Here is a 54945-nt window from a genome sequence, read left to right on the forward strand (position 1 = left end):
CGCCCCGGCTGTTTCGCCGGGGTCGAATCAATTGACCATCCGGTCGGTGCCGCCCCAGTAGGGGGCCCGCAGCGCCTTCTTGTCCATCTTGCCTGCAGCAGTTCGCGGAATCGAGTCTATAAATGCAACTGTTTTCGGCGCCTTGACCCCGCCCAGGCGATTTTTCGTGTGGGTTATGACAGCTTCTGCGCTGATCCCCTCGCCCACGACCACGGCGTGAACCTGTTCGCCCCACTTTTCGTGCGGCACGCCGAATACGCAGCATTCGCGCACCTGCGGCAATTCGGTGATCGCGGCCTCGACCTCGGCGGTGAAGACGTTGAAGCCGCCGGTCACCACCATGTCCTTCTTGCGGTCGACAATGTAGAGGTAGCCTTCGGCGTCGAACTTGCCGACATCGCCGGTGTGGTGCCAGCCGAACTTGCGCACTTCGGCGGTTTCCTCGGGCTTTTCGAAGTAGCTATGCGACACCAGCACGCCGCGCGCGCAGATTTCACCCGCTTCGCCCAGCGGCACCTGCCGGCCATCGTCATCGAGCAGCGCGACCTTGATCGAGCGGGTGACCTTGCCGCAGCTGGCCAGCTTTTCCGGCGCCTCGCGGGCGAACCGGGCGACGTCCTCGGGCGGGAACCAGGCGACGATCATCGGGCATTCGACCTGGCCATAGGATTGGCACATGCACGGCCCGAACACGTCGACCGCCTGGCGCAGCTTTTCCGGGCTGCACGGGCTGCCGACCAGGATGAAGATCTTCAGGCTGGAATAGTCGTGATTGCCGATCTCGGGTGAGGCGAGCAGCTGGTAGAGCGCGGTCGGCGGCAGGTACATGTGGGTGACCTTGTACTGCTCGATCGTGCTCAGCACTTCCTCGGCATCGAAGCCGGGCAGGATCACCTGGGTCGCTCCCAGGCTCAGCGTCGACAGCGCGATCGGCCCAGCGGCGTGAGTGATCGGCGCGGAGACCAGCGCGACCGGGCTGTCGGTGCGCCCGCCCATCGCATCGGCCGCGGTCTCGATCATCGTCCCCCAACCCAGGTTGGTGACATTCGCGCCCTTGCTCGGCCCCGTGGTGCCGCCGGTGGGGAATATCCCGACCATGTCCATCATGTTGCCGAAGGCGTCGATTTCCGGTTCGACGAAGTCAGCGGCGGTCACTCCGGCCATGAACTGCGCAAGGCTGGGATCGCCGCCGCACGGCTGATCCAGGCAGACGAAGTGCTGGAGCGGCGGGCACAGCGCGCGCAGCTGCGCCACTTCATCAGCCTTGCTCGAATGGTAGAACATCCATTGGCAGCGCACGTAGTTGATGTAACCGGCGTTGGCGTCGATCGCGTTGCGGGTGTTGACCGGGATCCACTTGCCGTTCGCGCGCCACATCGCCAGCAGCACGACCAGCAGCATGCCATCGTTCGGGCCGTAGAGCCCCAGCAGGTCCTGGTTCTGAAAACCCCCGCGCTGCAGGGCGGCGGCGATCCGCTCGCTCAGTTCCTTGACCTCGGCAAAGGTCAGTTTGAGGCCGCTGGCGGTGTCGATGATCGCGAGGCGGCTGGGGTCACGGTCGTGACCGCGGTCGAAATAGTCGATGGAACGCATGGCTTATCCCCAGCGGTTGATTTCCGGGCCGGGCGCCCAGGAGGTTTCAGGAGTGGTGGTCGCGGTGCGGCTCAGTGCGGACTGGACGGACGGATGCGCGCGCACCCGGCCCAGCCAGGCAGCGGCGCGGCCTTTCCCGGCGAAGGCGTCGGGAACCAGTTCGGTCATGCCGGCCAGCCAGCCGTATGTTTCGAAGTCGGCCAGGGTGAGCGGCCCCATCAGCCAGTCGCGGCCATCGGCCAGTTGCTGTTCCACCATGTCGACCGCCTCGGTGACATGGCGCAGCGAATCCGTCACCTGCTCTTCGGGGAAGTCGCCCCGGCGCACCATGTCCCAGCGCGCTGCCAGGTCCTCGCTGGCAATGACGGGCGTGCCCAGCTTGCCCGCGCTGTGGGCGCGGCAACCCAGGAACGCGGCGGCCGGCGCGCAGCGTTCGGTCACGCGGCGGCACCACATCAGCATCTGCCAGTGGGCATAGGGATCCTTGGGCTGGAGCGTCTGCCGCCCGCTTTCGTCAAGGAACTGGGCGATGAACACGCTTTCGGTCATCGCCTCGCCGTCCACCACCAGCACCGGGCCTTCGCCTTCAACGCCCATGTCGCGCGCGGTGGCATCGCTCAGGCCCGGCAAGGTGTGACGCTCGCCCGCCAGCAGGTCGATGCGGCGGCAGTCCGCCTGGGCCCCGCTTTCGGCCAGCGCGGCCAGCACCGCCAGCGAAGGACCGTTCGGCTCACCGTGGTAAAGGATCATGCCCATCTCAGCGCACTCCGCTCGCAATGCCTTCGCTTTCGTCGCGCGGCGGGATGTAGTCCTGTTCGAGAATCTCGACTCGGCTGGCCATCGGCGTGCGGCCCAGCTTCCAGCATTCGCGCGTTGCCGGGCGGCGATAGATCGCGCGCAGCCAGCGCATGATGTTGGGCGTCACTTCGTCATTGGCGAGGTGCGGCTGGCTGAGCGGCATGGCATAGGCGAGGTTGAAGCCGTTGACGTCGGCCAGAGAATACTGGTCCGAGGCAAGCCACTCGCGCTTGCCGAGTTCCGCCTCCAGCATCTGGATGCCCAGGCCGATGCGGCGGCCGCTTTCAGCCATCTCTGCCTCGCTGAACAGGCCGAACACCGCCTTGCGCCAGGCGGTCTGCCGTTCGGGCAGCGGAATGCGCGCGATCTGCGCCTCGATCTTGTCCTGCCCGTGGGCTTTCAGCGCATTGGGGCCGACGAAGAACTTCCATCCGAACATCGAAAAGCTCGGGGCCAGCCACTGGTCCATGAACTTCATCCACCAGCGAATCCGCCAGCGGTCGCGCGCATCGCCGGGCATCAGGTCCGGCCCGTCGAACTGTTCGTTGACGTATTCCATGATCGCGGTCGATTCGACCAGCACGCGCGTTCCCCACGGGCCACTGTGCGTCATCGCCGGGATGGTCCCCTGCGGGTTGATTGCCAGGTATTCGGGGCGGTGCTGATCGAAATTCAGCATGTCGATGTAATGACTGTCGAACGCCACGCCCTTTTCCATCAGGGCCAGCATCGGCTTGCCCGAATTGGCGTTCGGTTCCCAGTGATAGAGGGTGACGTCAGCCATCCCGATGCTCTCCCATTTTGTATGTCTTGCATACTAAAACGGACTATGATCAGGTCAAGCACCATATTAGCATGTCGGCAGAGAGGAGCTGGACCATGAGCGATATCGAGATGGAAGACTGGGCCGGCGAAGTTGGCGACCGCTGGCTGAACCACATCGACCAGTTCGAATCGATGATCGGCCCGATCGGCGCGGCCCTGCTGGCCAAGGCCGCCTTCCGGCCGGGCGAGCGCGTGGTCGATGTGGGCTGCGGCGGCGGGCTGACCACGCTGGAAATCGCCCGCGCCCTCGGGCCGGACGGCGCGGTGACCGGGATCGACATTGCCCCCCAGCTGATCGCGCTGGCCAATGCCCGGCGCGATGCGGCGGGGCTGGCCAACTGCACCTTCCAGTGCGCCGATGGCCAGACCGCCATGGCCGAGGGCGCGCCGTTCGACCGGCTGACCTCGCGCTTCGGGGTGATGTTCTTTGCCGACAGCGAGGCGGCTTTTACCAACATGCGCGGCTGGCTGAAGCCGGGCGGCCAGGCGGTGTTCGCCTGCTGGGCGCCGCCGCAGGACAATCCGTGGCTGGGCGTGGTCGGCGCGACCATCGGCCAGTTTGTCGACGTGCCGCAGCGCGACCCGGCGGGACCGGGCCCGTTCCGCTTCGGCGATGCCGAGGCCACCGGCGCGATGCTCCGCGCGGCAGGCTGGGCCGAGGTCGACTTCCAGCCGCACCGTGCTGACCAGGCGCTGGGCGGCAGCGGCGCGGGGCTCGACGGGGCGATCGACTTCGTGCTGGATGCGATGGGAATGCGCGGTGCGCTGGCCGCAGCCGGCCCGGACGTGCCGGACCGCGCGCGCGCCGCGCTGGCCGAAGTGCTGGCGCCCTACCTGCGCGATGAATCGGTGATGATGCCGGGGGCGTGCTGGTTCGTTACCGCCCGCAATCCCGGCTGATCAGCGCGCCGCCATCGACCAGCGGATCAGGCCGGCGCTGCGCCGTTCGGCGGTGACGCGAAAGCCCTGGCGGTAAAGCTCGCGGCGCAGCGCGACATAGTCGCTCCAGCGGGTCAGCCCTTCGATCCCGCGCCCTTGCGGCAGCCCGCCGCGCAGGGTGGCAAAGCGCTGGCCGTGTTCCTGCGCCAGGTCGAGCGCCTGCCCGCCCGCCGTGCGGGCAAAGGCGAGCGATTCGGGCAGGCGGCCGTCATAGACCACCAGCCCGGCGCCCCGCAGCGCCGCCGCGCCAACCGGCACGGCCACGGCGAGGCCCGATACGGCCCCGGCCTTCAGCACGCCGCGCCGGGTTACGCCGCCGCTCACTTGGCCTTTCCCAGATAGCTGGCGACCGCGTCCAGCTCGGCATCGGTCAGGTCAACCCTGGTCTGCGGCGGCATGGCGTTCTTGCCCATGCGCACCACCTGCTTGACGTAGTCCGCCGTCAGGTCGGTGCGGTTGGCGAGCAGGCCCTTTTCCGGCGGTTCCCCGGCCATCATGCGCTGCTTGGTCAAGAGGTTGGTGCCCATGCCTCCGGTCAGGTGGCAATAGCCGCAGTGCACTTCGAACAGGGTCTTGCCATCGCCCCCGGCGAGGCGGTTGCCGCCCGGCGCCTCGGGCCGCATCTGGTAGGGCGGCGGCGGGGGCGGTCCCTTGCCGGCCTGGGCCGGGGCGGCCGGGGCCTGGTCCTGCTGCGAACAGGCGGCGAGCAGCGCCAGGGCGGCGATTGTCAACGCGCGCTTCATGCCCGGCCCTCCTTCGCCTGGTCGCGGTAGGCGCTGGGCCAGATCCCCTGCTTGCCCGGCGCGATGATCCCGTTGGGATCGAGCGCATCCTTCACCTTTTCAGTGAAGCGGCGCAGCGCGTTGTTGTTGAAATCGAAAGTGTCGGCCACCCGGTCCATCCAGCCCAGATGCGTGCGGTATTCACCGTAGCCGGCCTTGGCCGTTTCCTCGATCAGCGCGTTGAACAGCTTCTTCATCGTTTCGATCTGCTGCGGCTGATCGCGGTCGAACATCAGCATGTTGACGTTGTTGGCGAAGCGCCCGGCAATGGTGAAGCTGGCGTAGAAATCGACATCGAAGCTGTCGATGATCTTGCGGCTCAGCTCCATCTGCCCCTGCACGTGCTTGCCGGTGGCCGGAACCACGGGCGAAAAGCCCATGTGCGCGCCGCGCCCGCCGATCCAGTCGGACATCTGCAGCGGCACGGCGCTGGGGATGCCCATGGTGGTTTCATAGGCGTGGATCGGATCGCCGGTGTGCCACCAGGTTTCCACCGGCGGCGCTTTCAGGTTCCGGGCCATCGCTGCCTTGATGATCTCGGCCTTGGCCTTGACCACGGGTTCTTCACCATAGAGCCGCAGCGCGACCTGCCAGTAGCCCAGCTTGTGCTCTTTCAGCAGCTCCTGCACGCGCCATTCGGGGATCGCACTCGGCTTGTCCCAGAAGTCCTTGCGCTGGCCCTTCAGCACCATCTTGCCCAGCCAGCTGGGGATGAACACGTTCTGGTCGATCAGCCCCGAAATCTTGAGCGGGGCGATGGTATCGACCACCCAGCCCACATCGCCGGCTTCGGGAATGTCGAACACCAGTTCCAGGCTGCTTTCGGGCGCGGGCTGCAACCACACCCCGGCCTTGGTCACCACGCCCAGGTTCGACTGGGTGAAGGCCAGGTCGAAGGTCGGGCCATAGCTCATCGGGAAGAGGTGCCAGGCCGGGTTGTCCTTCATCGCGCCCATCCCGGTGCGGACCACGTCGCCATCGGGCAGCACCGCCTCGATCCCGCACAGGTTGCGGGCGTGGAGGCCGTAAGGAGTATAACCGATGCCGTGTTCGAGCGCGTTGCCGATCACGCTGCCCCAGGCATTGCCCGGCACGCTCATCCACAGGGGCAGCTTCTTGCGCTGGATTTCCTCGTAAAGGTCGAAGAACCCGACGCCGGGTTCGACCACGCAGTAGGCGAGCTTCTCATCCAGCTCGAGGATCTTGTTCATCCGCCCGAGGTCGAGCACCACGCTGCCCGCCATGCGCGGTGCGGCGGTGCCGTAGCCCAGGTTCTTGCCGCGCGCGACCGGCCACAGCGGGACCTTGTGCTCGTTCGCCAGGCGGACGATCGCCTGGACTTCCTCGACCGAGGCAGGGGCGACCGCGGCCCCGGCGGGCCACTGCTCCTGCGGCCCCGGCGCATAGGCATCGGCATAGGCATCGCGGTCGGCGTCGCTCGCCATGACCCAGTCCTTGCCGACAACCCCGGCCATGGCCTGCATCGCCATATCGAACTGCTGCGGGCTGACGCGCGGCGGTGTGACGAGTTTCACGCTCTCCCCCTCCTTCACTTTTTATAACAATTGTTATGATGGAAGCACGGATGGCGCGCCTCGTCAACGGCTCACGTCAGGTAATAGTAGCGCACATAGTTCCCATCGGGCTTGCGCTCGCCCACGCCGATCCAGACGTGGCGGGTCAGCCATTCGTACTTGCCGCGCGGCGCTTCGAAAGTCGGCTGGGCACGCAGGTAGTATTCGGCGTGGGGCACGACCTCGCCGCCCTCGAACGCCCACTTGCGCAACTTGCCCATGGTGTCCGGCTCGCGCCCCCACAGGTAGCCCTTGTTCTGCATGTAGATCGTCACGCCGTCGTCGGTTTCGAGCATGTAGCGGGCGTCGAACACGGCGGTGTCGTCGGGCCGGAAATGGGCATAGTCGCCGCCCGATCCGGGCACGGCAATGCCCTTCATCTTCGGCCCGTCGATCTCGCCCCGGTCGACATAGACCCCGCTGCGCCAGCCGCCACTGGGGATGTCGGGAACAATGCTGGTGCGGGTAAACCACAGGCGGATCGCGAAGCCGAATTCGAGGTTCGGCATGTCCATGGTGGAAATCATCGGCGGCATCCTCAGTAGTTCGACAGGATCGCAAGGCTCGGCGCGTCGAGCGGCAGGCCGGCTTTCACCTTGACCAACTCGTCGCGCCGGGTCTTGCCCTGCAGGTCAATCAGGTAGGCGTGGATCGCATCGACCTCCGCCGGTTTCAGCGCATCGTCCCAGCGCGGCATGCCGTTCGGCACGAGCGCGCCTTCCAGCAGGATCGCGCGGAAGGCATCGTGGGTGCCAGGCTGCATCCGGCGCAGGTCGGGCGTGATCGAGCGGTGCTGGTTCGAATGGCAGATCGCGCAGTTGCCAAAGAACAGCGCCTGGCCCTGGGCAATGGTCGCCGGGGTAACACCGGGCAGTTGCGCGGGCGCTTCGGGCGCGACTTCCAGCTTGGGCAGCAGCGGCGGAAGCGGCACTGCCCCGCCGTCCAGCTTGAACACCAGCAGCCGCCCGGCATTGCCGCGCTGGTAAGCGGCGGCATAGGGCGGGACATAGGGAAACCCACCCCCGCCCCAGGCCGCCATCACCGCGACATATTGCACCCCGTTGACCGAATAGGTCATCGGCGCGGCGAGGATCGAGCTGCCGGTTTCGATGCTTTTCAGCACCTTGCCGGTCTTCGCTTCGCGCACCACCAGTTGCCCGGCCAGCGTGCCGTGGATCAGCAGCCCGGTTCGCGTGGTCAGCACCCCGCCCCGGTCCTGCCAGCCCTGCATCGGCACCGACCACACCGTCTTGCCGGTCAGCGGATCGATCGCCCGCATCTCGGTCCCGCCGGGGTTCTTGAGCACCTCTTGCCAGGCTGGCAGCGCCTTGACCTGGGCTTGCACTGGCGGCGGCAGGGTAGCCATGGCGGCTTGCAACTGGGGCGTGAAGATCAGCGCGGCAGCGGTGTTCAGCCCCTTGGGCTTGTAGGGCTTTTCCCCCGGCGGCACGAACATCAGGTTGCCCATGTCCTGGACCGAGCCAAAGTAGAGCCCGGTGACCGGATCGTAACTAGCCGGGAACCAGTTGCGCGCGCCCGGGGTGGCGGGGAAGATGATCTTCGGCCCCCGGCTGAAATCGGCCGCTTCGCGGTCGATCTCCGGCTCGCCGGTGGCCAGGTTGACGCCCTTGGCCCAGTTGACCCGAACCAGCTTGCTGGCGCGCAGCAGCTTCCCGTCGCGCCGGTCGATCACATAGAGGAACCCGTTCTTGGGCGCGTGGAGCACCACCGGGCGCTCCTCGCCGTCGACTTTCAGCCGGGTCAGGATCATCGGCGCGGTCGCATCGTAATCCCACTGGTCCTGCGGGCTCTCCTGGTAATGCCACTTCAGCTGCCCGGTCTGCGCATCGATCGCGACGATCGAGCTGACGAACAGGTTGTTGCCGCCATTGGGCGAGCGGATTTCGAGGCTGTAAGGCTCGCCATTGCCGGTGCCGACCAGCACCAGGCCGGTTTCGGGATCATAGTTGATCGCATCCCACGGCCCGCCGCCCGCGCCCATGTCCCAGCGGCTGCGCGGGTCCCAGGTCTTGACCGCCATTTCCAGCTCGGGATTGTCCTGCGGCCCCAGCGCCGGATCGCGCGGCACCACGTGGAACCGCCACTTGAGCTTGCCGGTGGCGAGGTCCCAGGCGGACACATCGCCGCGCGCGTCATAGTCCGCGCCGCCGTTGCCGATCACCACCACGCCGCCCGCCACTTCGGGCGCGCCGGTGCTGTTGCCGCCGCGCGTGCGGTCCTCGATCGTGTCGGCCTTCCACACCACCGCGCCGCTTTTCGCATCGAGCGCGTAGAGCCAGCCATCGAGCGCGGCGACGTAGACTTTCCCTTGCGCCACCGCGACGCCGCGATTGGCCATGTCGCAGCACACCGTGCGGTTGACCTGCATGTCGACCTGCGGTTCGAACGCCCACAGCTGCTTGCCGCTGGCCGCATCGAAAGCCCAGACCTTGCCCGCCGGGCCACTGGTATACATCACCCCGCCGGTCACCACCGGGGTCGCTTCCAGCACGCGGTTGGTGCCGAGCTTTGCTTCCCACGCCAGCCCCAGCCGCGCGACGTTATCGGGCGTGATCTGGGTCAGGGCGGAATGGCGGGTCTTGCCGGCATCGCCGCCGGGGTTGGTCCACTCCTCGGCCGCGACTTCCTGCTGCGGCGGGGCAACTTCGCGCGGGCCGCAGGCGGCCAGCAGCAGCGCGGCGATGAGGGACAGGCGGCGGATCATTGCCCGTCCCAGCAGCTTTTCATGTGATAGGGCACAGTGATGAAATTGGCCTCGATCTGGCGGATCATACCGTCGTCGATCCGGAACAGTTCGGCCAGGTAGAAGCTGTGCGGATAACGCACCGGGCTTTGCACCGTGCGCCCGTCGGTCAGCTGGTATTCCTTGATCCGCCCGCAATGGTCGATGAAGCCGAAGGCCATGACGATCCCGCGTTCCTCGTCGACCAGCGGGAAACGGCGGCCGCGCAGCCGGTCGTCATAGCGGTAGTTGCCCATGCGGAACTGCTCCTCGCAGCCCAGCGCGGCGACCGGCACGACATAGGCGAATTCGGGGTTGCGGGTGGTCTGCACACCGTTTTCCACCCGGTCGCATTCCGGGTGGAACTTCGTGCGGATCGTCCCGTCATTCTGTTGCAGCGTGCTGAAATAGCCGTCGGCCAGCGCGATCATCTCGTCCCTGGGCGTCGACACTTCGGCCAGCGAGTTCATTACGGCCTTGTCCCAGTAGCGCGGGTTGAGGAACTTGATTCCGCTGTCGGACTGGCGCACGAGGATGCTTTCCGCTTCGGCAATCGCGCCGTCCGCTGCCACTTTCAGCCGCAGGGCAAAGGCCGATTCCTCGTTGTGCTCGTGCGTCACGCCAAAGAAGCCGACCTGGCCCGTGCGGGTATCGGCAAAGCGCAGGTCATAGTCCCCCAGCCGGTCGATCGTGCCCCACAGGCCGTCGCCCACTTCGAGTTCGACGTTGTTTTCGCTGGTTTTCGCGCCGTCCGCCCAGCTTATACGGCGGGGATCGCGCGCTTGCAGCGCGGCGAGGTAATCGTCGAGGACGCCGTAAAGTTGTGCCCGGTCCATCTGCTCTCCCCAGCGGGCTTTACGCCCTTTGCGGCTTCAGGCATATCTTACCAATTGTTATAAAGACAAGAGGGAGAATGGGATGACCCGCACGGCGCAGGAGCAGGCCAACCTCGACCTGGTGCTGGCGATGTACCGCGACGTGCTGATGCCGATGGATAGCGCGCGGGTGGATGACTACATCGCGCCCGACTATCTCCAGCATTCCTCGCTCGCCGCGCCCGGGGTGCAGGCGCTCAAGGACTTCCTCGACTTCGTGAAGGTCCAGTCGCCCGATGCCACCCACAACCTGAAACGCGCCTTTGTCGATGGCGATCATGTCGTGGTCCATCACCACGTGATCCGCCACGCGGGTGATCCCGGCATGGCCGTGGTCGACATCTTCCGCGTCGCGGGCGGCCGGATCGTCGAACACTGGGACGTGCTGCAGGATGTGCCCGCCGATCCCGTCAACCCGCTGCCGATGTTCTGAAAGGGAGGAAACCCGATGCGCCTGCCCCTGATTGCTGCCCTCGCTGCCGCCGCGCTGCTGCCCCAGCCCGCCATGGCCGCAGCCTGCAAGCTGACGCCCAAGCAGGTCGTGACCAGGTTCATGACCCAGTTCTACGTCCAGAAAGACGTACGCGGCGCGTTCGAAACCTGGGTCGATCAGAGCTATATCCAGCACAACCCGATGGCCGCGACCGGACGGGACGCGGCGATCGGTTTCCTTGAGCCGTTCTTCAAGGCCAACCCGGCGATCCGCTATGAAATCAAGCGGGTGATCGCCGATGGCAATCTCGTCGCGGTCCATTCATGGGGGCGGTTCAGCGAAAGCGACCGGGGCGTCGCCGTGGTCGATATCCTGCGCGTGAAAGGCTGCCGGGTGATGGAGCATTGGGACGTGGTCCAGCCGGTGCCGGAAAAGGCCGCCAATTCGAACGGGATGTTCTGATGCGCTTCGACGGCAAATGCGTGGCGATCCTGGGCGGCAATGCCGGGATCGGCCTGGCGGCGGCGCGGATGTTCCGGGCCGAAGGGGCCAAGCTGGCGCTGACCGGGCGCAACCGCGAGACCCTGGCCGCCGCCGCGCAGGAACTGGACGCGCTCGGCATTGCCAGCGACATGGGCGTGCCTGGACAAAGCCGCGCCGCCATGGCCGAGATCGAGCGCGAGCTGGGCGGGATCGACGTATTGTTCGTCAACGCCGGGGTCGGCGGCTTTGCGCCCGTAGAGGACGTGACCGAGGCGTTCTGGGACGAAATCCACAGCGTCAACCTGCGCGGCGCGTTCTTTGCCGTGCAGGCCGCCTTGCCCTTGCTGCGCGATGGCGGGGCGATTGTCGTCACCGGCTCGATCGGCTCGGTCGCGGCGGTGCCGGGCAATGTCGCCTATGCCGCGGCCAAGGCGGGGCTGCGCGCCATGGCCCGGATCCTCGCCAAGGAACTGCTGCCGCGCCGGATCCGCGTCAACCTGATCAGCCCCGGCCCGACCGACACCGAAATCTTCAAACGCGGCGCCAGCGCCGACGAGATCGCCGGCGTGCGGGCCATGCTGTCCGGCGTGGTCCCGATCGGCCGCATGGGGACGAGCGAGGAGATCGCCCAGGCGGTGCTGTTCCTCGCCAGCCAGGAAGCGAGCTTCATCAACGGCGTCGACCTCTACGTCGACGGCGGCTGCGTGGAGCTGGGTTGAGCTTTGCGCGTTCTGCGCGTGGTGACAGGACTGGCCTGGGCAGAGCCGCCCAACTTTCCACCGCCCGTCACCCCGGGCTTGATCCGGGGTGACGTGCGGTGGATGCGAAACGCCTACAAGATGAAGTGGTCCCCGGCCCCGCGCACGGTGATGTCGCCGATCGAGACGCCCCACGGCTGATCGATCACGTGCATGATCGCATCCGCGATGTGTTCGGGCGCCAGGCTGGCATAGTCGATGTTCGCGGGGTCGAGCCGTTCGGCGGGGAAGGTGCCGTCCTGCATCCCGGCGATCATCGCGCCGAATTCGGGCATGTTCTGGCCGACGATGCCGATCCCGGCCGCCGGGTTGATCACCGTGCCCGACAGGCCGGTGGCGGGAACCCCGGTCGGCTTGACGATAGTGACCTTGATCTTGCCGCGCGTTTCCACCCGGAAACTTTCCGACAGGAAGTTCACCGCGCTCTTGCTCGCGCCGTAAACTGCCGCGCCGGTCACCGGGAAATTGCCGTAGATCGAGCTGACGTTGACCACCTGGCCGCGCCCCGCCGCGATCATCGGATCGTGCGCGGCGATCATGCCGTTGAGCACGCCCTTGATGTTGATGTCGATGCAGCGTTCCCACGCGCCATAGGCGGCTTCGTGATCCGAAAAGAACGCCAGCGGCATGATCCCGGCGTTGTTGACCATCACGTCGACCCCGCCGAACGCATCGAGCGCGGCACGGACCAAGGCCTTGACCTGATCGAGCCGGGTGACGTCCACCTGCACCGCCTGGGCCTGCCCGCCGCTCGCGCGGATTTCGGCGGCGACCGCTTCGGCGGCATCAAGGTTGATGTCGCCCAGCGTCACCTTTGCCCCGCGCGCCGCGGCCTTGCGGGCGACCAGGCTGCCAAAGCCCCCGCCCGCCCCGGTGATGACGATCGACTTGCCGGCCACGTGGTCAGTCATGCACTTGTCCTTCCCAATCAGAGCGCTGCCGGCATCCCGTCGAGCAGCATGGTCTTGGTTTCAACATAGCCCCACAGGCCTTCAGGTCCACCCTCGCGGCCCACACCGCTCTGCTTGAACCCTCCGAACGGCAAGCCGAAGTCCATGCGCAGGCCGTTCTGCCCGAACCCGCCGGTGCGGATGCGGCGGCCAATGGCATAGGCGGCCTGCGGATCCTGGGTCAGCACCGAACCGTTGAGACCGTAATTGCTTTCATTGGCGATGCGGATCGCGTCTTCCTCATCCTCGCAGGGGATCAGGCACAGCACCGGGCCGAAAATCTCCTCCTGCGCGATGCGGCTGGTGTTATCGACATTGGCGAACAATGTCGGCTCGATGAAGTAGCCCTGGTTGAGATGGCTGGGCCGCCCGCCGCCGCAGACCAGATCGGCGGTCTGCTTGCCTTCCGCGATGTACATTTCCACCCGTTCCAGCTGGCGCTTCATCGCCAGCGGGCCAAGCTGGGTGGCCGGATCGTCGGAATGGCCGATCACCACCTTGGCCATTTCCGCCTTGATCGCGGCGGCCAGTTCATCATGGCGGCGGCGCGGGACGATTGCGCGGCTGAGCATGGCGCAGACCTGCCCGGACAGGGTGTTGAGCGTGCCGGTCAGCAGCTTTGCCGCTGCTTCGGTCGGGAAATCGTCGCGCACGATCGCCGCGCTCTTGCCGCCGAGTTCCAGGGTGTAGCGCGCGATCCGCTCCCCGCAGACCTGGGCGATGCGCTTGCCCGCCAGGGTCGATCCGGTGAAGCTGACCTTGTCGACCCCGTGATTGCAGACGAGGTGATCGGCCGCCTCGCGGTGGCCGGGCACCAGGTTGACCACGCCCGGCGGCAGGCCCGCCGCTTCGGCGGCTTCGGCAATGAAATAGGCTTCGAGCGGGGTTTCCGGGCTGGGCTTCATGATTACCGTGCAGCCGGTCAGCAGCGCATAGGCGACTTTGTTGGCCATGATCGCGAAGGGCCCGTTCCACGGCGCGATTGCGGCGACCACGCCGACCGGTTCGTGCACCACCAGCCCCACTGCGGCGCCGACGGTGGCGCGCTGTTCGACGAACTGGAAGGCTTCGGCATAGTTCGCGATCTGCCCCAGCGTCATCACCGCGCCGCCGTGCATCGGCCCGGCAAAAGTGGTCAGGCCGCCCATCTGTGCGGTCCAGGCGCGGGCGATTTCGGGCACGCGGGTTTCCAGGTGGGCAACCATGCGGCGGAACGCGGCAATCCGCTCGACCGGAGGGGTGCTGGGCCAGGGGCCATGATCGAACGCGGCGCGCGCGGCGGCCACGGCGGCGTCCATGTCGGCCGCGTCGGCTTCGGCGCAGCGGGCCACCACCTGTTCGGTGTTGGGCGACACCATTTCCAGCATGCGGCCGCTGCGGGCGGGCACCCACTGGCCGCCGATGTACAGCTTGTCGGGATGGGCGAGGTTCACGCCTTCGGGCAGCATCCGGTCATTCTCCCACTGGAACACATTGTAACAATTGTTAGCGAAGCTATCGCCGTGCCGCCTATCATGCAAAGGAAAACGGCACAGGAAAAGGGCGGCCGTTGCCGACCGCCCTTACGCCCCGTTCTAACGGGGGCGCCCCCACCTGGTTGGCGGATTTACCGCCTGTCAGATTGTCGATCAGAATTCCTTCTTGACCGTGACCGCCCATTCGCGCGGACGACCGACCTGCGAGTAGATCGTGCCCGAGAAGGACTGCACCGCCGCGAAGCGGAACGGGGTGTAGTACTTGTCGAACAGGTTCTGGACTTCCAGGCTGATCGACAGGTCTTCGCCCTGGTTGCGCCAGGTCAGACGCGCGTTGCCGAGCGTGTAGGCCTGGAAGTAGTCGATCGGGCCACCGGCGACGACGCGGCCGGCGCTGGTCTTGCCGGTGTAGGCCAGGTCGAAGCGCGGCGTGATCGAGCCGGCCGAACCCATGTCCGCCTTGTACTGGATGCCGAAGCTGTACTTCCAGTTGGGCGAAACGATCGGATCGGTGATCAGGATCGCGTTGCCGACGCGGGCGTCGATGGTCGACCAGTTGCCGGTCAGATGGCTGAGCGAGGCGTCGATATCGAGACCTTCGACCGGCGTGGCCGACATTTCGAGTTCGAAGCCCTTGATCTTGCCGTCACCCGCGTTCTGGCGGGCGCCGCACGGGGCGTTCGAACCCAGCGAGGCGCAGCTGATCAGCGGCAGCTGGATCGCCTTGTAGTCGTTGATGAAGGCCGACAGGTTCAGCCGCAGGCGGCGGTCGAACAGGTCGGTCTTGAGACCGGCTTCGTAGGCAGTGACGGTTTCCGGACCGAACGAGCCGTTCAGCGCCTGGGCGGCGTCGAACGGACGCGCGGTCACGCCGCCGCCCTTGAAGCCGGTGCCGGCAGTGACATAGGCCAGCACCTGCGGCGAGAAGCGATAGTCGGCCGACAGGCGCCAGTCCCACTTGCTGCCGTCATAGGTGGCGACCACCCCGTCCAGCGCGCCGAGGAAGATCGACTTCGAACCGTCGAAGTTCTTGCGCTTGAAGGTGTAGTCCTTGTGCTCGTCGGTATAGCGCAGGCCGCCGGTCAGGGTCAGGCCTTCCATCGGCCGGACGAAGACCGAGCCGAACACCGCCTTGCTGTCCGCCTTGACCGGATCGTCACCCATGAACTGGAAGTTCAGGCCCGGCGCGATGTAGCGGATGTCCTGGCGGGTGAAGTAGGTCGACTTCTGCTTGGAATAGAAGCCGCCCAGGGTCCAGTCGACCAGATCGCCGACCTTGCCGTTGATGCGCAGTTCCTGGCTGAAGAACCAGAAGTCGAGATCGTTGTAACCGCCGGCGCCCAGGCTCGAGAACGGGGTATAGTCATCGTCGGTGCCCCAGATCTGGCGATAGCGGCGATAGGCCGTGATCGACTGGACGTTGAGGCTGTCCGACAGGGTGAAGGTGCCGTTGCCCGACACGCCCCAGCCATCGAACTTGGTGGTGTTGGGCATGAAATAGCCCTGGGTCACCTGGCCGCCGCCCGGCAGGTAGAAGCTGGCATAGTTGCAGAACTTGCCGCAGATCGCGTTGACCGTGCCGGCCTTGGTCGAGCTGGTCACCACTTCGGCCGCGTTGGTGCGGTTTTCATAGGTGTAGTCGGCCGCGACGGTATAATCGATCGCATCGTTCGGGTTGAAGCGCAGCGAACCGCGCACGCCCGAATAGTTCACTTCGCCGAACTTCGAGATCACGCAGTCCGAACCCGAGCTGGGCAGCGCGCTGACGCCTTCGGGATTGCCCGGCTTGGCGCAGCCATAGTCGACCTGGTCGACATAGCCGTTCTGGTGCTTGTAGACGCCCGAAACGCGGCCATAGAGGCCGTTGGCCAGCACGAAGTTGCCGCTGGCGCGCAGTTCGGAGCGCTGGCGCGAGCCATAGGTGGCCTGGACCGTACCCGAGTTTTCGTCGGTCGGCTTCTTCGAGAACAGCTTGATCGCACCGCCGATGGCGTTGCGGCCGGTGTTGGTGCCCTGCGGACCGCGCAGCACTTCGACGCGTTCAAGGTCAAGCAGGTCGAAGATCCCGCCGGTCAGCGTGGCATAGTAGACATCGTCGATGTACATGCCGACGCCCGGTTCATAGGCGGGGTTGAAGTCGAACTGGCCGACACCGCGGATCGAGGCGCCGAGCGAGGAACCATAGGCGCCGCCCATGCCGTTGAGCGTCACGTTCGGGGCCTGGCGGGCGATCTGCGACAGATCGGTCTGGTTGCGGCTTTCCAGCAGGCCGGAATCGACCGCGGTGATCGACAGCGGCGTATCCTGGAGCTTCTGTTCGCGGAACTGCGCGGTCACGACGATTTCGCGCCCGGCGCCTTCCTCGTCGCTCGCCTTGTCCTGCGCCATGACCGGGGCGGCGATTCCCATCGCCAGCGCCGATGCGCCGAGCGCAAGGCCCGTGCGCCAGAAAACCGTCATGCCGGATTGCTTGGCCATTCTTCCCTCTCCTTGTGCTGACCTCTGCAGGGTCACCTCGATTTAGTGAGTAAGACATACAAAATTCGCGAAGGCAAGCCTTCCGTTACGGCGCTGCATATTTCGGACGGGTGATGCAAAAAGGTCACGATTGTTATGAAGCATGGCGAAAGCGCCGCGTTTCGCCCCTTGCGTCGCCGCGCGGTCCGGCGGATAGGCTGGGCACATGGATGCCCCCACCGCCCCTTCCGCCGACAGCCAGGACGACACGTTCGAATTGCTGATTCGCCTGCTCAAGCTGGGCAGCTTCATCAACGCGCCGATGAAGGAAGGGGTCTGCGACCCATCGGGGATCAGCCAGATCGAACTGAAAGTGCTGATGGCGCTGGCCGGCGAAGGCGCGCTGGCCGGGCATGACCTGGTCGAGATCATGGGCGTCCCGGCGATGAACGTCAGCCGCGCGCTGATGACCCTGCGCGAACGCGGCTGGATCGAGGACGCGCTCGATCCCGACAACCGCCGGCGCAAGCCCGTGCGGCTGAGCGCGGCGGGCGAAGCGGCCTATGCCGCCACCCTGCCCGCCGCCCAGCAGGTCGCCGCCGACCTGCTCAGCGGGCTGACCGCGCGCCAGCGCCGCGATTTCGCCGCGCTGGCCGACCGGGTGATCGGCAACATGACCCAGTGGATCCGCGATCACCACGACGGGGTGAAGCTGGGCTAACTCCGCGCGCGCAGCAGGCCAGCCGGCCCTACGGCCACGTACGCTGCATCTTCTGGAAATGCTCGACTGCGAAAGCCGCGCCCAGCACCGGGTGGGCAAAGCTCATGCTGACTTCCTGGCGATCGGGCCAGGTCGGGCGCCATTCGCTTTCCGCCAGGATCACGTCCGGGCCGATCGGGTTTTCGGGATAGCACTGCACCGCCGGTTGCAGGTGCGCCACGGTATGCGACCAGCCGGTTTCGTAATCGGCCTGCCACTGCATCATGTAGTTGAGCCGGCGGATCTTCCACACCCCGTCTTCGCGCACAAAGTCGTTCTCATAGATGCCCGCTTCCCAGAACTGCTGCGGCATCCCTTCGGGCAGGGCATCCTTGATCGCATCGTGCCAGCCGCCCGCCAGCACGCCGCGGAAGCGGCCCTTGGCGGTCTGGCGATCGGGCGCGATGGTGATGACGTCCTGCAACTGGAAATGGTCGAGCAGCAGGCCCTTGACCGGGCCGCGCCGGCCGCCGGTGAACAGGTTCTGGAACCAGGTGCCGTAAAGCCGCATGATCCCTTCGTGGCCCCGGTATTCGCCGGACAGGAACACCACCGCGCCGTCCTGGCTGAACAGGCCGGCCACTTCCTCGGGCCGGTTGTAGTCGATGTAATAGCCATAGGCGTTCTGCAGGCGGCGGATTGCGTTGAGATCCTCCAGCTCATCGATCCGCGCTTCCAGCGCGGCAAGACGGGCTTCGACATCGGCCATTTTCGACTCTCCCATTAATTTGTATGCAATGCTAACAAAATGGCAGCGTTTGGCGAGAGGGAAAAAGCAGATGAGCGAATGGTCGGGCCGGGTGGCCTTCATCAGTGGCGGGGTTTCCGGACTGGGGCTTGGGATCGCCCAGGCGTTCAGCAACGCGGGGATGCGCCTGGCGCTGTCCTACCGCAACGAGGACTACCGCGCCCAGGCCGCCCGCTGGTTTGCCGAGCAGGGCCGCGAGGAGCCGCTGTGGATCAGGCTCGACGTGCTGGACCGCGATGGCTGGGCCGCTGCGGCGGAACAAGTCACGGCGCGGTTCGGCGAGGTGCACGTGCTGTGCAACAACGCCGGGGTCAGCGTGTTCGGCGATACGGCCGAGGCCAGCCATGCCGACTATGACTGGATCATGGGGGTCAATTTCGGCGGTGTGGCGAACGGCCTGGTCGCTTTCCTGCCCAGGCTGAAAGCGGCCAGCGGGCGGCGTCACGTGGTCAACATCGCCAGCATGGCTGCCTACCTGTCCGGCCCGCAGGCGGGGATCTATACCGCCAGCAAGTTCGCGGTGCGCGGCCTGACCGAATCGCTGCGCTACAATCTGGTGCCCCACGGCATCGGCTGTTCGCTGGTCTGCCCGGCGCTGATCCGCACCAATGCCTGGGACAGCGCCTTTCGCCGCCCGGCCGAATTTGCCCAAAGCGGCTTTGGCGAGGTCAACCGGGCGGAACTGGAACAGTTCGGCACCGCGTTCGAGGCGGGGATGGACCCGCTGGAGGCGGGCACCAAGATCGTCGCGGGCATGACGCGCGGCGCTGGCCTGATCTTCACCCACCCCGAATTCGCCGAGGACTTCGAGGCGATCTACGCGGACAGCCTTGCCGCCCTGCCCGACGAGGCTGCCCCGCCCGAGCGGCTGGAAGTGGAACGCCTGCGCCGCGCGGCGAACCGCGCCGCGCTGGCCGGCAAGGCGATCAGCATCAACGATCTGACCTAGACGCGAGGGCGCGCCCCGCTATCTTCCCGACTGGGGGAGAACACGGAGACACCGCATGTGTGACGATTTTACCGCCGAGCAGGAAGAAGCCGCCCTCGCCCGCAGCGGCCTCAACCGCCGTGAATTCGCCGCGCTGGGTTCGGCCGCGCTGCTCGCCGCGTCCGGCCCCGCGCTGGCCAAGGGCGGCCCGGCGCTGAAAGAAGCCACGGTCACTTTCAAGACCGAGGACGGCACAGCCGACGGCTTCTTCGTCCACCCGGCCAGGGGCAAGCATCCCGGCGTGATCCTGTGGCCCGACATTGCCGGGCTGCGCGATGCCTACAAGCAGATGGCGCGGCGGCTGGCGGGCGAAGGCTATGCCGTCTTGGTGCTCAACCACTATTACCGCTCCAGCCCGGCCCCGATCCTGAATTCGATCGCCGAATGGCGCACCCCCGAAGGCCAGGCCAAGCTGAAGCCGATGATCGCCGCGATCAACCCCGAAGGGACGATGCGCGATGCCAAGGCCTGCGTCGCCTTCCTGGACGCGCAGAAGGCGGTGGACCGCAAGCGCGGGATCGGCACCCAGGGCTATTGCATGGGCGGCCCCTACACCGTGCGCGCGGCCTATGCCGTGCCGGGCCGGATCAGGGCGGCGGCCTCGTTCCACGGCGGCGGACTGGTGACCGACCAGCCCGGCAGCCCGCACAAGCTGCTGGCCGAAACCAAGGCCAGCTACCTCATCGCCATCGCCCGCAACGACGATACCCGCGCGCCAGCCGAAAAGGACGTGCTGCGCGAAGCCGCCAAGGCTGCCGGCCGCCCGGCCGAGATCGAGGTCTACGCCGCCGACCACGGCTGGTGCACGCTCGACGCCCCGATCTATGACAAGGCCGAGGCCGAGCGCGCCTGGGCGCGGCTGCTGGCGCTGTACAAGGGGCTTTAGCTCAGGCCCACCAATAGGCCGTCGCGCGCATTTCGATGCTGATGCGCGGCGGCGCGTCGGCGGGGGCGCGCGGATCGTCGAAGGCGACGTGCGGCACGCAGTGGGCGCGGGCCGGATCGCTGTCGTTGGTCTTGAACAGCACCGCCTCGTCGGCAGTGAGATCGGGGTAGAAATACCAGCGGTGCGCGGGATTGTGCGCCGCCACCCAGCTTTCGAACGACCATTCGGGCGAGCCATCGACGGGATCGAAGATCGCCTGCGCGACGATCAGGTCGGCCTCGGTAAAGCTGCGCGCATCGCAGAAGGCCAGCGGCACGTCCTGCGGCGGCGGGCTGAGTGCGCGCCACAGGTTGTAGGCGGCGCAGCGGGTGAAGGCCCGCTCCCCGGCCCCGCGCTGCGCAAACTGGGCGGCGGTCACATCGTTGATGTCGACATGGGCAAAGCGCGCCGGGTGCGAATTGTCGGTGCTGCCGGCCTTGCCGCTCTTTTCGCTGAAGCGCAGGATGCCGGGGCTGGTGACCTGCACCTCGTCCGCGCCGGTCAGGGTCTTGATCAGCGCCGCCACTTCATCGCGGTGCACCGCTTCCAGCGCCGCGCGGTCGGTCCAGTCGGTGATCGCGCTGCGGTGGCGGACCAGCTGGAACCCCTCGCGGTCCACGTGGGCGTCGATCGCGCGGGCATCGTGCACCGGCATCGCGTGCAGCGCCACCGGCACGCGGTCCTTCTCGTGCGCGTTGGCATAGTAATAGGGGCGGGAGCCATCCCGCTCGACATAGGCGATCAGCGCCTCGCGCATTGCTGCCTCCCGGATCTGCGGCACCCCTATTCCCTTGTCATCGTCATTGCGAGCGCAGCGAAGCAAACCAGGGCGACAGGGCTCGACGATCTGGATTGCTTCGTCGCTGCGCTCCTCGCAATGACGAAAGTTGGCTCAGCGCTTGATCTTGCTGGTATCGAAAGTTCCCAGGCCCGGCTTGAAGCTCTTTTCGTCCAGGAACTGGCGGGTGGCTTCGTGACGGGCTTCGACGCCGCCGAAGTTGTGCAGGGCTTCCTGCGCGCGGATCAGGTAATCCTCGGCGTTGTCATAGGTCATTTCGGTCATCCGGCGCACGGCCCACTTGGTGGCGCGCAGCGCGTGGCTGTCCTTGGCCTTCAGCGCATTGGCGACTGCCAGCACGCGGGCGTGAAGCTGGTCCGCCGGTACCGCCTCGGTCACCAGGCCCTGGGCTTCGGCCTGCTTGCCGGTCAGGTTTTCGCCCATCATCGCGTGGTACAGCGCCTTGCGCAGCGGCATCAGGTCGGCCACGACCTTGCTCGCGCCGCCGCCCGGCAGGATGCCCCAGTTGATTTCCGACAGGCCGAACTGCGCGTCTTCCGCCGCGATTGCGATGTCGCAGGCGAACAGCGGGCCATAGCCGCCGCCAAAGCACCAGCCGTTGACCATGGCGATGGTCGGCTTTTCATACCAGCGCAGGCGTTCCCACCACGCATAGGCTTCGCGCTGGCTCTTGCGGATTGCCCACAGGCCCTGCTCCTCGGTCTCGCGGAAGTATTCCTTGAGGTCCATGCCCGCCGACCAGGCCTCGCCCTCGCCGGTCAGGACCAGCACCTTGACGTCCTCGCGGAATTCCAGCTCGGCGATCACCCGGCCCATCTGGCGGTTGAGCTTGGGGCTCATGCAGTTGCGCTTTTCCGGGCGGTTGAATTTGACCCAGGCGATGCCGTCCTCGACGGTGAAGGCAACGGTATCTTCTTCGGCGCGTTCGGTGCTCATGGTCGATCCTCTGCTGATGTCGCAATGTTGTTATGAGTTATAACAAAACGAATTGCTATGCACAATAGCCATTGCTAGGCTGGGGCGATGAACGATCCGCTGCTCGATCTGCCCGGATATGCCCTGCGCCGCGCGGCCGGGGCGATGATGGCGGAATTCTCGCGTCGGCTGGAACCGCTGGGCCTGCGCTATGCCGATGTTTCGGCGCTGCTGCTGATCGGGGCCAACCCAACGCTGACCGCCAGCCAGCTGGGCCGGATGCTCGACATCCAGCGCGCCAACATGGTGCCCTTGCTGGGCCGGCTGACCGATGCCGGGCTGATCACCCGCCGCCCGCTCGACGGCAAGTCGCACAGCCTGCACCTGACCGATGCGGGTGAGGTCAAGCTGGCCGAGGCGCGCCGCGTGATCGAACAGTTCGAAAGCTGGCTGGTTGCCCGAATACCGCCCGCGCACCGCGATCACCTCAAGCCCGCGCTTGATGCGTTGTGGCGGGACTAGGCCGCCGCACCGCGCAGCATTTCGACGTTTTCCGCGATCATGGCCCGTACTGAACGCGGCGGGCGGCCAAGCAGGCGCTGCACGTCGCCTGAGCGGATTTCCAGGAACCCTTCACGGATCGCCCGGCCAAAGCTGACCATGTCGTCGCTGTTCCACGGAATGCCCGACACATACTGATCATCGACCGGGCGGCGCGGAATGCCCATCGCATCGAACATCGCATATTGCTGTTCGTCGCTGACCGGCACGTAGTCCAGCGGCACGCCGGTCACCTCGGCCAGCAGCGCGGTCACTTCGGCAAAGCTCTGCAGGTCCGGCCCGGTAATGTCATAGGTCTGGCCGCCATGGCCCTCGCCCGCCAGCACGGCGACGGCGCACAGCGCGCAGTCCTCGCGCCAGACCATCGCTTCGCGCCCCGCGCCGGCATTGCTGATCCACTGGCGGCTGGCCATCACGCCGGGACCGGCCATGACGATCATCGCATCGGCATAGTGGGCATCGCGCAGGAAGGTGAAGTTCAGGCCCGAGGCGCGGATCAGGCGTTCAGTCTCGATATGATCGTGGCGCACTTCGGCCGGGTTGGCGGGATCGTCGATGCCGATGAAGCTGGTGTAGACCACGTGCCCCACCCCGGCCGCCTTGGCCGCATCCACCGCCGCCTGGTGCTGCGCCACCCGCGCGCCTACGCGGGTGCCGGAAATCAGCAGCAGCCGCTCCGCCCCTGCCAAGGCTTCGACCATGCTGGCGGGCTGGTCATAGTCGCCATAGCGCACCTCGCAGCCCCGCGCGGCCATGTCGGCCAGCTTGTCCGGCGTGCGGCTCATCAGGATCAGGTCACGGGCGCGGCCCTGGTCGATCAGCGCCTGGGTGACGATCCGGCCATACTGGCCGGACGCCCCGGTAATCGCGATCCGCGTCACGGCGTGGTGGCGGCGTCAAGCTGGGCCTGGGGTACCCACCAGCCGTGGACCTGCGGGCGCAGCCGCGTGGGGATGACGATCCGCGCCACCGGCCCCGCTGCAATCGCATCGCCATCCAGGATCCAGGCTTCGTGGTGGAACTGGTTGTCGCCCACCTGCTGATCCACGATCATGATCAGCCAGCCGGCATGGCCCGGCGTGGCCGATGGCACGTGGACCGGCTCGTTGTAACCCGCCAGCGGCGGCAGCGGCAGCGCCTGGCTCACCTGCGGCGCGGCCGATTGCATCCCGTCCAGCCGCACCAGCAGGTTGAAATCGACCCCCACCGGCCCGGCAGCCAGCGGCGGCCCCTTAAGATCGGGGTTCATCGTCAGCATCCAGCCGAAGTCATAGGGACGGCCCTGCTTCGCCGCCGGGATCACCGGAAAGTCGCCCGGCGGGCCGATCTCGCTTTCCTTGACCTCGCCCGCAGGGCCGCGGGGGTCGACCGTCCAGCGGGTCAGCGCGCCCTTGATTTCCCGCGGCTGAAGGAAAATCCCCGACGGTTCGCGGATGAAGGCAAAGGCATTGGTGCTATTGAGGCAGGCGTCGAAGTGCAGCAGGCCTTCGCTGTCCTCCCAGGCGTTCATCATGTGGTACGAATGGACGCCCTTGGGCCCCTTGAACCACTTGATCTCGGACACGTCGCCATAGCGCGGCATTACCCCCAGCCAGCTTTCCAGTTCCGGCTGGTGGTGCCAGTGCTCGCCCCCGGCCTTCAGCCGGTCAATGTCCGCCGTGGTCGGATAGATCGGGAACAGCGCATAGTTCTGGCTGATCGTGAAATCGTGCATCATCGCGCAGTAAGGCGCGTCGAACCACTGTTCGCTTTTCAGCGCGCCGTCCGCCCCGACCACGCAATAAGCAATCTTGGTGCTGGCCTGACCATCGGCTTCATAGCCATAGAAGAACAGTTCGCCGGTTTCGGCGTCGATCCGCACGTGGGCGGTCATCGTCTCGCTTTTGAGCAGGCCGCCGAAATCATAGCTGCCGATCGTCTCCAGCGTCAGCGGATCGACGCGGTAGGGGCGGCCATCCTCCTTGGCCATCAGCAGGCGTCCGGCGTGCCACACCGGGGTCGTGTTGGCCACCGTGCGGTCCACGCCCGCCACGTCCGGATCGTCGGTCCAGGGGTTGCGGTACTTGCCGAAGCGCGCCCGGCCCAGTTCCTTTTCCGCCTTGTGCCGCGCGGTTTCGACGAACTTCATCGCGAAATCGACGCTGCCATCGGCACCAAACGACAGGCGGCTGACCATGCCATCGCCCGACAGGGTGTGATCGTCGGCGAACTTGGGGGGATAGGCCGGATCGGGCACCGCGCGATAGAAGCTGCCGCGCACCTCGGGCGGGATCGTGCCATGCACTTCCAGCCCGGTCAGCGCCACTTCGCGCCCGACGGGTTCGTTCAGCCCGGTGAAATAGGGGGTTTGCGGAAAAGCGCCCATAGTCCTCATCCTAACTATTGTTACCTTTTTCTAGCCGTTCCGGCGCGCGGCGCAAGCCAGAAAAAAGGGCCGCCGTCTGGATGACGGCGGCCCCAGGTTCAGGGTTATCCGGTGGTTCAGAAATCCTTTTTCAGCGTCACCGCCCAGGTCCGCGGCATACCCGGCGCGCCCGAGACGGTGCGCGGGCTGGCGTACTGTTCGTAGAGCGAGGTCATGTAGTACTTGTTGAACAGGTTCTGCACTTCGACGCTGACCGACAGCGGGCTTTCGCTTTGCTGCTTCCAGGTCAGGCGGGCATTGCCCAGGAAGTAGCTGTTGATCCGGTTGCTGGCATAATAGGTGGCCAGCGGGCCAGAGATCGCCGGAACCGCGACGCTGTCGTAGTTGATCGCTTCGGTATAGACGTGGCTCTGGTACGAACCGTCGAAGCGGGCCGAAACGGTGCCGCCCATCACGTCCGGAATGTCGTACTGCGCCCCGAAGCTGTACTTCCACTTCGGCGTGTAGGGCGTGACCATGTTGAGAGTCAGCGCACCCAGCGAACCGTTGCCCGGGTTGAACGACTTGTACTGGAAGTCGATGTAGCTGAGCGCGCCGTCGAGAGTGAAGTTCTCGACCGGCTTAATCAGGGTTTCGACTTCGAAGCCCTTCACCTTGGCCTTGCCGATGTTGTTCGGCTGGAGGCAGGGCGAAATCGGGCAGGCCGACAGCGTCAGGATGATGTCCTTGTAGTCGTTCAGGAAGGCCGAAATGTTCAGCCGCATGCGGCGGTCGAACAGGTCGGTCTTGATCCCGGCTTCATAGGAAATCAGCGTTTCCGGCGCGAAGGTCTTGATCTGGTTGTTGGGGCTGGACGGGCCGAAGAACGGCCGCGGGTTGACCCCGCCCGCGCGGTAGCCGGTGGCGACCTGGGCATAGGCCATCACTTCGGGGCTGAAGCGATAGTCCGCCGCCACGCGCCAGTCGAAGCGCTTCGAATCGAAGCTGGCCGACACGTTGTTCAGGCCCACCAGCAGGCAGTTCGGAGCATTGCCGATCCCGGTCGGGCCGGCGGTCGGCGCGCCGAGGAAGAAGGCGCAGACGCCCGGCACGGTCATGTCCGGATTGCGGCGGAAGAAGGTGTAGTCCTTGCTGTCCCACGAATGGCGCAGGCCCGCGGTGATGTTGAAGTTCTCAACCGGGTGCAGCATGAAGTTGGCGAACAGCGCCTTGTTCGATGCCGGCGTCGGATCGGGCCCGTGGATGAAGTCGATCCCGGCATAGTTCAGGTCGACCCGCGCGGTCAGCGTCCCGTCACGCTTGAAGTAGAACCCGCCCAGGGTGAAGTCGAGCAGATCGCCGACCTTGCCGTTCAGGCGCAGTTCCTGGCTCCACTGGTCGTTGACCAGGGTCTGGCGCAGCTGCTGGTTGGTGATCGGCGAGTTGTCGACGTCCTGCGCCCAGTCCGACTTGTAGTGGCGCCAGGCGGTGATCGACTTGAGCTGCAGGCTGTCCGACAGGTCGATGTCGATCGTGCCCGAAACGCCATAGTTATCGAGCCACTGGTGCGGATCGAACGCGACCGGCTTGAACGGCGACTGGGTGGTCGCCGGGGTCTGGTCAAGGAAGGTGGCGTAGCTGACGAACTTGCGGTCGTAGCCAGTCAGCGTGTCGCACGAGTTCACCCCGTACGGCACGAAGGCGCAGTTGCCGCGGATCGCGCTGCCATCGATCGAGCTGGGCAGCCAGGGCTGGCCGTTCGAATTGACCGAGGGGTTGTTGTAGTAGAGCAGCACCGAGGCGCCCGCTTCCGAACGGTCGCGGGTATAGTCGCCCGATACGTTCACTTCGACGGTTTCGGTCGGCACCCAGCGCATCGACAGCTTGCCGGCGGAATAGGACTGGCCGCCCAGCGTGCCGAGCAGCGGGTTGCTGCCCGCGCCCATCGGCTTCACGCCCGAACCCGGATGGGTCAGGCCATAGTCCAGCCGCTTGACGTGGCCATCGCGGCTCTTCGACACGCCGGCCACGCGCATGAACAGGTTGTCGGCCAGCGCCATGTCAGCATAGCCGCGCACTTCGACGCGGTTGTACGAACCGTAGGCGACCTGGAGCGAACCCTTGCCATTGCCCTTGGGCTTGGTCGAAAACAGCTTGATCGCGCCGCCGATGGCGTTGCGGCCCGACAGCGTGCCCTGCGGCCCGCGCAGCACTTCGACCCGGTCAAGGTCCATCAGGTCGAGCAGCGAGCCGGTGAGCGTCGGGATGTAGACATCGTCGACATAGATGCCGACGCCCGGTTCCAGCGCGAAGTTGAAGTCGGTCTGCCCGACGCCGCGGATGAAGGCGATCAGGCCCGAACCGTTCTGCTGGCCCTGCGGGGTCAGGGTGACGTTGGGGGCCTGCGCGGCGACCTGCTCGACGCTGGTCTGGCTGCGCGCTTCGAGCATTTCGGAATTGACCGCCGAAATCGCCAGCGGGGTATCCTGCAGCTTCTGTTCGCGGAACTGGGCGGTGACCACGATTTCCGGGTTGCCGACCTTGTCCGATTCGTTCGATTCCTGCGCGGCGGCGGGGGCCGCGATCATGGCGAAAGCCAGCGCTGACGCGCTGAACATCGCCGCATGACGAAGCTTGGTCATTGCCTTCATCCTCCCTCTGGTAAGGCCGGCTTGATTGTAAGCCTTACCTACTGAATATCACAGATGTGAAAAATTCAAAGGGGTGAATTGCGCCGCGTGTAGATTTTGGCGCCCCGCGCTCAGGCAAAATCCTCGGTATCGATGGTCGAGCGGATTGCCTCGCCATAGCGGTGGCCGGCAACCGTCTGCTGGTTGATCAACCCGTCCAGTTCGGCCGCAACCGGGGCGGGAATGTCCCAGTCCCAGCGCGCGATGTTTTCAGCGAGGTGCGCTTCGTTCGCGGTGCCGGGAATGGTCACCACGTGTTCGCCCCGGCTCAGCACCCAGGCCAGGCTGAGCTGCGCCGGGGTCACCCCTTCGCGCGCTGCGATGGCATTGAACGCATCGACCAGCGCCAGGTTCTTCGGCCAGTTGTCCGCGTTGAAGCGCGGCATGGTGTTGCGCAGGTCCTTGTCGGGCAGCGCGGCGACATCGCGCACCCCGTTCGCCAGCACCCCGCGCGCGACGGGCGAGAAGGCGACGAAAGTGATGCCGAGGTCCCGGCAGGTGTCCAGCACGGCGATTTCGGGATTGCGGGTCCACAGCGAATATTCGGTCTGCAGCGCGGCAACCGGATGGACCGCGTGGGCGCGGCGGATCGTGTCCGCCCCCATTTCCGACAGCCCGACCGAGCCGATCTTGCCCGCCTCGACCAGATCCTTCATCGCCCCCATCGATTCCTCGATCGGCACGCTGAAATCGCGGCGGTGCATGTAATAAAGGTCGATGTGATCGGTCTGCAGCCGGGCGAGCGATTCATCGATGCAGCGCTTGATCGCTTCCGGGCTGCAATCGACCGAGCGGCGCGCCCCATCGACCTTGATGCCCATCTTGGTCGCCAGGAAGAACTCCTTGCGGCGGCCCTTCAGCGCATTGCCAAGGCGCGTTTCGTTGTGCCCCAGGCCATAGATGTTGGCGGTATCGAGGTTGTTGTAGCCCAGGTCGAGCGCCCGGCCGAGCAGGCGTTCGCCCTCTTCGTCGGAAGGCGGCGTGCGATAGGCCCAGGACAGCGACATGCACCCCAGCCCAACCGGATTCACTTCGCGTCCGTTGATCCGCCGCATTCCGACCATTTGCGAATTCCTCAATTTGAACCCAGTCCTTCGTCATTGCGAGCAGAGCGAAGCAATCCAGGGCGTCTTGTTCGACTCTGGATTGCCACGCGGCTGCGCCGCTCGCAATGACGATGCTGAATCCTTTACCGCGCCGCTTCCAGCTGCTGTTCCAGTTCGCCAAGCACCCTATAGCAATCGAGCACCGAGGCGACAGAGGAATTGGGCTCGCGGCCCTCGCGAATGGCAGCAATGAATTCGCGGTCCTGCAGTTCGATCCCGTTCATGCTGACGTCCACCTTGGACACGTCGACCGGTTCTTCCTTGCCGTTCACCAGATCGTCGTAACGCGCGATGTAGGTGGCATTGTCGCCGATGTAGCGGAAGAAGGTGCCCAGCGGCCCGTCGTTGTTGAACGACAGTGACAGGGTGCAGATCGCGCCGTTTTCGCTCTTGAGCTGGATCGACATGTCCATCGCGATGCCCAGTTCCGGGTGGATCGGGCCTTCGATGGCGTTGGCCTGGACGATCTTCCCTGCCTGGTAGGCGAACAGGTCCACAGTGTGCGCGGCGTGGTGCCACAGCAGGTGGTCGGTCCAGCTGCGCGGCTCGCCCTTGGCGTTGATGTTCTTGCGGCGGAAGAAATAGGTCTGGACGTCCATCTGCTGAATGTTCAGCTCGCCTGCCGTGATCCGGTTGTGCACGTACTGGTGTGACGGATTGAAGCGGCGGGTGTGGCCGACCATGCAGACCAGCCCGGTTTCCTTCTGCTTGGCCAGTACGGCCTCGCTATCGGCCCAGCTGTCGGCCAGCGGGATTTCCACCTGCACGTGCTTGCCCGCGTTCATGCAGGCGATCGCCTGCGCGGCGTGCATCTGCGTGGGAGTGCACAGGATCACCGCGTCGACGTCGTCACGCGCCAGGGCATCCTCAAGTTCGGTTGAGCTATGCTGCGCGCCGTACTTGGCGGCGACCGCCGCGGCCTGTTCGGCGGTGCGGCTGATGATCGAGACGATCTCGACGCCCGGGATGTTCTTCAGGCCGTCGAGGTGCTTTTCGCCAAAGGCACCGGCACCGGCCAGGGCAATGCGGATCGGCTGGGTCATGCTGCGGGCTCCAATACGATGTGGCCGATGGCCGTGTTGCTGCACGGGATGTGGTAATGGCGGTGCAGACGCTTGACCTTCTTGCCGAGCGCGCCGCGCATGATCAGCCACATCACCATTTCGATGCCTTCGCTGCCGGTTTCGCGCAGGTATTCGATGTGCGGGATGAAGCGAACCGCGTCATCGTCCGATTCCAGCATGTCGAGGAACTTGTTGTCCCATTCGCGGTTGAGCAGCCCCGCGCGCGGGCCCTGCAACTGGTGGCTCATGCCCCCGGTGCCCCAGATCTGCACGTTGAGGTCTTCGGGGAAGCTTTCCACCGCGCTGGCAATCGCCTCGCCCAGCGCCCAGCAGCGATTGCCCGACGGCACCGGATAGGTCACCACGTTGACCGCCAGCGGCACGACCTTGCACGGCCACTTTTCAGGCGTGCCGAACATCATCGAGAGCGGCACGGTGAGGCCATGATCGACGTCCATCTCGTTGATGATGGTCATGTCGAAATCGTCGAGGATCAGGCTCTGCGCGATGTGCCAGGCAAGGTCGGCATGGCCTTCGACGTCGGGCACCGGGCGCGGACCCCAGCCTTCGTCGGCGCTCTTGTAGCTTTCGCCGCAGCCGATCGCGAACGTCGGGATGATGTTGGCGTCAAACGCGCTGGCGTGGTCGTTGTAGACCAGGATCACCACGTCGGGCTCTTGCTGCCGTTCCCATTCCTTGGTCCATTCGTACCCGGCGAAGATCGGGCCGAAATAGTCATCCTGGGTCTTGCCCTGGTCAACCGCGACGCCCAGCAAGGGCACGTGGCTGGAGGCGACGCCGGCGGTAATGCGGGCCATCTCAGTACCCTCCCTTGATCGAGCGGTTGCCGATGGGGCTGCGGCCGCCCTTGTTCATCATCTCGCGGTATTCGGGGAACGTGTATTCGGTCATCGAAGACACCGCCTCGGCAAAGCTCAGCCCATCGGTGCTGAACAGCTTGGCGAGGTAATAGACGTTGCCGCCCAGATCGAGCAGGCGGTTGTAATCGCGCGCCAGCAGCGCGTCCTTGGCCTCGTCCGACAGCTTCCACTCGTCGAGGTAGGCTTTTTCGTCCGCCTTGAAGCGCTCGCGGTTCTCGGCCTTCATCAGGCTCATCGCGAACTGGTTGATCCAGTACCCCTTGCGGGCGCGGGCCGCCGTGTAGACGCGGGTGCCCGGAATATCGTCGAACTCCGCGAGGTATTCGTGGATGTTCTGCTTTTCGGTCGGCGCTGTCACAGCCCCTTCTCCTTCAACTGGGCATCGAGCCGCGGGAAGACCCGGCGGGCGTTGCCTGCGAAAATCGCGGCGCGTTCGGCGTCGCTGATATCCAGCGCGTCGACATAGCGCTTGGTATCGTCGAAATAGTGCCCGGTTGTGGGGTCGATCCCGCGCACAGCGCCCACCATCTCGCTGCCGAACAGGATGTTCTTGTTCTCGATCACATCGGCCAGCAGGTTGATCCCCGGCTGGTGGTAGACGCAGGTATCGAAGAACACGTTGTTCATCAGATGGCCCGACAGATCCGGCTTCTTGAGCATGTCGGCCAGCCCCCGGTAGCGCCCCCAGTGATAGGGCACCGCGCCGCCGCCGTGCGGGATGATGAAGCGCAGGTTCGGGAACTTGCTGAACAGGTCGCCTTCCAGCAGCTGCATGAAAGCGATGGTATCGGCAGCGATGTAATAGGCGCCGGTGGCATGCATCGCCGGGTTGCAGCTGCCCGAAACGTGGATCATCGCCGGCACATCCAGCTCGCACATCGCTTCGTAGAAGGGGAACCAGTATTCATCCGTCAGCGGCGGATGCTTGAAATGCCCACCGCCCGGATCGGGATTGAGGTTGCAGCCGATGAAGCCCATGTCCACGCAGCGCTTCAGTTCTGCGATCGAGCTGGTCATGTCCGCCTCGGGCGACTGCGGCAACATGCACACGCCCGCGAACACGTCCGGATAAAGGCCGACCACCCGCGCGATCAGGTCGTTGCAGACCTGCGCCCATTTCACCGCGACCGACTGGTCGCCAACGTGCGGGGCCATGGCGCTGGCCCGCGGGCTGAAGATCGTCATGTCCGCGCCGCGTTCCTTGATCAGGCGCAGCTGGTTGCTCTCGATCGTCTCGCGGATCTCGTCGTCCGAAATCTCGGGATAGGGCGGGCACTCGGTCCCCGCCTTGAACGCGGCTTTCTGAGCCTCGCGCCATTCGTCGTGGGCCTTGGGCAGCACGGTATAGTGGCCGTGGCAGTCGATGATCATGCTTTTCCCTTTCCCGCCGCTGCTCGCTGGCGCAGCACAGTGCCGCGCGTCATCACCGGGGGCACCCCCAGCGACAGCAGCGTCTTGGCGCTTTCTTCCATTTCCGCCGCACGGCGTGCCCCGTGCGTGTACATCCGTTCCAGGTTGTAAGCGGCGCGCGCCGCCCACGGCTGGCTCTTTTCACTGGCGTCAAGCGAGGACAGCACCTCGTCCGCCACGCCCGCCGCTTCAGCCGCCGCCATCATCTCGTCAGTCAGGGCCTCGATCCCCTTGACCATGACCGAACGGATCATCTTGATCGCGCTGGCCCGGCCTACTTCGCTGCCAACCACGCGGATGTTGGTGAAGCCAGCGGCGCGCAGCTTGCCCTCGGCCTCCTCTGCACCGTCGCCCGCCAGCAGCAGGGGCACCGCCAGCCGCGCCGGATTGACCGGGGCCAGCACCGCTACATCGACATAGCGCCCGCCCGCCGCCGCGACCGCCCGGGCCGCCGCGCGCTTGGTATCGGGGGCCACCGAATTGCAATCGCACCACAGCGCGCCCTGGGCCAGGAACGGGGCATAGTGCTGGGCCGCCGGCAGCGCCTGATCCGCCGTGACCAGCGACAGCACCATCGGCGCTCCGGCCAGCGCAGCCTCGGCGCTGTCCGCCGCGATTACCCCCGCTGCGGCCATGGCGGCGCGGCGGGCGGGCAGCAAGTCCCAGCCGCGCGCCCGGTGTCCCCACCCGGCGGCAGCGGCAAAGGTCGATCCGGCTTCACCGAATCCGATCAGGGCAAGTTCGCATTGCATCATTCCGGGCCATGCGCGCCGGGCCGGGCCATGCGCCAATCGAATGACCAATGCGGCTATCGCAATTTGCGAATCAATCAGTCAGCGAGCGCCCCACTTCGCGCAGCAGACCGAGGAAGCCCGCCTGGGTCGGGGTGGGTCGCCAGCCGGCGCGGGTGGTGATGCCGATGGTGCGGGCGACCGGGACCGGGGTGGGCAGCGCGGCCAGCACCCCGGCCTTGAGTTCGAGCGAGACCTGATCGGGCGACAGCAGGGTCAGCCCATCACCTGCGAGCAGCAGCTGCCGGATCATCATGGTCGAGCCGCATTCGATCCCGACGTGCGGCACCGCGCGGCCCAGAGCCTGGACCATGTGCTCCCAATAGCGCCGCAGCGGGGTTTCGCGGCCGGGGAGGAACCACGGATAGGCGAACATGGCGTCGGCCAGGTCCGGGCTGTCCAGCAAGGGATGCCCGGCGCGCATCACCAGCACCGGGCAGTCCTCGAACACGGCTTCCTGCGCCAGGTCATCGACCAGCGTCACTTCACGCAAGGCGCCCAGCATCAGGTCGATTTCGCCGTGGCGCAGCGGGCCGGCGAGTTCCGCATGGCTGCCTTCGTGGACCACCACGTCCACCCCGGGCCAGTCCGCCACGAACCGCGCGATCACTTCGGGCAGCCAGCGCGCGCGCGACAGCGGCATGGCACCCACCGCGATCCGCCCGCCGGATTTGCCTTGCAAGGCAGCCACTTCGGCCAGGCCGCTGCGCAGTTCCGCCATGGCCAGGCCAAACCCGCGCGCACGGCGTTCGCCCGCCGGGGTCAGGGCCAGGCTGCGCCCGCGCCGGTCAATCAGCCGCTGCCCCAGCGCGACCGACAGGTCGGCCACCGCGCGGTGGAGCGAGGCCGGGGAAATCCCGGTCGCTTCCGCCGCCGCGGCATAGGACCCGGCGCGGACCACCGCCAGGAAGGCGCGCAGCTGCGTGCCGGTGACGCGCGGGCTGCCGATGTAGCGGATCGCTTCTTCCGCGCGGGGGGCCAGCAGCAGCGCCGGCTCGGTCGGGGTCATGCCCTGCGGGCCGCGCTGGAACAGGGTAACGCCCAGGCTTGCCTCGAGCCCGGTGATCGCCTGGGTGAGCGCGGGTTGAGACAGGTTGACCGCGCGCGCCGCGCGGCTGAGACTGCCGTGACGCACGGTTGCAGCCAGCGCGGCATAGTGGCGGATGTTGGGCGGCCGATCAGTCATGGCTATAGTCGATTAGCAAATAATTATATCCGCCGCCAACTTCGCATTATGCGTTGGACGCCGCCCGCGCGCATGGCCCAGTGTGCTGACCTTGCGCGGAGAGAAAGATGAGCGGGATCGTCGTCCAGAATATCGAGCGTGCCCCCCTTGAGGTGATCGACGGCCTGGCGGCCTGCGGTGTCGCCACGGTGCACGAAGCGCAGGGCCGCACCGGCCTGCTCGCCAGCTACATGCGCCCGATCTATGCCGGCGCGCGGATCGCGGGCAGCGCGGTGACGATCAGCGCCCCTCCGGGCGACAACTGGATGGTCCATGTCGCGATCGAACAGCTGAAAGAAGGCGACGTGCTGGTGATCGCGCCGACCAGTCCGTGCGAAGACGGCTATTTCGGCGACCTGCTGGCCACCAGCGCCCAGGCGCGCGGCTGCCGGGGGCTGATCATCAACGCCGGCATCCGCGACGTGCGCGACCTGACCGAAATGCAGTTCCCGGTGTGGTCCAAGGCGGTGTTCGCGCAAGGCACGATCAAGGCCTCGCTCGGCAGCGTCAACGTGCCGGTGGTCTGCGCGGGCGCGCCGATCGAGGCGGGCGACGTGATCGTGGCCGACGATGACGGCGTCTGCGTGGTCAAGCGCGCCAAGGCCGCCGAAGTGCTGGCCGCAGCACAGGCCCGCGAAGCCAACGAGGGCGACAAGCGCCGCCGCCTGGCTGCGGGCGAACTGGGCCTCGACATGTACAAGATGCGCGAAAAGCTGGCGGAAATGGGTCTCAAATATGTCTGAAGGATACAGCGCGCCGTGCATGTGGATGCGCGGCGGCACGTCGAAAGGCGGCTATTTCCTGAAGGCCGACCTGCCCGCCGATGTGACTGCGCGCGATGCGTTCCTGCTGCGGGTGATGGGCAGCCCCGACCCGGTCCAGATCGACGGAATGGGCGGCGCCGACCCGCTGACCAGCAAGGTCGCCGTGGTGAGCAAGAGTGCCCGCGCCGGGATCGATGTCGACTACCTGTTCCTGCAGGTGTTCGTCGACCAGGCGATCGTCACCGATGCCCAGAACTGCGGCAATATCCTGGCCGGTGTCGGCCCCTTCGCGATCGAGCGCGGGCTGGTGGAAGCGCGCGGCGACGAAACGCAGGTCGCGATCTACATGGAAAATACGGGCCAGGTCGCGGTGGCGACGGTCCAGACGCCGGGCGGCAAGGTCACCTACCGGGGCGACGCCGCGATTGACGGTGTGCCCGGCACCCATGCCCCGGTCCCCACCCTGTTTCGCGACACGGCGGGATCGAGCTGCGGCGCGCTGCTGCCCAGCGGCAATGCGGTGGATGTGGTGGACGGCGTGCCGGTCACGCTGATCGACAACGGCATGCCCTGCGTGGTGATGAAGGCCGCGGATGTCGGCATCACCGGCTATGAAGACCGCGACTGGCTGGACGCCAACACCGAGCTGAAAGCCCGGATCGAGGCGATCCGCCTGAAAGTGGGCGAGACGATGAACCTGGGCGACGTGCGCGAAAAAAGCGTGCCGAAGATGATGTTGGTCGCCCCGCCCCGCAATGGCGGCGCGGTCTGCGTGCGCAGCTTCATCCCGCACCGCGCCCACGCCACCATCGGCGTGCTGGGCGCGGTCAGCGTCGCCACCGCCTGCCTGATCCCCGGATCGCCGGCCGCCGGTGTGGCGGTGGTCCCGGAAGGGCCGCGCAAGACCCTGTCGGTCGAACACCCGACCGGCGAAATGAGCTGCGTGCTGGAAGTGAATGACGCGGGCGAAGTCGTTTCCGCCGCCCTGCTGCGCACCGCCCGCAAGCTGATGGATGGCGTGGTGTTCGGATAGACCGCTTCTCGTCATTGCGAGGCGGCGCAGCCGCCACGGCAATCCAGAGCGGTTGCGCGCAATGGCCCTGGATTGCTTCGCTCCGCTCGCAATGACGAACAACTGGAAAACCGCAAGATGACTGACCGTATCGTTTCCTGGCACCCCAGCCCGTCAAAGCCGCTTTACGTCCCGCCCGTCGGCGCGATTGACGCGCATTGCCATGTGTTCGGGCCGATGGCTGAGTTCCCGTTCAGCGCCAAGGCCAAGTACCTGCCAGAAGATGCCGGGCCGGACATGCTGTTTGCGCTGCGCGACCACCTGGGCTTCGATCGCAACGTGATCGTGCAGGCCAGTTGCCACGGCACCGACAATGCCGCCACGCTGGACGCCATCGCCCGTTCCAACGGCAAGGCGCGCGGGGTCGCCGTGGTCGATCCGGCGATCCACGATGCCGAATTGCAGGCGCTGCACGAAGGCGGCATTCGCGGCATCCGCTTCAACTTCCTCAAGCGGCTGGTCGATGACGCGCCCAAGGACAAGTTCCTGGAAGTGGCGCGCCGCCTGCCGCAGGGCTGGCACGTGGTGATCTATTTCGAAGCCGACATCCTTGAGGAACTGCGCCCGTTCATGGATGCGATCCCGGTGCCGCTGGTGATCGACCACATGGGCCGCCCCGACGTGACCCAGGGCCCGGACGGCGCCGACATGAAGGCGTTCCGCAATTTCCTCAACAGCCGCGACGACATCTGGTTCAAGGCGACCTGCCCCGACCGGCTCGACGGCAATGGCGACCCGTGGGACATGTTCGCCGAAAGCGTTGCCCCGCTGGTCGCCGACTATCCCACCCGCTGCCTGTGGGGGACCGACTGGCCCCACCCCAACATGCAGGACGCGGTGCCCGATGACGGCCACCTGGTCGACATGATCCCGCGCATTGCCCCGACCGAGGAATTGCAGCGCCTGCTGCTGATCGACAATCCCGAGGCGCTGTACTGGGCGGATTGAAGGGGGTTCTTGCCGGGTGCGCTGATCGCCTCCGCGATCAGCTTTGCATCACCAGCCCGCTCCCGTGACACGAAGTCGCGAAACTGTCCGGGGGACAGTTTCGTCGTGGCGCCCCGACCACCCACAGGGTACCTTAAACGGGTGGTCGGGCCGGTGATGCAAGGACAGGCCGGATGGCCTGTCCGCAAAGTCAGAAAATCGTATACCCTCCGTCGATCACCAGGCTGTCGCCGGTATGGAACCGCGAGGCGTCGGACGCGAGGTAGACCGCGATGCCGGCGAAGTCTTCCGGCTCGCCCCAGCGGCGCATCGGCACGCGGCCGATCACCTTGTCGTTGAACTTGTCCCAGCCCTGCAATTCGGCGGTCATGTCGGAACGGATCCAGCCGGGCAGCAGCGCATTGGCGCGAATGCCGTGGCGGGCATATTCCACCGCCAGCCCCCGGATCAGGCCGAGCACGGCGGTCTTGCTGGCGGCATAGGCCTCGTTCGCGGGGGCGCCGTCGATCGCCGAAGTGCTGGAAGTGACCAGCAGCGATCCGCCCGGATCGCCCGCTGCGGCGCGGTCCAGCATGTGCCTGACCACTTCGCGAAAGGTCCAGAACACCGCGTCAAGATTGACGGTGGTGACCCGCCGCCAGCCTTCGGTGGTCTGCTGGTGGAACGGCGCGCCGCCGAACACCCCGGCATTGGCGGCACAGAAATCGATCCGCCCAAGCCGCTCCACCGCCTCGGCAACCCCGGCGGCGATCGCGGCTTCGTCGGTCACGTCGATCGGCTGGATCAGCACCGTTGCGCCCAGCGCTTCGAGCCGGGCGCGGGCCTGTTCGTTCTTGGCCGGATCGCGCCCCCAGATCGCGAGGCTGGCGCCGGCAGCGGCCAGCCCTTCGGCCATGCCGAGGCCAATCCCGCCGTTGCCGCCGGTAATCAGCGCGACCTTGCCGGTCAGGTCAAACGGCGATGCGGGCATGGCGGGTCCTCTCTCTTGTCGTTTCTGACAAGAGCGTAACCTGCGGCCGGCGGCGCGAGCAAGCCCGCGTCGACGCTATTTCTTGAGGTTCACCAGGGTCACCATCTCATCGTAAACGGCGATCAGATGGCTGTCGTACCACTGGTCGAGCACGCATTTGACCCGGCCGAAGAAGCCCGCAATCTCATCCAGATTGTAGGTGCCGACAAACCCCGGGCCGGTTTCCGGGCCATAAGTGGATGGCGGCGTGATATCGAGCGCCTGCCCCTTCAGGTAGGCGACGATTTCATCGATATGCTGGCGCAGCGCGGCGCGGCGGTGATCGGCCTGCGCGCCGCGGGCGTGCTGCATTTCTTCCTTGGCCTTTTCCATCACGCCGGTCAGGTAAGCGAACACACGGTCCATGTTCTCGCGCTTCAGCGCGATCATGGTGTCGATGTATTCCTTCTGCACGCGCAGCGCGGCCGTATCGGGATGTTCGGAGCCGTAGAAGCCCTGCCCCCACTTGACGGGATTTTCCTGGATCATGGGCCGGGAAATTAACGAAAAATGGTTGCTTCGGGGTTAAGCCGGGCCGGTGCGGCCGCTTGTCCGGTTTTGCTTGCCGGGGGCGGGCCAGACGTTAGACTTCGCGGCGGAATTGCAAAAGGATCAAGATCATGGCCGGCTTTCTGCTGACATTGCTGCTGTTCGGCTTCGTGTTCCTGGCCATGGGCGTCCGCGTGGTGCGCCAGGGCTATGTCTACACGATCGAACGGCTGGGCAAGTTCACCCTGGCCGCCAATCCGGGGCTGCACCTGATCATCCCGTTCGTCGACCGGGTGGGTCACAAGGTCAACATGATGGAACAGGTGCTGGACATTCCGGGCCAGGAAATCATCACCAAGGACAACGCGATGGTCGGGGTCGACGCGATCGTGTTCTTCCAGGTGCTGGACGCGGGCAAGGCCGCTTACGAGGTGTCGAACCTCTATGTCGCGATCATGCAGCTGACCACCACCAACCTGCGCACGGTGATGGGCAGCATGGACCTCGACGAAACCCTGTCGAAGCGCGACGAGATCAACGCCAAGCTGCTGATTGTGGTCGATCATGCCACCGCGCCGTGGGGGATCAAGCTGACCCGCGTGGAAATCAAGGACATCCGCCCGCCGGCTGACATTTCCAACGCCATGGCCCGCCAGATGAAGGCCGAACGCGAAAAGCGCGCCCAGATCCTTGAGGCGGAGGGCCTGAAAAGCGCCGAGATCCTGCGCGCCGAAGGGCAGAAGCAGGCGCAGATCCTGGAAGCCGAAGGGCGCAAGGAAGCCGCCTTCCGCGATGCCGAGGCGCGTGAGCGCGCGGCAATGGCCGAAGCCGAGGCAACCAAGGTGGTGAGCGAGGCGATCGCCGGTTCGGGCAGCCAGGCGCTCAACTACTTCGTGGCGCAGAAGTATACCGAAGCGGTGGCCCAGTTCGCCAATTCGCCCAATGCCAAGACCATCCTGTTCCCGGTCGAGGCGACCCAGCTGATCGGCTCGGTCGGCGGGATCGGAGAACTGGTCAGGGACGCGCTGGGTTCGGGCGGGGAACGCAAGTGATGGACCAGCTGCTGGGCATGGAGACGCACTGGGGCTGGCTGGCGCTGGGGCTGCTGCTGGCCGTGGGCGAAATGGCGATCCCCGGCGTGTTCCTGATCTGGCTGGCCGGGGCGGCAATCGTCACCGGGCTGGTCAGCTGGGCCGTGCCGATCGGTCTGGCGCTGCAGATCGTGCTGTTCGTGGCGCTGGCGCTGGCATCGGTCTTCATGGGGCGCAACTGGCTGCGCGCCAACCCGATCGAAAGCGCCGATCCCAAGATGAACGATCGCGGCGCGCGCGCCGTGGGCGAAACGGTGCTGGTGACGCAGGTGATCGAAGGCGGCAGCGGCCGGGTGCGGCTGGGTGACAGCGAATGGCTGGCGCGCGGCCCCGATGCGGAACCCGGCACCCGGATGCGTGTGGCCGGGCATGACGGCGCGGTGCTGCTGGTCGAGCACCTGCACTGAACCGGCGCGGCCAGGCTATTTTGCCGGCGGCGCGTCGGGCTTGGGCGGTTGCTTCAGCCAGTCGTAAAAGAAGTCGGGCAGCTGCCCGCCAAGGTTGATGTCGGCATCGACGAAGGCTTCGTACTGCAGGCGGCGACCAAGTGTCCGCTGCGCCAACGGCTGCTTTTCATTGCGCTGCGCGAAGGCTGAGACCTGCTTGCGAACAGGTTCATAGGTATTGGCAGGCGTCCCGTCCTTCGCCGCCTGGGTGGTGATTGTGCCCAGGAACCGCCGGACCCGCTCATGCGATCCGCTTGAACGCCGGGCTTCGTCAACCAGCGCGCGCCAGCCCGCGAACGGGTCCTTCGCATCCCACCACTCGCGGTAACGCTGCTCCAGCACGGCGACCAGCACCTGACGGGTCGCGCCCCCGACCGTGCCGGTAACCACGGCAGGACCATTGCCGGCTGTCGGCGCCACGGTGATTGCCCGGATATTGGGCGCCGCCAATTCATCGATCAGATCCCATTCGCTCGCGTCGAGCTGGCCATCCATCATCAGCAGATCACGCAGCCGGCCGGCATCGGCTTCCAGCAGGACCCGCTGCGTACGCTCCTTGGCCGCGGCAATCACCGCGATCACCGCGGGGCTGGCCAATGCCCGGCCATCGCTGTCCGGCGCATCGGCGGGCCGCTGGCTGGCTGGGCGGGCGGGAATGACCTGGCTGCCGGAATTGCCCCAGCCCTGGGCAAGGACCCGCCCCGCGCCAAGCGCCAGGCAAATGGCGGCAATCGCTATGCGCATCGTGTCCTCCCGATTGACGATCAGGCCGCAAACTAATCGGCCGCGCGCCAGCGGTCTTGTGCAAAACCGCCACAACCCGCATATCGGGGCAAAGGACCAAGCCATGACCGACAAGCTGAACCTGACCGACGCTGAATGGCGCGAGCGCCTGAGCCCCGAGCAGTACCACGTGCTGCGCCAGCACGGCACCGAACGCGCCTTTACCGGCAAGTACGAGAGCAACAAGGCGACCGGGGTCTACATGTGCGCGGGCTGCGGCACGCCGCTGTTTTCCAGCGCGACCAAGTACAATTCGGGTTCGGGCTGGCCCAGCTATACCGATCCGCTGGACCCGGCGGCGGTCGAGGAATTGCGCGATACCAGCCACGGCATGACCCGCACCGAAGTGCGCTGCGCGACGTGCGATGGGCACCTGGGCCACGTGTTCCCCGACGGGCCGGGGCCGAACGGCCTGCGCTACTGCATCAACAGCGCCAGCCTGGACTTCGAGCCCGAGGAATAAGCGCGGGTCAGTAGTCCGGGTTGATCCGTTCGCGCACGGGGGTGCGCGGAAAGCTGCGCGCCTCGGTCCTGACGCGGGGTCCGGCGGTCCAGGCGGCGAGCAGCGCGTCGAGGTTCACCGCCATGTCGCGCCGGTCATCCGCCGCAATCCCCTTGAAGCTGCGAACCTGCTGGCGATAGCCGGCATACCACTGCGCGAATTCCGGCCAGCCGCTGGCCAGCGCGTCGAGCTTCTGGCCCATCGCCTTGTAGAACACCACCAGCCGCCGCCAGCGGTGCTCGTCGAAATCGAAGCTGGCGTTGAACGCCTGCCCCGCTTCCAGCCCATAGCGCATCAGCCGGCGCGAGCGTTCGGGTGGCATGGACAGGTTGAGCCCGCCTTCATCGGTATCGAGGTAGATGTGCACCACCCGTTCGCGCTGCCCGGCCAGCTGCGAGGTCAGTTGGTCCTGCCAGTCCTTGGCCGAATCCAGCACCTGCCAGCCGAAGGCGGCGAGGTCCTCGATCTTCTTGATCCGCCCGCCGGTGCCCTGCGCCGCACTGTCGGGCAAGGCCACCCGGCGGCGCACCCCGGCCGGATCCCAGTCCAGCGCGTCAAGGCTGAAGGCAAAGGTCGGGCGGCTGGGCAAGGGCGCGTCGAACAGGTGGACCGGAAAGTTGCTGGACAGCCCGCCATCGGAAAAATGCGCCTTGCGCACCTGGCGGCTGGGCGCCGCGCCCAGGCTTTGCAGCACCTTGGGCAATTCATGATCATCGACATGCAGTTCCACCGTGGTGAACAGCACGGGGAAGGACAGACTCATCCGCACCGCGACGATCACCGGCAGCGCGCTCTCGGCCGGGAACTTCAGCGTGCCGGGCTGCGCCGTCCACGGCGCGCAGGTGGCGGTCAGGTGGTCCATCACCGCAGCGGGAAACAGCCGCGCCCAGCGCTCCGGCTCGAACCCGGCGGTGAACCCCAGCCGCGGCAACGTGTGCGGGCGGCGCATCGACAGGTTGGTGGTGACCATCCGCAGTTCGATCGGCACCTGGCCCTCCTGCCCCGCCAGATCGCCAAAGGTCAGCGGCGGGCCGTGGGCCTCGTCGCCAAAGGCGATGTATTGCAGCGAGGCGTGCAGCCAGTCGGTCAGGCCGGGGCCATCCCTGCCCGGCTGGGTCGGCCCGGGGCAGAACCCGAACCCGTGCGCTTCGGCATCCCGCACCGCGCGGCGCAGCGGGCGGACCAGCCGGGTCAGCACCTGCCGCACGACCAGGCCGACCAGCGCGACGAATAGCGCCAGCAGCCCGGCGAGCACCACGCTCGCCACTTCTCCGCCGAGCCACCAGGCGAGCAGCGCCGCCCCTGCCCCGCAGGCCAGCGCGGCCAGCCCGGCATGGCGCCAGGCATAGGCCGCCACGGCCCCCGTCCCGCGGCGCAGCGCCGCCACTTCGCGCGCCGCGTCGACCGCCGGGGCCAGCGCCGGGGCGGGCTGGAACAGGCTGGGGAGCAATTCGGGCAGCGCGTCGCAGCGTTCCTGCAAGCGGACATAGCCCGCCGGATCGCCGCCGCGCCGCGCGTACTCCGCCGCCGCCGCAAAGGCCGCCGCAATCGCCCCGGCCGATGTCCCGCCCAGCGAGCGAAGGCGGTGGCGCGTCGCGATTTCCAGCACCGCATAGGGATAGACCACGCCCGAGGTGATCCCGCCCTTCATGATCATGTCGCATTCGCTCATGCCATCGGCAGCGAACTGGTCGGGGGTATAGCGCGGCAATTCGGCCTGGTCGGACATGGTCGGTCTCCGTGGGGGCATCTGGACCATGCCAGACCCGCCCGGCTGTGATCCACCGCACAGCACGGCAATTTGCCCCATTAACCCCGGGTTACAATTGCCCTATGCACAGAAGCGAAGAAGCGCGGACCGCATCGGGAAACCACCGCGCCAATGGGAACGATCGAGCCACATGGCACGCAATGACATCCGGCGCGCGGCGCCTGCCCGGCGCCAGCCGGAACCGCCGCAGCGCTCGCGGCTCAGCCGGTTCATCCGCCGCACCATGGTCTGGGGGCTGGGGCTGGCGCTGCTGGGGGCGATGATCGTCGGCGTCGCGGTCGGCCTCGCCGCGCAGTCGCTGCCGAATTATGGCGAGCTCAAGTCAAGCCAGGCCGGGCAGATGATCGTGGTCCGCGCGCGTGACGGGTCGGAACTGGTCTCGCTTGGCCCCAGCTATGGCAAGTGGCTGACCTACAACCAGATCCCGCAGGTGATGAAGGATGCGATGCTGTCCACCGAGGACCGCCGCTTCCGCAGCCACATCGGCATCGATCCGATCGGGATCGTGCGCAGCTTCTATGTCCGCGTGCAGGAAGGGCGCTGGAAACAGGGTGGATCGACCATCACCCAGCAGCTCGCCCGCACGGTGTTCCTCAACAACGACCGCACGTGGAGCCGCAAGCTGCGCGAGATCGTGCTGGCCATGGCGATCGAGTGGAAGTTCTCGAAGGACCAGATCCTCGAACTCTATCTCAACAAGGTCTATTTCGGCGGCGGCGCTTACGGCGTGGACAGCGCCGCGCGCAAGTTCTTCGGCCATCCGGGGACCGAGCTGTCGCTGCCCGAGGCGGCGATCATCGCCGGGCTGGTCAAGGCGCCGTCGCACTACAGCCCCACCGCCGATGCCGAAGCCGCCATCGGCCGCGCCCAGGTGGTGCTGGGCCTGATGCAGGAAAACGGCGTGGTCGGCCCGGCCGATGCCGCCGCGGTCGATTTCAAGTCGATCAAGTTCGCTTCGGAAAAGGGCCAGAACTCGGTCCGCTACTTCACCGACTGGGCGCTGCCGCAGCTTGATATCCTGCTGGGCGAAGTGACCGACCCGATCGAGGTGTGGACCACGCTGGACGTGGGCATGCAGCGCGCCGCGACCGATGCGGTGCAGAAGAACGTGCCCGCCGGCGCGCAGGGCGCGATGGTCAGCATGGACCGCGACGGGGCGGTGCTGGCGATGGTCGGCGGGACCGACTATGTCACCACCAATTACAACCGCGCGGTCAACGCGGTGCGCCAGCCCGGTTCGGCGTGGAAGCTGTTCGTCTATCTCGCCGCGCTGGAAGCGGGCTATACCCCGTCCTCCGAAGTGGTCGACGAAGCCGTGACGATCGACGGGTGGAGCCCGCGCAATTCGGGCGGCACCTTTGCCGGCAAGATCGACGTGCGCACTGCCTTCGCCTATTCGAAGAACACCGTCGCGGCGCAGCTGGGCAACGAAGTGGGCTTCAGCTCGGTTGCGGGGATGGCCCGCCGGTTCGGCATTTCCACCCCGATTTCGACCGTGCCGTCGATGGTGCTGGGCACCAACGAGGTGCGGCTGATCGACCTTACCCGCGCTTTCGCCTCGGTTTCGGCCAAGGGGCAGGCGGTCGAACCCTATGGCATCACCAAGATCGCCACCACCGATGGCCGGGTGCTGTACCAGCGCCAGGCCAAGGGCGGGCAGATGCTGGTGCCGGCCTATGTCGCCGCCGGGATCACCGACCTGCTGCAAAGCGCGGTCAGCATCGGCACCGGCCGCGCCGCGCAGATCGGCCGCCCGGTGGCCGGCAAGACCGGCACCACCACGTCGAACAAGGACGGCTGGTTCATGGGCTTTTCCAGCGGGATCACCACCGGGGTGTGGATGGGCCGCGACGATGACAAGCCGGTGCCCGGCCTGCAGGGCGGCTCGGCCCCGGCGCGGGCATTTGCCAGCTTCATGAAGGTCGCCGTGGCCGGGCGGCCGGTCGAACAGTTCGATACCGCCGCCGTGCCCCCGGCCTGGCAGCTGGAACCGGATGACGAAGCCGCACTGTCGGGCAATCCGGACGATTACCGCTATGTCGATGAACAGGGCAACCTGATCGATCCGCAGAACCCCGGCAGCGCCGATGGCGGGCCGGAACTGGTCCCCGGCGATGCCGCGCCGCCGCCAGCCGCCAACCAGGACTTTCTGGACGAGGCGACCGGCCGCCGTCCCCGCGCCGAACCCAGCCCGGCCAGATCGCCGCGCGCGGTTCCGCCGCCGCAGCAATAGGCGCCGCGCCGCCTGCCTGGGCCGCAACGCAAACGGGGCTCCGTTCCACCCGGAACGGAGCCCCGCTTCGTTGGGCCAAGGCCCGTGTGGATCAGCGCAGACGGATCGGCAGGTAGGCCGCCGGCTGGCCGCGCCGCTGGACCTGGAGCAGCACCGCGTTGCGGCCATCCGCCTTGGCCTGGCGGATCACCGCTTCCAGTTCGCTGACGTTGGTGACCGGGCGGTAATTCGCGCTCAGCACCAGGTCGCCGCGCTGGAGGCCCTTGGTCCCGGCATCGGACGAGCCATCAACCACGGTGATCACCAGCCCGCGCGTACTGTCGGGCATGCCGATCTGGCGCGCGATCTGCGGGTTGAGCGGCAGGACCGACAGGCCCAGCGCCTTTTCGGCCAGCCCTTCGCCCTGGCGCTGCGGGTTGCGGTTGTACTGATCGTCATCCGGGGCGGCAGGGTTGAAGCTCTGCTGCGCCAGCTCGTCGTCGCTGGGCCGCTTGCCAACGATGGCCGTGACCGTCATCGCCTTGCCGTTGCGGATCAGCTCGATCGGGATGCGCTTGCCCGGCTGGGTGTTGGCAACGATGTAGGACAGCGTCTGTTCGGGCGAAACGGCCTTGCCATCCACCTTGACCACGATGTCACCCGGCTGGATCCCGGCGTTCGCGGCGGCCTGGCCGGGCTGCACTGTCTGCACCAGTTCGCCGCGATTGTGGGTCAGGCCCAGCGAATCCGCCACGTCCTCGGTCACCGGCTGGATCTGCACGCCGAGGTAGCCGCGATCGATCGACTGGCCCTTGATCAGCTTTTCGACGATCGGCGCGGCGGTTTCCGCCGGGATGGCAAAGCCGATCCCGACCGACCCGCCGGTGGGCGAGAAGATCGCGTTGTTGATGCCGATCACCTGGCCCTTCATGTCGAACATCGGGCCGCCCGAATTGCCCCGGTTGATCGAGGCGTCGGTCTGGATGTAGCGATCATAGGCGCTGCCCGAGCCGGTGCTGCGCGAAATCGCCGAAACAATCCCCGAAGTGACCGTGCCGCCCAGGCCGAACGGGTTGCCGATGGCGATCACCCAGTCGCCCACGCGGGCCGAACGGCTATCGCCGAACTTGACGAAGGGCAGCGGCTTGGCCGCGTTGATCTTCAGCACCGCAAGATCCGAAGGGGCATCGCGGCCGATCAGCTTCGCCGGGTATTCGGTGCCATCGGGCATGGTCACGGTGATCGATTCGACCTGACCCTGGCCATCGGCGGTGATCACGTGGTTGTTGGTCACCACATAGCCATCGGCCGAAATCACGAAGCCCGAACCGAGCGACTGCGCCTCGCGCGTGGCCGATCCGCCGCCGCCGCCGAACAGGTCCTCGAACGGGGTCCCGGCAAACGGGTTGGCATTGGGTACCTTGACCTTCTGCCGGGTGGAAATGTTCACCACCGCCGGCTGCAACTGCTGGGTCAGGTCGGCAAAACTGGCCGGAGCCCCAGCGCGGGGGACCACGTTCTGCATCTGCTGGGCGTCGTTCTGCGCCACTTGCGCCCCGGCGGGAAGGCCGGTCGCCAGCGAGGCAACGGCCCCGCCCAGCAGCAGCGCACTGGTCACTCCATAGGCGTATCGCACGTGTCGTGTTTCCTCTTGCTTGTTCGTTCCTGCGCCAGCCCCTGCGTGCGGATTCACGCCGCCGCGCCTGAACGGAATTTGAATGGCCTATTTCCCCTTGAACTGGCGGAGATATTCGCTGTCCGGCGACAGCACGATGGTCGTACCGTCCTTGTTCGACGGATTGGCAAAGACCGCCTCGTAACTCTTCATCGCGCGCCAGAAATCGTAGAACGCCGGGTCCTGGCCATAGCTTTGCGCATAGATCTGCGCGGCGCGGACCTTGGCATCGGCGATGATCGCCTGGGTTTCGGCCGAGCCGCGCGACTGTTCGAGCGAAGCGCGCTGTTCGCGGTCGAGCTGCATCCGCGCCAGCGCGGCCTGCAGGCCCGGTTCGGGCAGCGCGGCAGCGGCGATGCGCAGGTCGATCACCTGCGCGCCATACGCCCGCGCCTTGGCATCCAGCGCCGCACGGAGCCGCGCCGTTGACCCGCCCGCGCCGGGGGCCAGCAGCGTGTTGGCGCTGTGCGCGCCCAGTTCCTCGCGCAGCAGGGCGGGCAGGATCGCTTTCAGCTGATCGACCAGCTTGTCCTGGCTGCCCACCGTGCTGACCAGCTTGACCGGGGCAAACACCCGGTAGGTCGTGTCGATATCGAGGTTCAGCACCTGTTCGTCATTGCTGCGGACCTGTTCGGCCGCGCTGGTGAAGCGCTGCAGGTTGCGGTCCACCCAGACGATCCGTTCGACAAACGGGATGCGCCATTCCAGCCCCGCCCCGCTCTGCCCGCCGGGGCGGAAGGCGTTGATCACGCGGTCGGGCTGGCCCATGCGCAGCACTACCGCCTGACGGGTTTCGGGCACCATGACCACGCTGGCCAGCCCCAGCGCACCAACCAGCGCGGCTGCGAACAGGGGCGTCCGCCACGCGGCCACGGTCATTTCTTCACCGCTGGTTCAGCGGCAACGGCGCGCGCCGCGGGCAGCGGGACCGTGGCATTGACGCCCGATCCGACCACCACCTTCTGGTTGTTGCCCAGCACCTTTTCCATCGTCTCGTAATACATCCGCTGGCGGGTCACGCCGGGGGCCGCCTTGTATTCGCCATAAGCCTTGTCGAATTCGGCAGTCTCGACCTCGGCCTTGGTCAGGGTCTGTTCGGCGAACTTGCGCGCGGTGTCCTGGTCCTTGCGCGCTTCCTCGCGCACTTCGGAGACGCGGCGGAAGGCATCGGCCAGCCGCGCGGGCGGATCGGCGCGGACCACTTCCACCCCTTCGACCGCGACGCCCAGACCATAGGCGTCAAGCACCGCCTGAAGCCGCCGGCGCACCCGGTCCTGCAAGGCGCCCTGCTGGGTCCCGTCCCACAGCGCGTCGAACGGCACTTCGGCCACGGCGGCGCGCATCTGCGCTTCGCCCAGCCGGCGCAAGGTCTGCTCCGGATCGGCTGCGCCATAGCTGAACGCCTTCAGATCGCGCACTTTCCAGCGCAGCTGCCAGGCCAGGTTGACCAGGAACTGGTCGCGGGTCAGCAGCGTGGCTTCGCCGCCCTTGGCCGGAAAGCCCATCTGCGCGATTTCGGCGGTCTTGTGCACGCTGACCTGCTGCACCGGCCAGGGCAGAGTCACGGTCAGCCCCGGACCGACCGTGCGGGCATAGCGCCCCGCCGTGGTCACCAGGCCCTGTTCGCCTTCGTCCAGCACGTGGACCGATGTGGCCGCCAGCGCGCCCAGCACCAGCGCCGCCGCCAAGGGCCCTGCCAGCCGCGCCAGGCCCGGCCCCGGACCGGCCGCATCCGGCCCGCCGCCCATGCGCCGACGCCGGTCACGGCCGCGAAAGATATCGTCGATCCCGGCCGAACGGCGCGCCTGCGCCTCGTCCTCGGGGGACTTCCAGGGATTGTGCGGCTGGGCCGCGCCTTCCTTGTCCGGCGCGGGTGCGGGATCGCTGGCAGCAGACCCGGTATCACCGTCTCCGCGCCACGGGTTCCGGCCCGCGTCCATACCCAGCCTAATGCCCCGGCCGGGGCTGCGAATTCCTCTCATGTCAGGCACTATAGGTATGGTGTTCCCACAAAAACAGTGCCCCCCTGCGCTTTTTCCCTGCTAGGGCGCGCAGACCAACCCCGAGGAGCCTGACCGTGACTGCCGGACCCGATGCCGATACCCTGAAGCCCCTGTTGCCGCCGCTGGCCCAGCAGCGCCTGCAATCGCTGCGTCTGACCGATGGCGTGGCCGTGCTGGTGCTCGATGTCGGCGGGCTCGACAGCGTCGAGCGCGAGCGGCTGGAAGCGGCGGTCAAGGAAGCGTTGACGGGCGCGCCGGGCGTCAGTGAAGTGCGCGTGGCGATGATGGCCGACAAGCCGCGCCGCCGGATCATCGCCGTCGGTTCCGGCAAGGGCGGCGTGGGCAAGTCCACCGTGTCGACCAACCTGGCGGTCGCGCTGGCGCGCATGGGGCGCAAGGTCGGCCTGGTCGATGCCGATATCTATGGCCCCAGCCAGCCGCGCCTGCTTGGCACCGAAGGGATCAAGCCGCAGGCGCGCGGCGACAAGCTGATCCCGGTGCCGACCCAGTGGGGCGTGCCGGTGCTGTCGATGGGCCAGCTGATCGAACCGGGCAAGGCAATCGCCTGGCGAGGGCCGATGGCCAGCAATGCGCTGGGCCAGCTGGTCGATGCCGATTGGGGCGATATCGATACCCTGGTGGTCGACCTGCCGCCCGGCACCGGCGACGTGCAGCTGACCATGCTGCAACGCCACAAGCCCACCGGCGCGGTGATCGTCTCCACTCCGCAAGACCTGGCGCTGATCGACGCCGCGCGCGCGCTGCAACTGTTCGATGTCGGCCAGGTGCCGGTGGTCGGCATTGTCGAGAACATGGCCGGCTACATGTGCCCGCACTGCGGCGAGGTGAGCGATCCCTTCGGCCAGGGCGGCGCGGAAGCCACCGCCAAGACGCTGGGCCACGCCTTCCTGGGCCGCATTCCGCTCGACATCGCGATCCGCCAGCAAAGCGATGCCGGCACGCCCCCTGCCGCCGGCGACGGCCCGCAGGCCGATGCCTTCGCCACGCTGGCGCGGCGCGTTGCAGCCTGGCTCGACAACCAGTAAGCCCTTCTCCATGCGGATTTCGCGGCGCGGATTTGTGCTTGGCACCGGGGCGGCGGGGGGCCTGCTGGTCGCCTGGGCGCTGACCCCGCGCCGCTTTCCCGCGCCGCTGGGGGCGGGCCCCGATGAAGTGCTGTTCGATGCCTGGCTGAAGATCGGCAAGGACGGCGTGGTCAGCGTGGCCGTGCCCGAAGTGGAAATGGGCCAGGGCATTTCCACCCTGATCCCGCAGATCGTCGCCTACGAGCTGGGCGCCGACTGGCGCCAGGTCGCGGTGGAACCCGCGCCGGTCAGCGGGGCCTATGCCAATGCGCCACTGGCGGCGCATTGGGCGCAGCTGTGGATGCCGCTGATGCCGGGGCTGGCGGATGAACCGGGCAGCCTGCTCGCCCGCCGCTTTGCCGAGCGCGAAGCCTTCGTCACCAGCGCCGATGGCACGTCCCTCACCGCGCACGAGGAACCGGCCCGGATCGCCGCCGCCAGCGCCCGCGCGATGCTGGCCATGGCCGCGGCCGATCGCTGGGACGTGGCCTGGGAGGAATGCGACGCGCAGGCCGGTTTCGTGGTGCATGACCGCAAGAAGCTGTCCTTCGCCCAGGTGGTCGAGGATGCGGCGGGATACACCCCGCCCCGCCCCGCCGCCGTGCGGATGGAACCGATGGCCGAGCGCGCGGCCGAATTTCCGCCCGGCGCGCCGCTGCGCTATCCCCGGCTGGACCTGCCGGCCAAGGTCGATGGCAGCCATGCCTTTGCCGGCGACGTGCGCCTGCCCGACATGCTCCACGCCGCGATCCGCCACGGTCCGGTGGGCGATAGCCGGCTGGGCGGCTATGACACCCACCAGGCCAAAGCGGTCCAGGGCCTGGTCAAGCTGGTCAACGGCGATAACTGGCTGGCCGCCGTGGCGAATGACTGGTGGGCGGCGGAACGCGCGCTGTCGCTGATCGCGCCGCGCTTTGCCGCAGAGGGCCGCGCGGAAAGCGCGAAGATCGATGCCGCGCTGCGCGAGGCGCTGCATTTCGGCACGGCCACCCGGATTGCCGAGCGCGGCGATCCGGACAAGTGGCTGTCGGAAAAGTTCGAACACGTCGCCCACTATGCCGTTGCCCCGGCGTTCCATGCCACGCTGGAAACCGCCAGCGCCACCGCCCGGTTCCAGGACGGCAAGCTGGAACTTTGGGCCGCCAGCCAGGCCCCGCAGACCGCCCGGCGCAAGGCGGCCGCCGCGCTGGGCATCGCGGTGGAGCGCGTCGTGCTTTATCCCATGCCCGCCGGGGGCAGCTTTGACCGGCGGCTGGAAAGCGACCACCTCGCCGAAGCGGCGCTGATCGTGCGCGAGGTGGGACGCCCGGTGCAACTCACCTGGTCGCGCTGGCAGGAACAGGTTGCGGGGCTGCCGCGCACGCCGCTGCACGCCGTGCTGGCCGCACGCACCGCGCCGGACGGCTCGCTCACCGCGCTCAAGCTGCGCCTCGCAATGCCGGCCACCGCGCGGGAATTCGGCCAGCGCCTGTTTGCGGACCAACCGCCGCGCGAGGCGCTGGCGGCGCAGGACCAGGGCGATCGGCTCGCCATGGCCGGGATGGTCCCGCCCTATGGCATTGCCAACCTGGTGATCGAACACGTCCCCGCCGCGATTGGCCTGCCGACCGGGCGGATGCGCGGCAACAGCCACGCGCTGGCCTGCTTCCTGATCGAAACCTTCATCGACGAATTGGCCGAGCGTGCCGGGCGCGAGCCATTGTCCTACCGCATCGCCATGCTGGGGCAGGACATCCGGCTGGCGCAGTGCCTGCAACGCGCCGCCAGCCTGGCGGAATGGAACGGCGGCGCGGGCGGCAGTGGCCAAGGGCTGGCGATCCATCACATGCAGGTTGCCGGGCGCGAGGGGCGGATCGCGGTAATCGCCAGCGCCCGCCATGACGAACGCGGCATCCGCGTCGACAAGCTGACCGCCGTGGCCGACATCGGCCGGATCGTGAACGTCGACATCGCCCGCCAGCAGATCGAGGGCGGACTGCTGTTCGGGCTGGGCCTGGCGACCGGATCGACCAGCGCTTTTGGCGACGGCCTGCCGCTGACCGGGCGGCTGGGCATGATGGGCCTGCCCCTTTTGACAGATTGCCCCGAGATCGAGGTCGACTTTATCGACAGCGCCGAACCGCCGTTCGATCCGGGCGAACTGGGCACGATTGCCGCCCCGCCCGCGATTGCCAACGCGCTCCATTCCGCCGGCGGCGCGCGCCTGCACGCCCTGCCGCTGACCAGCGAGGCCCAATGACCCTGCCTGCCAATCACCCGCCTGTCGCCCGCCCCCGGGTGGGCGTGCTGCTGGTCAACCTGGGCACACCCGATGCGCCCACTCCGGCGGCGGTGCGGCGCTATCTCAAGCAGTTCCTGTGGGACCGGCGCGTGGTGGAAATCCCGCGTGCGGTGTGGTGGCCGATCCTCAACCTGATCATCCTCAACACCCGCCCGCGCAAATCGGCCCATGCTTACGCCCAGGTCTGGGGGCCGGACGGATCGCCGCTCGCCGCGATCACCAAGGGCCAGGCTCAGGCGCTGCAGGCCCGGCTGGGCGACGATGTGCTGGTGCGCTGGGCGATGCGCTATGGCAATCCGGCGCTGGGGGCGCAGGTGCAGGCGATGAAGGACGCCGGGTGCGAACGCATCCTCGTCGCCCCGCTCTACCCGCAGTATTCGGGCGCGACCACGGCTTCGGCGCTGGATGCGCTGGGCGCGCAGCTAGCCGCGATGCGCTGGCAACCGGCGGTGCGGACGCTGCCGCCCTACTACGACGATCCCGCCCATATCGAAGCACTGCGCGCCGATACGGCGCGGCAATTGCGCGCGCTCGATTTCGTGCCCGAAGTGCTGCTGCTGTCGTTCCACGGCATGCCCGAACGCACCCTGCACCTGGGCGATCCCTATCACTGCCAGTGCCGCAAGACCGCGCGCCTGCTGGGCGAGGCGCTGGCCGCCGAGTTCCCGGAGCTCAGGATCGAGGTCAGCTTCCAGTCGCGGTTCGGCCGGGCCAAGTGGCTGGAACCAGCGACCGACGCGGTGCTGGCCGCCGAAGCGCAGCGCGGCACCCGCCGCCTGGCGATTTCCGCGCCGGGCTTTTCCGCCGACTGCCTCGAAACGCGCGAGGAACTGGCGATCCGCGGGCGCGAACAGTTCACCGAAGCGGGCGGCGCGCATTTTGCCGCGCTCGATTGCCTCAACACGTCGGACGCGGGCATGACGATGCTGGAAGACCTGGTGCGGCGCGAGCTGGCGGGCTGGGTCTAAATCCCAGGCAACGCGTCACCCCGGGCTTGACCCGGGGCCTTGCTGCCTTTTCGCGAGGCCGCCGGAGGAAAGCTGGATCCCGGGTCAAGCCCGGGATGACGGTGAACGGGGAGGTCCCTTTCGCACCCGCGCGAAGGTTACCCCTTCCACTCCCGCCGTTCCTCGGCCTGGCGCAGCACTTCGTAGGCCAGTTGCAGCGCCTGGAACGCCTTGGCGGCTTCCTCGTCGCCGGGGCGCACGTCGGGGTGGACTTCCTTGGCCTTGGTCCGCCAGGCCTTGCGGATTTCATCGAATTCGGCGTCAGGCTCCAGCCCCAGCACTTCGAGCGCGCGCAATTCGTCGCGGCTGCGGCTGCCGTCGCCCGACATGGCCCAGCCGTAATGCGCGCTTTCCTGGAAGCCTTCGTGGCTTTGCCGTTCGGCCTTCTCGCGCTCGGCGGCTTCTTCGGCGTCAAGTCCGGCGAAATAGTCCCAGCCCTGGTTGTATTCCGCCGCATGGCGCTGGCAGAACATCCAGCGGTCCGGGCTGTTCGGGCTTTTCGGTGCGGGGCAGGTGCCAGGCTCGGTGCAGCCGTGGCGATCGCACAGGCGGATGCGCGCGGCTTCGCGCGCGCCTTCATAGCCGCGCCAGCGCGGGAAACCCCAATCGTTCGAACGGCCAGAGCGCCTCATCGCGCCGCGATAATCCGAAGCCCTATGCGGGTGCAAGCGGAAGCGCGCATGAAGCAAAATTTAGGTTTCAACATGCAATGTTGCATTGCAATAGGAATGGACCGTCCCCATATGGCATCCAGCAAGTGCAAGGAACCGAACCGATGAGCCGTCAGCTCAAGCTTTCCGCGACCCTTTCCGTGCTGGCCATGGCTCTGTTCGCGCTGGCCGGCGGCCAGTTGGCCAGCGAGCCGCTGGGCCTGGTCCTGCCGCATGTCGGCGCCTCTGCCGCCATGCCCGCGCTGCCCGCGCTGGGCGACCTGCTGCCGTCGCTGCAATAAGCGCCGCGCCGATGGGGGGCGAAACCGCCCCCGCACCGGCCCACCATCAATCGATCGTGATCGTCACCGCGCGGCGGTTCTTCGACCAGCTGGCCTCGTCCGAGCCAAGCGCGATCGGGTGTTCCTTGCCCTGGCTGATCGTCGAAATGCGGCTGGCGTCGATCCCCAGGCTGACCAGGTAGTTCTTGGCCGCATTGGCGCGGCGTTCGCCCAGCGCCAGGTTGTATTCGCGGGTGCCGCGTTCGTCGCAGTGCCCCTCGATCGTCGCCTTCTTGCCGGGATACTTGGCCAGCCACTGCGCCTGTGCGGCCAGCGCAGCCTGATCGGCGGCATCGATGTTGTACTTGTCGGTATCGAAATAGACCGTGTCCTGGCCCATCATCTGGGCCACGAAATCAGCCTGGGTGCCGGGCACCGGCCCCTGCACGCCGCCACCGCCGCTGGTATCGGTGGACACGGCATTGCCCGGATCGGGCGGCAGGATCTTGGGCGCCTTGGGCGCGCAGGCGGCCAGCGCGGCCGCGCCGGTCAGCAGCAGGGCCAGGGTGCGCATGCGGGGCTTGGTCATCGGCGGTCTCCTTTACAGGGAATTACGGGTCAATCGGGGGACAGAGTCAACCGGCATCACGGACGAAGCGGTCCCCAGGCGGGGTCGGAGCCATCGACCGGGGTATCGAGCTTGCGTTCGTTGCGCCCGGTCAGGTCAACCTGCCAGATGCCGGTCTTGCCGCTGGTGCGCGCGGTGCGGAAGAACTGGATGATCCGGCCGTTGGGCGCCCAGGTCGGCGCTTCGTCCTGCCAGCTGTCGGTCAGATAGCGCATTTCCCCGCCCGCCGGGCTCATCACCCCGATGCGCAGGTTGCCGGCAATGTGGGTAAAGGCGATCTGATCGCCGCGCGGGCTCCATTCCGGCGTGGCGCTGCGCCCGCCGAAAAAGCTGATCCGCTTCTGGTCGGTGCCATC

Annotated in this window: 54 protein-coding genes (1 of these 54 only partly in view); 19 read left to right on the forward strand and 35 right to left on the reverse strand. The window is 66.9% G+C overall.

Annotated elements, in window-relative coordinates; genetic code table 11:
* Positions 1 to 27: 27 nt before the first annotated feature.
* The 3 genes from ACE3N9_RS10950 to ACE3N9_RS10960 are packed head-to-tail and all read right to left on the reverse strand — an operon-like array spanning position 28 to position 3175.
* Entirely contained in the window at positions 28 to 1593 is a 1566-nt protein-coding gene (locus ACE3N9_RS10950) for a class I adenylate-forming enzyme family protein (protein ID WP_374283749.1), read from the reverse strand.
* A 3-nt stretch (positions 1594 to 1596) separates the two neighbouring features.
* A complete protein-coding gene (locus ACE3N9_RS10955) occupies positions 1597 to 2349 on the reverse strand; it encodes a glutathione S-transferase family protein (RefSeq protein WP_374283750.1) in 753 nt (250 codons plus the stop codon).
* Position 2350: 1 nt separating this feature from the next.
* Positions 2351 to 3175 carry a glutathione S-transferase family protein gene (locus ACE3N9_RS10960; RefSeq protein ID WP_374283751.1) on the reverse strand — a complete coding sequence of 275 codons (825 nt, stop codon included), beginning with the start codon at positions 3173 to 3175 and terminating at the stop codon, positions 2351 to 2353.
* A gap of 95 nt (positions 3176 to 3270) precedes the next feature.
* On the opposite strand from ACE3N9_RS10960, the gene ACE3N9_RS10965 reads away from it, so the two are divergent.
* Positions 3271 to 4116, forward strand: coding sequence for a class I SAM-dependent methyltransferase (locus tag ACE3N9_RS10965; protein ID WP_374283752.1), 846 nt, complete (start codon positions 3271 to 3273; stop codon positions 4114 to 4116).
* On the opposite strand, the gene ACE3N9_RS10970 is transcribed toward ACE3N9_RS10965, so the two are convergent.
* From ACE3N9_RS10970 to ACE3N9_RS10995, 6 genes are all read right to left on the reverse strand, one after another.
* Positions 4117 to 4479 (reverse strand): hypothetical protein, encoded by a 363-nt coding sequence (locus ACE3N9_RS10970; RefSeq protein ID WP_374283753.1) that lies wholly within the window; start codon positions 4477 to 4479, stop codon positions 4117 to 4119.
* Positions 4476 to 4898, reverse strand: coding sequence for a cytochrome c (locus tag ACE3N9_RS10975; RefSeq protein WP_374283754.1), 423 nt, complete (start codon positions 4896 to 4898; stop codon positions 4476 to 4478). Before ACE3N9_RS10975 ends, ACE3N9_RS10970 begins: the two co-directional genes overlap by 4 nt.
* Positions 4895 to 6472, reverse strand: a complete 1578-nt coding sequence (locus ACE3N9_RS10980; protein WP_374283755.1) for an FAD-binding oxidoreductase — start codon at positions 6470 to 6472, stop codon at positions 4895 to 4897. The genes ACE3N9_RS10975 and ACE3N9_RS10980 overlap by 4 nt, the downstream gene beginning before the upstream one ends.
* Positions 6473 to 6543: 71 nt before the next feature.
* The gene (locus ACE3N9_RS10985; RefSeq protein ID WP_374283756.1) at positions 6544 to 7038 is read right to left on the reverse strand and encodes a DUF3237 domain-containing protein; all 495 of its coding nucleotides are present in this window, start codon (positions 7036 to 7038) and stop codon (positions 6544 to 6546) included.
* Positions 7039 to 7049: 11 nt separating this feature from the next.
* Entirely contained in the window at positions 7050 to 9236 is a 2187-nt protein-coding gene (locus ACE3N9_RS10990) for a PQQ-dependent dehydrogenase, methanol/ethanol family (RefSeq protein ID WP_374283757.1), read from the reverse strand.
* Positions 9233 to 10090, reverse strand: coding sequence for a hypothetical protein (locus tag ACE3N9_RS10995; RefSeq protein ID WP_374283758.1), 858 nt, complete (start codon positions 10088 to 10090; stop codon positions 9233 to 9235). Before ACE3N9_RS10995 ends, ACE3N9_RS10990 begins: the two co-directional genes overlap by 4 nt.
* Positions 10091 to 10172: 82 nt before the next feature.
* On the opposite strand from ACE3N9_RS10995, the gene ACE3N9_RS11000 reads away from it, so the two are divergent.
* Genes ACE3N9_RS11000 through ACE3N9_RS11010 form a run of 3 tightly spaced genes read left to right on the forward strand, consistent with a single transcriptional unit; the run spans position 10173 to position 11764 of the window.
* Complete coding sequence (locus ACE3N9_RS11000) at positions 10173 to 10562, forward strand: ester cyclase (RefSeq protein ID WP_374283759.1); 390 nt, start codon at positions 10173 to 10175, stop codon at positions 10560 to 10562.
* A 15-nt stretch (positions 10563 to 10577) separates the two neighbouring features.
* The gene (locus ACE3N9_RS11005; RefSeq protein WP_374283760.1) at positions 10578 to 11024 is read left to right on the forward strand and encodes a nuclear transport factor 2 family protein; all 447 of its coding nucleotides are present in this window, start codon (positions 10578 to 10580) and stop codon (positions 11022 to 11024) included.
* Positions 11024 to 11764 carry an SDR family oxidoreductase gene (locus ACE3N9_RS11010; RefSeq protein WP_374283761.1) on the forward strand — a complete coding sequence of 247 codons (741 nt, stop codon included), beginning with the start codon at positions 11024 to 11026 and terminating at the stop codon, positions 11762 to 11764. The genes ACE3N9_RS11005 and ACE3N9_RS11010 overlap by 1 nt, the downstream gene beginning before the upstream one ends.
* A gap of 113 nt (positions 11765 to 11877) precedes the next feature.
* Here ACE3N9_RS11010 and ACE3N9_RS11015 read toward each other — a convergent pair whose 3' ends face one another.
* The 3 genes from ACE3N9_RS11015 to ACE3N9_RS11025 form a co-directional block, all read right to left on the reverse strand.
* Complete coding sequence (locus ACE3N9_RS11015) at positions 11878 to 12714, reverse strand: SDR family oxidoreductase (protein ID WP_374283762.1); 837 nt, start codon at positions 12712 to 12714, stop codon at positions 11878 to 11880.
* Between the two features lie 17 nt (positions 12715 to 12731).
* Complete coding sequence (locus ACE3N9_RS11020; RefSeq protein WP_374283763.1) at positions 12732 to 14201, reverse strand: aldehyde dehydrogenase; 1470 nt, start codon at positions 14199 to 14201, stop codon at positions 12732 to 12734.
* A gap of 180 nt (positions 14202 to 14381) precedes the next feature.
* On the reverse strand, positions 14382 to 16706 hold the full coding sequence (locus ACE3N9_RS11025; RefSeq protein WP_374283764.1) for a TonB-dependent receptor: 2325 nt from the start codon (positions 16704 to 16706) through the stop codon (positions 14382 to 14384).
* A gap of 205 nt (positions 16707 to 16911) precedes the next feature.
* On the opposite strand from ACE3N9_RS11025, the gene ACE3N9_RS11030 reads away from it, so the two are divergent.
* Positions 16912 to 17406 (forward strand): MarR family winged helix-turn-helix transcriptional regulator, encoded by a 495-nt coding sequence (locus ACE3N9_RS11030; RefSeq protein ID WP_374283765.1) that lies wholly within the window; start codon positions 16912 to 16914, stop codon positions 17404 to 17406.
* 28 nt (positions 17407 to 17434) lie between these two features.
* On the opposite strand, the gene ACE3N9_RS11035 is transcribed toward ACE3N9_RS11030, so the two are convergent.
* Positions 17435 to 18169, reverse strand: coding sequence for a nuclear transport factor 2 family protein (locus ACE3N9_RS11035; protein ID WP_374283766.1), 735 nt, complete (start codon positions 18167 to 18169; stop codon positions 17435 to 17437).
* A gap of 55 nt (positions 18170 to 18224) precedes the next feature.
* On the opposite strand from ACE3N9_RS11035, the gene ACE3N9_RS11040 reads away from it, so the two are divergent.
* Both ACE3N9_RS11040 and ACE3N9_RS11045 read left to right on the forward strand, forming a co-directional pair.
* Positions 18225 to 19142, forward strand: coding sequence for an SDR family oxidoreductase (locus ACE3N9_RS11040; protein WP_374283767.1), 918 nt, complete (start codon positions 18225 to 18227; stop codon positions 19140 to 19142).
* A 55-nt stretch (positions 19143 to 19197) separates the two neighbouring features.
* Positions 19198 to 20067 (forward strand): dienelactone hydrolase family protein, encoded by an 870-nt coding sequence (locus ACE3N9_RS11045; protein WP_374283768.1) that lies wholly within the window; start codon positions 19198 to 19200, stop codon positions 20065 to 20067.
* 1 nt (position 20068) lies between these two features.
* Here ACE3N9_RS11045 and ACE3N9_RS11050 read toward each other — a convergent pair whose 3' ends face one another.
* Positions 20069 to 20863, reverse strand: a complete 795-nt coding sequence (locus ACE3N9_RS11050; RefSeq protein WP_374283770.1) for a CmcJ/NvfI family oxidoreductase — start codon at positions 20861 to 20863, stop codon at positions 20069 to 20071.
* Positions 20864 to 20998: 135 nt separating this feature from the next.
* Positions 20999 to 21841, reverse strand: coding sequence for a p-hydroxycinnamoyl CoA hydratase/lyase (locus ACE3N9_RS11055; RefSeq protein ID WP_374283771.1), 843 nt, complete (start codon positions 21839 to 21841; stop codon positions 20999 to 21001).
* A gap of 87 nt (positions 21842 to 21928) precedes the next feature.
* Here ACE3N9_RS11055 and ACE3N9_RS11060 point away from each other — a divergent pair, with 87 nt between their 5' ends.
* The gene (locus ACE3N9_RS11060; RefSeq protein WP_374283773.1) at positions 21929 to 22342 is read left to right on the forward strand and encodes a MarR family winged helix-turn-helix transcriptional regulator; all 414 of its coding nucleotides are present in this window, start codon (positions 21929 to 21931) and stop codon (positions 22340 to 22342) included.
* Here the strand turns inward: ACE3N9_RS11060 and ACE3N9_RS11065 are convergent.
* The 10 genes from ACE3N9_RS11065 to ACE3N9_RS11110 form a co-directional block, all read right to left on the reverse strand.
* Positions 22339 to 23262 carry an SDR family oxidoreductase gene (locus ACE3N9_RS11065; protein ID WP_374283774.1) on the reverse strand — a complete coding sequence of 308 codons (924 nt, stop codon included), beginning with the start codon at positions 23260 to 23262 and terminating at the stop codon, positions 22339 to 22341. The genes ACE3N9_RS11060 and ACE3N9_RS11065 overlap by 4 nt on opposite strands.
* A complete protein-coding gene (locus ACE3N9_RS11070; RefSeq protein ID WP_374283775.1) occupies positions 23259 to 24746 on the reverse strand; it encodes a carotenoid oxygenase family protein in 1488 nt (495 codons plus the stop codon). The genes ACE3N9_RS11065 and ACE3N9_RS11070 overlap by 4 nt, the downstream gene beginning before the upstream one ends.
* Positions 24747 to 24862: 116 nt before the next feature.
* Positions 24863 to 27367, reverse strand: coding sequence for a TonB-dependent receptor (locus ACE3N9_RS11075; protein WP_374283777.1), 2505 nt, complete (start codon positions 27365 to 27367; stop codon positions 24863 to 24865).
* Positions 27368 to 27486: 119 nt separating this feature from the next.
* On the reverse strand, positions 27487 to 28479 hold the full coding sequence (locus ACE3N9_RS11080) for an aldo/keto reductase (RefSeq protein WP_374283778.1): 993 nt from the start codon (positions 28477 to 28479) through the stop codon (positions 27487 to 27489).
* A 125-nt stretch (positions 28480 to 28604) separates the two neighbouring features.
* The gene (locus ACE3N9_RS11085; RefSeq protein WP_374283824.1) at positions 28605 to 29552 is read right to left on the reverse strand and encodes a Gfo/Idh/MocA family oxidoreductase; all 948 of its coding nucleotides are present in this window, start codon (positions 29550 to 29552) and stop codon (positions 28605 to 28607) included.
* 8 nt (positions 29553 to 29560) lie between these two features.
* Positions 29561 to 30403, reverse strand: coding sequence for a class III extradiol dioxygenase subunit beta (locus tag ACE3N9_RS11090; protein WP_374283779.1), 843 nt, complete (start codon positions 30401 to 30403; stop codon positions 29561 to 29563).
* Between the two features lies 1 nt (position 30404).
* Entirely contained in the window at positions 30405 to 30824 is a 420-nt protein-coding gene (gene ligA / locus ACE3N9_RS11095) for a protocatechuate 4,5-dioxygenase subunit alpha (protein WP_374283780.1), read from the reverse strand.
* Positions 30821 to 31837 (reverse strand): amidohydrolase family protein, encoded by a 1017-nt coding sequence (locus ACE3N9_RS11100; protein WP_374283781.1) that lies wholly within the window; start codon positions 31835 to 31837, stop codon positions 30821 to 30823. The genes ligA and ACE3N9_RS11100 overlap by 4 nt, the downstream gene beginning before the upstream one ends.
* Entirely contained in the window at positions 31834 to 32628 is a 795-nt protein-coding gene (locus ACE3N9_RS11105) for a DUF1932 domain-containing protein (protein WP_374283825.1), read from the reverse strand. Before ACE3N9_RS11105 ends, ACE3N9_RS11100 begins: the two co-directional genes overlap by 4 nt.
* Positions 32629 to 32701: 73 nt before the next feature.
* Complete coding sequence (locus ACE3N9_RS11110) at positions 32702 to 33853, reverse strand: LysR family transcriptional regulator (protein WP_374283782.1); 1152 nt, start codon at positions 33851 to 33853, stop codon at positions 32702 to 32704.
* Positions 33854 to 33960: 107 nt separating this feature from the next.
* On the opposite strand from ACE3N9_RS11110, the gene ligK reads away from it, so the two are divergent.
* From ligK to ACE3N9_RS11125, 3 genes are all read left to right on the forward strand, one after another.
* Positions 33961 to 34635 (forward strand): 4-carboxy-4-hydroxy-2-oxoadipate aldolase/oxaloacetate decarboxylase, encoded by a 675-nt coding sequence (gene ligK / locus ACE3N9_RS11115; RefSeq protein ID WP_374283783.1) that lies wholly within the window; start codon positions 33961 to 33963, stop codon positions 34633 to 34635.
* Positions 34628 to 35689: a 4-oxalomesaconate tautomerase gene (locus tag ACE3N9_RS11120; protein WP_374283784.1), complete on the forward strand. Its 1062-nt coding sequence runs from the start codon at positions 34628 to 34630 to the stop codon at positions 35687 to 35689. Before ligK ends, ACE3N9_RS11120 begins: the two co-directional genes overlap by 8 nt.
* Before the next feature lie 117 nt (positions 35690 to 35806).
* Positions 35807 to 36676 carry an amidohydrolase family protein gene (locus tag ACE3N9_RS11125; RefSeq protein ID WP_374283785.1) on the forward strand — a complete coding sequence of 290 codons (870 nt, stop codon included), beginning with the start codon at positions 35807 to 35809 and terminating at the stop codon, positions 36674 to 36676.
* Positions 36677 to 36866: 190 nt separating this feature from the next.
* Here ACE3N9_RS11125 and ACE3N9_RS11130 read toward each other — a convergent pair whose 3' ends face one another.
* Together ACE3N9_RS11130 and ACE3N9_RS11135 are read right to left on the reverse strand one after the other, a co-directional pair.
* Positions 36867 to 37646: an SDR family NAD(P)-dependent oxidoreductase gene (locus ACE3N9_RS11130; protein WP_374283786.1), complete on the reverse strand. Its 780-nt coding sequence runs from the start codon at positions 37644 to 37646 to the stop codon at positions 36867 to 36869.
* Between the two features lie 75 nt (positions 37647 to 37721).
* The gene (locus ACE3N9_RS11135; RefSeq protein WP_374283787.1) at positions 37722 to 38174 is read right to left on the reverse strand and encodes a hypothetical protein; all 453 of its coding nucleotides are present in this window, start codon (positions 38172 to 38174) and stop codon (positions 37722 to 37724) included.
* 131 nt (positions 38175 to 38305) lie between these two features.
* On the opposite strand from ACE3N9_RS11135, the gene ACE3N9_RS11140 reads away from it, so the two are divergent.
* Positions 38306 to 39226, forward strand: coding sequence for an SPFH domain-containing protein (locus ACE3N9_RS11140; protein ID WP_374283788.1), 921 nt, complete (start codon positions 38306 to 38308; stop codon positions 39224 to 39226).
* A complete protein-coding gene (locus tag ACE3N9_RS11145; RefSeq protein WP_374283789.1) occupies positions 39226 to 39672 on the forward strand; it encodes an NfeD family protein in 447 nt (148 codons plus the stop codon). The genes ACE3N9_RS11140 and ACE3N9_RS11145 overlap by 1 nt, the downstream gene beginning before the upstream one ends.
* 15 nt (positions 39673 to 39687) lie before the next feature.
* Here ACE3N9_RS11145 and ACE3N9_RS11150 read toward each other — a convergent pair whose 3' ends face one another.
* Positions 39688 to 40455 carry a hypothetical protein gene (locus tag ACE3N9_RS11150; RefSeq protein WP_374283790.1) on the reverse strand — a complete coding sequence of 256 codons (768 nt, stop codon included), beginning with the start codon at positions 40453 to 40455 and terminating at the stop codon, positions 39688 to 39690.
* Between the two features lie 103 nt (positions 40456 to 40558).
* Between ACE3N9_RS11150 and msrB the strand changes: the two genes are divergently transcribed.
* Positions 40559 to 40957 (forward strand): peptide-methionine (R)-S-oxide reductase MsrB, encoded by a 399-nt coding sequence (gene msrB / locus ACE3N9_RS11155; RefSeq protein WP_374283791.1) that lies wholly within the window; start codon positions 40559 to 40561, stop codon positions 40955 to 40957.
* A gap of 7 nt (positions 40958 to 40964) precedes the next feature.
* Here msrB and ACE3N9_RS11160 read toward each other — a convergent pair whose 3' ends face one another.
* Positions 40965 to 42725, reverse strand: coding sequence for a patatin-like phospholipase family protein (locus tag ACE3N9_RS11160; RefSeq protein ID WP_374283792.1), 1761 nt, complete (start codon positions 42723 to 42725; stop codon positions 40965 to 40967).
* Positions 42726 to 42897: 172 nt separating this feature from the next.
* On the opposite strand from ACE3N9_RS11160, the gene ACE3N9_RS11165 reads away from it, so the two are divergent.
* Positions 42898 to 45000: a transglycosylase domain-containing protein gene (locus ACE3N9_RS11165; RefSeq protein ID WP_374283793.1), complete on the forward strand. Its 2103-nt coding sequence runs from the start codon at positions 42898 to 42900 to the stop codon at positions 44998 to 45000.
* A 91-nt stretch (positions 45001 to 45091) separates the two neighbouring features.
* On the opposite strand, the gene ACE3N9_RS11170 is transcribed toward ACE3N9_RS11165, so the two are convergent.
* The 3 genes from ACE3N9_RS11170 to hflK form a co-directional block, all read right to left on the reverse strand.
* Positions 45092 to 46615 carry a Do family serine endopeptidase gene (locus tag ACE3N9_RS11170; RefSeq protein ID WP_374283794.1) on the reverse strand — a complete coding sequence of 508 codons (1524 nt, stop codon included), beginning with the start codon at positions 46613 to 46615 and terminating at the stop codon, positions 45092 to 45094.
* An 87-nt stretch (positions 46616 to 46702) separates the two neighbouring features.
* A complete protein-coding gene (locus ACE3N9_RS11175; protein WP_374283795.1) occupies positions 46703 to 47533 on the reverse strand; it encodes an SPFH domain-containing protein in 831 nt (276 codons plus the stop codon).
* On the reverse strand, positions 47530 to 48594 hold the full coding sequence (gene hflK / locus ACE3N9_RS11180) for a protease modulator HflK (RefSeq protein WP_374283797.1): 1065 nt from the start codon (positions 48592 to 48594) through the stop codon (positions 47530 to 47532). The genes ACE3N9_RS11175 and hflK overlap by 4 nt, the downstream gene beginning before the upstream one ends.
* A gap of 137 nt (positions 48595 to 48731) precedes the next feature.
* On the opposite strand from hflK, the gene ACE3N9_RS11185 reads away from it, so the two are divergent.
* Genes ACE3N9_RS11185 through hemH form a run of 3 tightly spaced genes read left to right on the forward strand, consistent with a single transcriptional unit; the run spans position 48732 to position 52991 of the window.
* Complete coding sequence (locus ACE3N9_RS11185) at positions 48732 to 49703, forward strand: Mrp/NBP35 family ATP-binding protein (RefSeq protein WP_374283798.1); 972 nt, start codon at positions 48732 to 48734, stop codon at positions 49701 to 49703.
* Positions 49704 to 49713: 10 nt separating this feature from the next.
* Positions 49714 to 51981: a molybdopterin cofactor-binding domain-containing protein gene (locus ACE3N9_RS11190; protein WP_374283799.1), complete on the forward strand. Its 2268-nt coding sequence runs from the start codon at positions 49714 to 49716 to the stop codon at positions 51979 to 51981.
* The gene (gene hemH, locus ACE3N9_RS11195) at positions 51978 to 52991 is read left to right on the forward strand and encodes a ferrochelatase (RefSeq protein ID WP_374283800.1); all 1014 of its coding nucleotides are present in this window, start codon (positions 51978 to 51980) and stop codon (positions 52989 to 52991) included. The genes ACE3N9_RS11190 and hemH overlap by 4 nt, the downstream gene beginning before the upstream one ends.
* A 137-nt stretch (positions 52992 to 53128) precedes the next feature.
* Here hemH and ACE3N9_RS11200 read toward each other — a convergent pair whose 3' ends face one another.
* Positions 53129 to 53662 carry a J domain-containing protein gene (locus ACE3N9_RS11200; protein ID WP_374283801.1) on the reverse strand — a complete coding sequence of 178 codons (534 nt, stop codon included), beginning with the start codon at positions 53660 to 53662 and terminating at the stop codon, positions 53129 to 53131.
* Positions 53663 to 53805: 143 nt separating this feature from the next.
* Between ACE3N9_RS11200 and ACE3N9_RS11205 the strand changes: the two genes are divergently transcribed.
* Positions 53806 to 53982 carry a hypothetical protein gene (locus tag ACE3N9_RS11205; RefSeq protein WP_374283802.1) on the forward strand — a complete coding sequence of 59 codons (177 nt, stop codon included), beginning with the start codon at positions 53806 to 53808 and terminating at the stop codon, positions 53980 to 53982.
* 46 nt (positions 53983 to 54028) lie between these two features.
* Here ACE3N9_RS11205 and pal read toward each other — a convergent pair whose 3' ends face one another.
* Both pal and tolB read right to left on the reverse strand, forming a co-directional pair.
* Positions 54029 to 54550: a peptidoglycan-associated lipoprotein Pal gene (pal, locus tag ACE3N9_RS11210; protein ID WP_374283803.1), complete on the reverse strand. Its 522-nt coding sequence runs from the start codon at positions 54548 to 54550 to the stop codon at positions 54029 to 54031.
* Between the two features lie 56 nt (positions 54551 to 54606).
* Positions 54607 to 54945, reverse strand: partial view of a Tol-Pal system beta propeller repeat protein TolB gene (gene tolB, locus ACE3N9_RS11215; RefSeq protein ID WP_374283804.1) — the 3' end only. 1044 nt of this gene lie beyond the right edge of the window; only the last 339 of its 1383 coding nucleotides appear in the window; the start codon falls outside the window, past its right edge — the gene reads right to left on this strand; it ends in the stop codon at positions 54607 to 54609.

Source organism: Novosphingobium sp. (assembly GCF_041905565.1).
Taxonomy (GTDB): Bacteria; Pseudomonadota; Alphaproteobacteria; order Sphingomonadales; family Sphingomonadaceae; genus Novosphingobium.

Excerpts from the sequence above, each read along its gene's own strand:
- ACE3N9_RS11070 (WP_374283775.1), bottom strand. The coding sequence starts at position 24,746 with ATGGGCGCTTTTCCGCAAACCCCCTATTTCACCGGGCTGAACGAACCC.
- ACE3N9_RS11030 (WP_374283765.1), top strand. The coding sequence starts at position 16,912 with ATGGATGCCCCCACCGCCCCTTCCGCCGACAGCCAGGACGACACGTTC.
- ACE3N9_RS11090 (WP_374283779.1), bottom strand. The coding sequence starts at position 30,403 with ATGGCCCGCATTACCGCCGGCGTCGCCTCCAGCCACGTGCCCTTGCTG.
- ACE3N9_RS11025 (WP_374283764.1), bottom strand. The coding sequence starts at position 16,706 with ATGGCCAAGCAATCCGGCATGACGGTTTTCTGGCGCACGGGCCTTGCG.
- ACE3N9_RS11045 (WP_374283768.1), top strand. The coding sequence starts at position 19,198 with ATGTGTGACGATTTTACCGCCGAGCAGGAAGAAGCCGCCCTCGCCCGC.
- ACE3N9_RS11175 (WP_374283795.1), bottom strand. The coding sequence starts at position 47,533 with ATGACCGTGGCCGCGTGGCGGACGCCCCTGTTCGCAGCCGCGCTGGTT.
- ACE3N9_RS10950 (WP_374283749.1), bottom strand. The coding sequence starts at position 1,593 with ATGCGTTCCATCGACTATTTCGACCGCGGTCACGACCGTGACCCCAGC.
- ACE3N9_RS11060 (WP_374283773.1), top strand. The coding sequence starts at position 21,929 with ATGAACGATCCGCTGCTCGATCTGCCCGGATATGCCCTGCGCCGCGCG.
- ACE3N9_RS10960 (WP_374283751.1), bottom strand. The coding sequence starts at position 3,175 with ATGGCTGACGTCACCCTCTATCACTGGGAACCGAACGCCAATTCGGGC.
- msrB (WP_374283791.1), top strand. The coding sequence starts at position 40,559 with ATGACCGACAAGCTGAACCTGACCGACGCTGAATGGCGCGAGCGCCTG.
- ACE3N9_RS11135 (WP_374283787.1), bottom strand. The coding sequence starts at position 38,174 with ATGATCCAGGAAAATCCCGTCAAGTGGGGGCAGGGCTTCTACGGCTCC.
- ACE3N9_RS11145 (WP_374283789.1), top strand. The coding sequence starts at position 39,226 with ATGGACCAGCTGCTGGGCATGGAGACGCACTGGGGCTGGCTGGCGCTG.
- ACE3N9_RS11040 (WP_374283767.1), top strand. The coding sequence starts at position 18,225 with ATGAGCGAATGGTCGGGCCGGGTGGCCTTCATCAGTGGCGGGGTTTCC.
- ACE3N9_RS11205 (WP_374283802.1), top strand. The coding sequence starts at position 53,806 with ATGAGCCGTCAGCTCAAGCTTTCCGCGACCCTTTCCGTGCTGGCCATG.
- ACE3N9_RS10995 (WP_374283758.1), bottom strand. The coding sequence starts at position 10,090 with ATGGACCGGGCACAACTTTACGGCGTCCTCGACGATTACCTCGCCGCG.
- ACE3N9_RS11010 (WP_374283761.1), top strand. The coding sequence starts at position 11,024 with ATGCGCTTCGACGGCAAATGCGTGGCGATCCTGGGCGGCAATGCCGGG.
- ACE3N9_RS11005 (WP_374283760.1), top strand. The coding sequence starts at position 10,578 with ATGCGCCTGCCCCTGATTGCTGCCCTCGCTGCCGCCGCGCTGCTGCCC.
- ACE3N9_RS11125 (WP_374283785.1), top strand. The coding sequence starts at position 35,807 with ATGACTGACCGTATCGTTTCCTGGCACCCCAGCCCGTCAAAGCCGCTT.
- ACE3N9_RS10975 (WP_374283754.1), bottom strand. The coding sequence starts at position 4,898 with ATGAAGCGCGCGTTGACAATCGCCGCCCTGGCGCTGCTCGCCGCCTGT.
- ACE3N9_RS11020 (WP_374283763.1), bottom strand. The coding sequence starts at position 14,201 with ATGCTGCCCGAAGGCGTGAACCTCGCCCATCCCGACAAGCTGTACATC.
- ACE3N9_RS11165 (WP_374283793.1), top strand. The coding sequence starts at position 42,898 with ATGGCACGCAATGACATCCGGCGCGCGGCGCCTGCCCGGCGCCAGCCG.
- ACE3N9_RS10955 (WP_374283750.1), bottom strand. The coding sequence starts at position 2,349 with ATGGGCATGATCCTTTACCACGGTGAGCCGAACGGTCCTTCGCTGGCG.
- ACE3N9_RS11110 (WP_374283782.1), bottom strand. The coding sequence starts at position 33,853 with ATGACTGATCGGCCGCCCAACATCCGCCACTATGCCGCGCTGGCTGCA.
- ACE3N9_RS11140 (WP_374283788.1), top strand. The coding sequence starts at position 38,306 with ATGGCCGGCTTTCTGCTGACATTGCTGCTGTTCGGCTTCGTGTTCCTG.
- ACE3N9_RS11055 (WP_374283771.1), bottom strand. The coding sequence starts at position 21,841 with ATGAGCACCGAACGCGCCGAAGAAGATACCGTTGCCTTCACCGTCGAG.
- hemH (WP_374283800.1), top strand. The coding sequence starts at position 51,978 with ATGACCCTGCCTGCCAATCACCCGCCTGTCGCCCGCCCCCGGGTGGGC.
- ACE3N9_RS11100 (WP_374283781.1), bottom strand. The coding sequence starts at position 31,837 with ATGATCATCGACTGCCACGGCCACTATACCGTGCTGCCCAAGGCCCAC.
- ACE3N9_RS10965 (WP_374283752.1), top strand. The coding sequence starts at position 3,271 with ATGAGCGATATCGAGATGGAAGACTGGGCCGGCGAAGTTGGCGACCGC.
- ACE3N9_RS11190 (WP_374283799.1), top strand. The coding sequence starts at position 49,714 with ATGCGGATTTCGCGGCGCGGATTTGTGCTTGGCACCGGGGCGGCGGGG.
- ACE3N9_RS11050 (WP_374283770.1), bottom strand. The coding sequence starts at position 20,863 with ATGCGCGAGGCGCTGATCGCCTATGTCGAGCGGGATGGCTCCCGCCCC.
- ACE3N9_RS11150 (WP_374283790.1), bottom strand. The coding sequence starts at position 40,455 with ATGCGCATAGCGATTGCCGCCATTTGCCTGGCGCTTGGCGCGGGGCGG.
- ligK (WP_374283783.1), top strand. The coding sequence starts at position 33,961 with ATGAGCGGGATCGTCGTCCAGAATATCGAGCGTGCCCCCCTTGAGGTG.
- ACE3N9_RS11105 (WP_374283825.1), bottom strand. The coding sequence starts at position 32,628 with ATGCAATGCGAACTTGCCCTGATCGGATTCGGTGAAGCCGGATCGACC.
- ACE3N9_RS11160 (WP_374283792.1), bottom strand. The coding sequence starts at position 42,725 with ATGTCCGACCAGGCCGAATTGCCGCGCTATACCCCCGACCAGTTCGCT.
- ACE3N9_RS11075 (WP_374283777.1), bottom strand. The coding sequence starts at position 27,367 with ATGACCAAGCTTCGTCATGCGGCGATGTTCAGCGCGTCAGCGCTGGCT.
- ACE3N9_RS11120 (WP_374283784.1), top strand. The coding sequence starts at position 34,628 with ATGTCTGAAGGATACAGCGCGCCGTGCATGTGGATGCGCGGCGGCACG.
- ACE3N9_RS10990 (WP_374283757.1), bottom strand. The coding sequence starts at position 9,236 with ATGATCCGCCGCCTGTCCCTCATCGCCGCGCTGCTGCTGGCCGCCTGC.
- ACE3N9_RS11130 (WP_374283786.1), bottom strand. The coding sequence starts at position 37,646 with ATGCCCGCATCGCCGTTTGACCTGACCGGCAAGGTCGCGCTGATTACC.
- ACE3N9_RS11200 (WP_374283801.1), bottom strand. The coding sequence starts at position 53,662 with ATGAGGCGCTCTGGCCGTTCGAACGATTGGGGTTTCCCGCGCTGGCGC.
- ACE3N9_RS11015 (WP_374283762.1), bottom strand. The coding sequence starts at position 12,714 with ATGACTGACCACGTGGCCGGCAAGTCGATCGTCATCACCGGGGCGGGC.
- ACE3N9_RS11035 (WP_374283766.1), bottom strand. The coding sequence starts at position 18,169 with ATGGGAGAGTCGAAAATGGCCGATGTCGAAGCCCGTCTTGCCGCGCTG.
- hflK (WP_374283797.1), bottom strand. The coding sequence starts at position 48,594 with ATGGACGCGGGCCGGAACCCGTGGCGCGGAGACGGTGATACCGGGTCT.
- pal (WP_374283803.1), bottom strand. The coding sequence starts at position 54,550 with ATGACCAAGCCCCGCATGCGCACCCTGGCCCTGCTGCTGACCGGCGCG.
- ACE3N9_RS10985 (WP_374283756.1), bottom strand. The coding sequence starts at position 7,038 with ATGATTTCCACCATGGACATGCCGAACCTCGAATTCGGCTTCGCGATC.
- ACE3N9_RS11080 (WP_374283778.1), bottom strand. The coding sequence starts at position 28,479 with ATGGTCGGAATGCGGCGGATCAACGGACGCGAAGTGAATCCGGTTGGG.
- ACE3N9_RS11000 (WP_374283759.1), top strand. The coding sequence starts at position 10,173 with ATGACCCGCACGGCGCAGGAGCAGGCCAACCTCGACCTGGTGCTGGCG.